This is a genomic window from Dysgonomonas sp. PF1-14, assembly GCF_029892965.1.
Classification (GTDB): domain Bacteria; phylum Bacteroidota; class Bacteroidia; order Bacteroidales; family Dysgonomonadaceae; genus Dysgonomonas.
In genome coordinates this window covers 173,015-230,685 of record NZ_JARXWN010000002.1, presented here as the reverse complement: position 1 = coordinate 230,685, position 57,671 = coordinate 173,015, and the positions used below count along the sequence as shown (strand labels likewise).

The following is a 57,671-nucleotide window of genomic DNA, read 5'->3' as shown; positions in this document are numbered from 1 at the left end:
ATATCCTGTGGTCGTTCTCTTATAATGCAAAATGTAAATTGGATGGAAAAAAATAGGCATCTAATTATTACCGTCAACGTCGATTGGTTTTTCCTTTCCCATAGACTCCCTATAGCTCTTGCTGCAAAGAAGAATGGCTATGATGTTACCATTGCGGCCAGAGATACCGGAAGGAAAAATGAGATTGAACAGCATGGCTTGAAGTTTATAGATATACCATTCGACCGTTCCGGAGCGAATCCATTACACGAGTTGAAATGTGTTCATATACTCAGAAAATTATATAAACAGGAAAGCCCTGATGTTATTCATCATGTAACTCTGAAGGCCAGCTTGTTGGGAAGCCTTGCAGCGAAGCTTACGAAGAAAAAGAATGTAGTGAATGCGATAAGCGGGTTTGGATATAATTTTACCGATGAGCGGAAAGGATTGAAACAGACGGTTATCAAATCCATGATGAAGCTTGCCTTTAAAAGCAATAGTTTCCATTATATATTTCAGAATCCGAATGATGTAGATGACTTTTCCGGATTGGATTTTGCTCCTGATAATCATATTCATTTGATTAAAGGCTCGGGAGTTGATCTGAATCAGTTCTCTTATCAAAAAGAAGAAGAGAAGGATAAAGTAAGGGTAATTCTCCCTGCCCGGATTTTGTATGATAAAGGAGTGGTTGAATTTATTGAGGCAGCTAAGATTTTGAAAGAAAAGCTGGAAAATAAAGCCGAGTTTATTTTAATGGGTGATTGTGATACGCATAATCTGGCCGGAATAAAAGAAGAAGATTTAGTAAAGATGATGGCCCCCCCATATCTCATGTGGACAGGCTTTGAAAAAGATATATTCTCAGCTTTGAAGAATGCAGATATAGTTGTTCTGCCTTCATACAGAGAAGGACTACCAAAGTCCCTGATCGAAGCTTGTGCAGTAGGACGCCCTATTGTTACAACAGATACACAGGGATGCCGGGAATGCGTTCAGGATGGGTATAATGGCTTCTTAGTGCCGGTGAAGGACTATAAAGAATTGGCTGATAAAATGGATATACTGATCAATGATCGTAGTGAAAGAGAGAGAATGGGGCTGAATTCGCGTATATTGGCCGAAACTGAATTTTCCATCGAAACTGTTGTGGAAAGACATTTAGAAATTTACAATGAAATGCTTGAAAGATGAAGACAATACTAATTACCGGAGCTTACGGGTTTGTAGGTACTAATCTTGTTAACTATTTGAAAAATAGTTATACACTGTGGGCTCTCGATGTCAGACAACAGAAAGAAGGGTTATATTCCCGGTATTTCTCATGGGACGATCTGGGTTCGATCCCTTTCGATGAAGTGGATACAATCATACACCTGGCAGGGAAAGCCCATGATGTAAAAGGGACAAGTGAGGCTCAGATCTACTTCGATATAAATACAGGCTTGACCCAGAAAGTATTTGACCGGTTCCTTTCGTCCGATTCCAAAAAGTTTATCTTTTTTAGTTCTGTAAAAGCAGCCGCAGATTATGTCCCCGGTGATATATTGACTGAAGATATTATACCACATCCGGTAGGTCCTTATGGCGAAAGTAAAATAAAAGCGGAGGAATATATTCAATCGAAAGACTGGAATGATAAAAAAGTATATATATTCAGGCCATGTATGATACATGGTCCCGGTAACAAAGGAAATCTGAATCTGTTGTACAGCTTTATAAATAAAGGAATCCCCTATCCACTTGGTAGTTTCAAAAATAAAAGATCGTTTACCTCAGTCGAAAATCTGTGTTATATAATTGATGCAGTTGCAAAGGCGAATGTTGAATCAGGTATTTATAATATAGCTGATGATATTCCTTTGTCTACTAACGAATTGATAGGGCTTATTTGTCTGGGGCTAGAACGGAAACCAAGAATATGGAACATGCCGAAAAAAACAATTAATATGGTGGCAAAAATTGGGAATGTACTGCATTTACCATTAAATACAGCCCGATTGGATAAACTAACCGAAAACTATATTGTTGATAATACTAAGATAAAGTCGGCATTAGGCATCAAAGATCTTCCGGTAACATCATCTGATGGCATTATAAAAACAATAAAATCATTTAAGAATAACTAAATATTTCATGCTTTATATAGTTGTTTTCTTGTTGTTGTCAACTCTTATCCTGCTATATTTTAAGATAGCGGACAAATATAATATAGTAGATAAGCCAAATGAACGGAGTTCGCATACAGAAATAACTCTTCGGGGAGGAGGGGTGATTATCTGGTTTGCAGCTTTGATTTATTTTCTAATTCATATAAAAGCTAATTTCTTGTTTTTTACAGGAATAACCCTTATTAGTTTTATTAGTTTTTATGATGATATAAAAAGCTTACCCAGTCGTGTGAGAGCATTGGTACAACTTTTCTCTGTTGCTATAATTTTCTATGATTTGGCGATATATTCTATCTTCCCTTGGTGGGGAGTAGTTCTGGCCTTTATTATTTCTGTGGGCATTATCAATGCCTATAATTTTATGGATGGGATAAATGGAATTACGGGGTTATATTCTATTGTTGTTTTTGGTTCGTTCCTATATGTAAATAATAATGTTGTTGCATTTACCGATAGCGACTTCCTTATATTTCCTATAATTGCATGTGCAATCTTTTTATTCTTCAATTATAGAAAGAAAGCCAAGTGTTTTGCCGGAGATATAGGCAGCATATCCATTGCCTTTTGGATTATATATATATTAGTAAAACTAGTCATAACAACAAATAGTATCGCCTGGCTACTCTTCCTTGCCGTTTACGGGGTCGATTCTATATGTACTATCCTGCATAGATTGTATTTAAAACAAAATATATTTAAACCACACAGGTTACATTTTTATCAGATATTAAGTAACGAATATAAAATAGATCACCGCATTGTGGCCTTATTGTATGCTGTAGTACAAGGAATTGTTTCATTGGTTACAATAATGTTATATAGTAAAGACAATTCTGTTAATATCGTTGTTGCTTTAATTATTTTATTACCTTTGCTGTTTATATATACAGCTAAATTTATTTTGATTAGAAATGGATCCGTATATAATAAACGGTGACACGTATGGAGACAAAAGGGGGACGGTCGCGTTTGTAAACGATTTTTCATTTGAAGGTGTAGAACGATTTTACATTATTGAAAATTCGCCAGAAAATCCTATAAGAGGTTGGCAGGGGCATAAATACGATACAAAGTATTTCTATTGCATTATTGGTTCTTTTGAAGTATCTTATGTGAAAATAGATAATTGGGAAAATCCATCATCACTACTAAAAGTACAAAAAGAAATTCTGACAAAAGGTAATAGTCGGATTCTTTGTATACCGGCAGGTCATGCTAATGCCATAAAGTCACTCGAGCCCGGATCGAGGTTGATGTCTTTTTCTACCCTCCCCTTGGATGAAGTAGAGGGCGATGATGTGAGGTATGATGTAAATACCTGGCCAATTTAAGGGAATCTCTTAATAAAAGAAAGTAGAATGGTTAATAGAATTACAAGAAAAGTTTATAAAAGATTTCTTGAAAATAGATTGCTAAGTAGATGGTTTGTGTTACTAATAGATACAGGCATAATCATTGTTGCAACAGTTATTTCTTATTTTCTGACACTCCAGATATATAAAAATCTGAATATTGTTCATCACCCGGTATTTATTGAATATATGGTGTTGACGGTTTCTTTCAATGTGCTGTTTTTCATATTACTGAGAACTTATAAAGGAATAGTCCGATACTCGACTGTACATGAGTTTCAGCGGATCTTATTTTCTTTACTGTTTTCCGACTTTTTTGTGTTTATGATGCTTTACAAAGTCATAGGCCCATCTGGAAGTGTATCAGTTGCATACTGTAGTACGCTTTTTCTTGTTTCACTGTTAGGGTTATTTGGTTTTCGTATCGTTGTCGTATATGTGTACCAGAAATTATCAAGGAAGTTTGGAGATACTCCTTCTATTCCGGTATATATCTGGGGGCTTACCGAAGAAAATGTCGTGTTTGCCCAATTGTTGAGCACAGGACGAAACAAGTTCAGAATAATTGGATTCCTGACTACCAATGCAAATTCGAAGCTGAAAAAACTAACGAGCCTTCCTGTTTTTGTCTTAGAGAAGCCGGAAGATATTACCCGTTATAAATTCAGGGATATACTATTCACTGCCGAGAGCGATTTAGAAACAGAAGCCAAGTATGTAGAAAAGATGTTATCAGTGAATACACACATTTATATAACTCAGCAGGTGAATATAAACAGTGTTTCACAATTGTCTGATATAGGACGCAATATTCGTCCGGTACAAATAGAAGATTTGCTGGGTAGGCCAGAGATTAATATCAGCTTTGATATCATAGCCGAAAAAGTAAAAAATAAGACAATACTTGTAACCGGTGCAGCTGGCTCTATTGGAAGTGAGATCGTAAAACAGTTAGCTGAATTTTCGCCTCAATCCATTATTTGTCTTGATCAGGCGGAAACTCCTCTGAATGATTTGGATCTCGAATTAAAAAAGAAATATCCGAAGCTTGAATATGCTACTATTGTTGGGGATATCCGCAATCAGTCCAAAATGACTCAGGTTATAAAGAAATATCGCCCCAATGTCATATATCATGCCGCAGCTTATAAGCATGTGCCACTCATGGAAAGAGACCCGAGTGAGGCTATTATTACCAATGTTTTTGGTACCAAAATGTTGGTAGATCTGGCAATAGCCAATTCGGTGGAAATGTTTGTCATGGTGTCTACAGATAAAGCTGTAAACCCAACGAACATAATGGGTGCAACAAAACGTATTGCTGAAATCTATGTACAAAGCTGTGCGATGGATGTGCGAAAAAATACATCCAATACTAAGTTTATTACCACCCGCTTTGGTAATGTGCTGGGTAGTAACGGCTCTGTGATACCATTGTTCAGAAAGCAGATAGAAAAAGGAGGTCCGGTAACTGTGACCGATCCTGAAATTACTCGTTTTTTTATGACCATTCCCGAAGCCTGTCGTTTGGTCTTGGAGGCATCTGTGATAGGTAAGTCCGGCTATATATACGTATTCGATATGGGAGCTCCCGTAAAAATATATGATATGGCTAAGCGAATGATCGAGTTGGCTGGTCTGGTTCCGGATAAAGATATTAAGATTGAATTTTCAGGATTGCGTCCGGGCGAAAAACTGTATGAGGAACTACTGAACAACTCTGAAATAACAGAACCTACTTCACATAAGAAAATAATGATGGCTAAGGTACGCGAATATCATTTCTTTGAAATATTGCCGCAAATAGAACAGATCATTACATATGCGAGAACTGATAATAAGTATAAGCTGGTCTCAAGTATGAAGTCACTTGTTCCTGAATTTATCAGTAAAAATTCAGAGTTTGAGTCTCTGGATAAAAACAAAGTCGATTCTTCTATAGAACCTCAGATCTGGGTGTAACCCCTTAACTATTAGACTCAGTCGTGACGATTTAATATCCGCTTTATTTTACCATAGAGCGGATAAATATTTTTATATATGCAACAAAAAGAGATTATAAAAATAGCCGATGCAGTCCCTCGTTTGGAACATCTGCGTTTCGTAAGTCCTGTCAACTGGCAGATAAAAGAAGGTGAGCATTGGGCGATAATAGGCTCTAACGGGTCGGGTAAAACTTTATTGACTGATCTCTTGCTTGGCAAATATGCGCTTAAAGAAGGGGAGATAAGTTATAAGAAGGACGGGGGAGAGCAATCAGTGTCATCTGTCGTAAAAAGTGTTGCATTCAAAGATATCTACAGTATAATAGATACCCAAAATAGCTATTATCAGCAACGTTGGAATAAGGGTGATGAGCAGGAAGTTCCCTTAGTAAAAGATCTTGTCACAAAAGTTGATGCAGAATGGCTGGCGACTTTAGTAGAATGGTTTGGCATAGCTGAACTTATGGAAAAGCAGGTTAATTTATTATCCAGCGGTGAACTTCGTAAATTCCTGATAGTACGAAGCCTATTGTCTAAACCTCGCATACTGATTCTCGATAATCCGTTTATAGGATTAGATGCTGCTTCCCGTATTGTATTGAATGACTTATTTGTCCGCTTGTCCGAATTAGACAACCTGCAAATAGTACTAGTGTTATCCAACCCCCAGGATATTCCTGATATGATAACAAATGTATTACCTGTTTATCAAAAACAGTTATTAGCCCCTTTGTCAGGAAAAGAGTTTCTTGCTAATAAGGAGTTGCAGCAATTATTATTTGGATATGCAGAGACAGAAATTAGTAATATTAGTACTACCTATATTGTAGATAACGCCCAATATGAATATGCTGCCGTATTAAAAAACATACATATAAAATATGATAATCGTACAATTCTGGACAATCTGAACTGGCAGGTGAGGAGAGGGGAGAAGTGGGCATTGCTTGGAGTAAACGGCTCGGGTAAGTCCACATTGCTAAGCCTGATATGTGGGGACAATCCACAAGCTTATGCAAACGATATAACGCTCTTCGATCGCAAGCGCGGAACAGGAGAAAGTATCTGGGATATAAAAAAACGTATTGGGTATATTTCGCCCGAGATGCATCTTTATTATTTGAAAAATGTATGCTGTCTCGATGTTGTTGGTTCTGGTTTCTATGATACAATCGGATTGTATAAAAAGTATGACGAGAGACAGAGAAAAATAGCTTTGGAGTGGATGGCGCTTCTTGGCGTGGAGCAACTGAAAGATGTATCATTTCTGAACATATCGTCCGGTGAACAACGGCTGGTATTGCTTGCACGCGTATTTGTAAAGAATCCTGATCTGCTGATCCTTGACGAACCGTTACATGGATTGGATATAGCAAATAAAAGGCGGATAAAAGCATTGATAGAACATTTTTGCGGAAAAGATAAATCACTAATATACGTTACACATTATCAGGATGAGATACCTGATGTGGTCGATAAGCAACTGGTGCTGACGAAAAAGAGTCTTTGCTGATGCTGAGCAGGAGAACTATTGTTTTCCTGAAAAATATAGGCTGTATATTTTCCTTGTTTTTTCCAAATAGCAGCCTTCATACTCTCTTTTTAGCCCGATCGGTATCAATAGCTATAAATAAGCAGATACATTATTTCACGTTATATAAAAAATTACTATTTTTGAACTACAAATATAAAGAACCAACTAGTAATGATATTTCGATTTTTACTCTTATCGGATGAGGTAGAAGACTTCAAACGTGAAATTCAGATAGATGCAGATGCAACTTTTTTCGATCTGCACAAAGCGATAATCAAATCCGTCGGTTATGAAGAGGGGGAGATAACTTCGTTCTTCATTTGCAGCGACGATTGGGAGAAAGAACAGGAAATAACTTTAGTGGAAATGGATACTAGCTCTGACGAAGACTCTTACACTATGGAGGCTTCCGTATTAGGTGATTTCCTGGAAGATGAGCGTCAGAAGCTGATGTATGTATTCGATTACATGACTGAGCGTGCTTTCTTTATGGAACTGCGTGAGATCATTACCGGAAAGGACTTGTCAGAAGCCGTATGTACTAAGTCGGTAGGTAATCCGCCTGCGCAATCTGTTGATTTTGATACTATTGTTGCTACTACTGATACAATAGATACCGGAGAAAGCTTTTACGGTGACGAGGGTTATGATATGGACGAACTCGATGCCGAAGGTTTCGATGGATTGGATAACGGTTCGCTACCTAGCGACGAAGAGTATTGATGAAACAACTGATAGTACTGCTCGGCCCTACAGGAGTGGGCAAGACAGCACTAAGTATTGATCTTGCTGAATATTACAAGTCACCTATCATATCGGCCGATTCGCGTCAGTTCTTTAAAGGCCTCGAAATAGGTACGGCCGCACCTACTCCCGTACAACGATCACGCGTACCTCATTATCTGGTCGGAATGCTCAATGTTACTGACTACTATAGTGCCAGTGAATTCGAGCAGGACGCATTAAATCTTATTATACAGGAACATAAGACTCACGATACAGTAATTGCGTCGGGAGGTTCTATGCTCTATATCGATGCTTTATGCAACGGGATAGACGATGTGCCTACTATAGACGAAAACCTTCGCAAAGATGTGTATAAGCTCTATGAAGAAGAGGGACTGGAGCCTATACGGGCACAACTGAAAGCTCTCGACCCTGAATTCTATAATGAGGTAGACCTGAAGAATTATAAACGTGTAATCCATGCACTCGAAGTCTGCCTGATGACAGGAAAGCCGTATTCATCTTTTCGTACCAAAACGAAGAAACCACGCCCTTTCAAAATTATAAAGATCGGGCTGATGCGCGAACGGGAAGAGCTTTATGCCCGTATCAACCAACGAGTAGACGAAATGATAGAAGCCGGACTGTTGCAGGAGGCGGAACAGTTTTATCCCCAGCGTCACCTTAATTCACTCAATACAGTAGGTTACAAAGAGCTGTTCAAATATATAGATGGGGAATGGACGCTCGATTTTGCCATAGATAAGATAAAGCAAAATTCACGTATATATTCTCGTAAACAAATGACATGGTTTAAGCGTGATGAAGAAATACACTGGATAAACCTGTCGGAGACGAATGACAGGGACGCATTAAACCAAATAATAGAAATTAAGTCAAATTTGTATTAAATAATAAATTCATTGTTAAATCGAGAGATATTAGCTATTTTTGATTACATTTTAAAACCAAAAATTATGAAAACAAAGCTATGCAAGTTATTGATGGTGTCGGTTGTAGCTATTTTTGCTGTCGGATTCACCGGATGTACTAAAGAGTATTATACAGAGGAGTATATAACAGAAGAGTATTATGAAGGAGCTTTTGTCCTTCGCGAGTATTATCAACCTACATCTTCAGATTGGACTTGGGATCCAGATCTTCGTTGCTTTGTCTATTATGAAGCAATTCCGGAACTTACACAAAAGATATATGATGATGGTGCGATGACGGCAACCGTTTTTGTAGATCCGGGAACATCTGATGAAGTTCAGCATATTTTGCCTTTTGTTCATACATATGAAGTCCCTGTAACAGGTGGTGGCACTGCCATATATACAGAAACCATAAGCTGTACATTCAAGCCCGGTGGTGTTTGGTTTACTATTCAGGCTTCAGACTTGGTAGAAGACCCTGCCGTATTGTTCGATTACGATTTTAAAATCGCTATTTTCTGGGATGAATAACTTGAGAGATTTTTGATATAAGAAAAACAGACATAAGCCCTATGTCTGTTTTTTTATTACCTTAGCTATATGAAACGCGGACACGCCGATTTACCACTTCATTACGGAACAGTACCCCCTTGGTTGGCTCAACGTATGAGCTTGCTTGGCGGAGCGATTGTGGAAGCTATCGTAGCAGAATACGGGCGTTCGGCACTGTTGCAGCGGCTGAGCGATCCGTTCTGGTTCCAGTCGTTAGGCTGTGTGCTAGGCATGGACTGGCATTCGTCGGGTATCACTACTTCTGTGATGAATGCTTTGAAGAAAGCTATAAATAAACGATCGGGCGAACTGGGAGTATATGTTTGTGGCGGACGGGGAAAATCGTCACGCCAGACTCCGGCCGAATTGTTGGAAATAGCTAATAAGACGGGACTCGATGGCGAAGATCTGGTAAGAAGCAGTAAATTATCCGCTAAAGTAGACAATACCGCTGTTCAGGATGGATTTCAGCTTTATCTGCATTCGTTCGTAGTAACTCTAGAAGGCGAATGGACAGTGATTCAACAAGGTATGAACGGTGATAGCCGCATGGCAAGGCGTTATCACTGGTTGTCGTCTTCGCTGCGTTCTTTTATGGAAGAACCGCATACATCTGTTTGTGGTAAAAATCAAGGTCTGATACTTAATCTGACAGATATAGAAGCTGACCGTACAAAAAACGGAATACTGGAATTGACAAAGGAAATTCCCGATACGCTGATGAAAGAGGTGTCTCTTATCTTACCAAACCACCATGATGTGAGAAAAGAAGATGTAAATCTCAAACGGTTGGGGGCTGCTCTGATACTGGCGCATGAAACGAATGTAGCCGATATAGAATCATTACTTTTATTGGAAGGTGTAGGACCACGCACATTGCAGTCTCTGACACTGGTGAGTGAGGTTATACATGGCACTCCATCGCGGTTTTCCGATCCGGCACGCTTCTCGTTTGCGCATGGAGGAAAAGACGGACATCCGTTCCCTGTGCCTACACGGGTATATGACGAGACTATCGAGATATTCGACAAGGCTATTCATCAGGCGAAACTGGGCGATAAAGATAAATCGGATGCTTTGAAGAACCTCTCAAAAATATCGCAGGATATAGAGAAAGGATATACACCAAATAATTACTTCGACGACCTTGTACAGCATGAGCGCAATACCTCGTATAAATATGATGGCAAGACCGTATTCGGAGATGCAAAGAAACCCAAAGATACAGGTACACAACTAAAGCTCTGGGACTGATACCTAAATTATTTATAAGCCTATTTAAGTTTTACCAAAGCCAAATAGTTCTGCTCTAACATAATCAGGCAAATATTTACCATTGCCACTATTATTCCGTACTTTTGCACCAGTAATAAAATACATAATCAAATGCTCATAGCCAAAAAGCTAAAAGAAGAGAATATTAGCGAATATCTGCTCTATATGTGGCAGGTAGAAGACCTGATACGCACCAACGGATTGGATATAGATAAGATAGATGCATTAATTGTTTCGCGCTTCGACCAGCCTGAAAATGTAAAAGCTGAGATAAAAGAATGGTACGGGAGTCTGATAGAAATGATGCGGTGCGAAGGAGTAACCGAAAAAGGGCATCTCATAATAAATAAGAATGTAATTGCCGATCTTACCGATCTGCATACCCGCCTGCTGAAATCTGCGAATCAGTCCGATTACTCAGATGCTTACTACAAAACATTACCTTTTATTGTCGAACTTAGGGCTAAATCGCCGGACAAGGATATTCCCGAACTGGAGACTTGTTTTGCAGCATTGTATGGTTATCTGTTGATGCGGCTACAAAAGAAGGAAGTATCGGGTGAAACACAGGCAGCCATATCACAGATATCATCATTGCTTCGCCTGCTTTCGCAAAAGTATAAGAGCGAAAAGGGGGGTAAGCTGGATATCTGATCCTAGTGTTTATGCTTTTTGTCCCAGATGCGTCTGCGTATCAGCAAATCACCAATCAGCAGAAATAATGCGACACACGCAATAGATAATATCATAGGATCGATTTTCATATCGGGCATGCTTGTATTAACAGATGGCAGATCTGCTTTGAAGCTAATTCCGAAAAGCCAGAATATAAATGCAGGTATCCCCAACATAGCCAATACACCACCTGTCATGGCAGATATGGATAGCCATTTTTTCTTTCGAGACTGTTTTGCAGCTATATGATGAACCTGCTGCATCAGTCTGCTTCCAAAGCCGGCAGAAGGTTGTTCGATGTTTATTTCCTGAAATAAACTCCTTAGTTTGTCATTATCGTCTGTTATCATTGCTGTATGAGTTTATTTATTTCAAAGTTCATAAATTTTCTTATCCTGTGCAACTTTACTTTCACATTAGCTATAGAATTACCCGTAATTTGGCTGATATCCTGCACGCTGTGATTATTCATATAGAACATGGTGATAAGAAGAGCATCATCGGGGGACATCTTTTTCAGTACCGTATCCAGATGCTTTAACTTATCTTCTGTGCTTACCTCATCTATTGTATCGGATATATCGTCGGCAATATTAGAGAAATGATCTTCTATGGCAGTAAATTCATGTTTTCGTTTGCGCAGTTCCGATATTGTAGTATTGTATGTTATGCGATATAGCCAGGTTGCAAACCCCGACTCTTCGCGAAATTTATCTAAAGCCTGAAAAGCTTTTATAAATACCTCCTGTGCAATATCTTCAGCATCGGCCTGAGAGAAAACGATCTTGCGGACAATGGTAAATACCATTCTCTCATATCGGCGGACAATGTGCACAAAGGCATCGGTATGACCGTTTTTGATTTGCTTTATATAATAGATATCGTCAAAATCTGCCATACTCGTATGACGCAACAGGGTTGGATAGGTTACAAAAATAGATGTAAATTATTTCAGTAAAAATTTTTCTGCACAATTTGTAACCTTTGTAGAGGTGCTGCGTCAAAATGAGCAAAGAGACAAAAAACGAAATGTATAACTTAAAAAATTAAAGATATGGATAATTTAGCACCAGTTCTGGCAACCGGAATCGTATTTCTTGCCATCTATAAAATCTTCGAATTGTTTGTAAGACGTGGCGAAAGAATGGCTATGATAGAAAAGCTATCAAGCGGAATAGACCCACAAATACTCAGTCAACAGTTTAAAGCGCCTTTATACAATAATAGCAATTTCAACTTCTGGTCAATACGTATAGGACTTCTACTTTTAGGGATCGGTCTTGGACTTGCCATTGCCACAATCATAGACCTTTTCGCAGTTTCTCAGGCAGGCAACGGATTCAGTATCGACCGCGAATTCCGCAATACTACTGCAATTCTCTACCCTGCTCTATCAGCTGTATTCGGAGGTATAGGACTAGTAATAGCCTATTTTGTGGAAAGAAAGGATGAGAGAAAAAATAAGTCTTTGGACAACAAGGTGTAACCCAATGCGGATGTATTAACAGAATGCCGTATTCTGTATAGCGTACGGCATTCTTATGATTCTACTTGTTACTTCCGGAATTCTTATATCTCACCAATGCCTCGAGAAAATAATAGTCCGCATATACCAGTGGCTTATCTATTTCCGACTTGTGCGGAATACTACCAACACAATGCTTTATAATAAAATCGGCATTAGTGCCTAACTCTGCCCTGTATGCAGGAGAAGCAAGGCTATGCAGCATTTTCTCAGCCTTATCGGCATAACTTTTGTCACCCGACAATTCCGCCAGTTCGAATAACGCCGAACAAACGATAGCTCCCGCAGAAGCATCTCGCAATGGTTCTTTATATTCGGTTGCATACGATCTGTTACCCGGTACATATCCATCCTGTCCTACATTGAAATCCCACAGAGGTATCAAGTCTTCGGGCAGATCTTTCAAATAGAGGTCTGTAGCCTTTACTGCTGCTTCCAGATACTTTTTATCCTTAGTTTCCCTGTATGTCATCGTGAAGCCGTAGATAGCCCACGCCTGTCCGCGCGACCATGTAGAGTTGTCGCTATAACCCTGTGCCGTAGCTCTGTCAATGACTGCTCCTGTTATAGGATCGTAGGCAACTACATGATAAGTGCTGAAATCGTCTCTGAACTGATTCTTCAATGTAGCGTCGGCATGAGATACAGCTATGTCATAAAATTTCTTGTTACCCGTAACCCTTGAAGCATAGAATAGCATCTCCAGATTCATCATATTATCTATGATAACCGGATAAGAAGATTCGACACGATCGTCCCACGACTTAAACCGGTTCCACGATTTGATCACACGAGTGGTATCGCTGAAACGGGTTGACAACGAACCGGCACTTTCTTCCAGTATTGTCTTATACTCGGGCTTAGGAGCAAGACGTTCGGCATTGCCATAGCTGCAATACATCATAAAGCCCAGATCGTGATGTCCTGTAAATGTTTTCAATGGCTCTAACGATGTTGTCCACTTCTCTGCTGCTTCTTTCCATTTGCTTTCGCCTGTAAGCTCATACAGATACCATAGCGATCCGGGAAAGAAACCGGGTGTCCAATCGTACATATTCGTTACCGCCAATGATCCGTCATCTTTCATTGTTCGGGGATAGTTCTCACCTGTTGGTTCACCTACTGCCTGCAACATAAGGTCGGTCTGTGCTGTAGCAAATGAGACATTCTCTTTTATAAAATTTTCTTTCTCCGCTGCCTTATCGGGCGATACCTTACAAGAGGTAATCACTGATACCATCAGTAGCATACATGCAAATGTCTTTAGGGCTGATTTCATCTTTATTTGGTTTAATAATTACTATTTCTTTATTGACTCATGATAATCTTTCGGGAAAGGCTGCCCCGACCATGCTTTGCGTGATGTCCAGTCTTCTGCCGGTGATGTCCAGAAATCATGGTCTGCCGATAAACCCAATGGGAGGAATACAAGCGATGTGATATACAAACTTCCGGTATTTGTATAATAATCTGCCAGATCGGGCTGATGTCCTACAAATCCCAATTGTAAAAATCCTTCTTTATTGAAGTTGCCTTCCATTGCAAACATCCTCTTCATTACAGAGGTCAGCGCATTTCTTACTTGCCCGTTCGTCATTTTATCAGGCACTCCGTATTTCCATGCCGACAAAGCCATTGTCTGAAAAGCACCCATACGGTATGTCATAGATCGCCCTACAGCCGGAAATGTAGCTTCGGGTGAAATAAGCCGTTCGAGCAACTGATTGTATCGCTGCATACGCCTGAGCGCAAGGTCGAAGCTGATCGGACTGTGTTTTTTCTTTTGACTCATTGCTTCTGTTATCTCTACAAGCATAGGATGCATTACATATCCGTTATAGTAGTCCAATGAATACTCAGTTCCGTCGGCATACCATCCGTCACTCAAATACCATTCGTCCAGCTTACGTATAGCTACATCAAGAGCAAAACCGTCATATTCCTCCCCTATCGAGAGAAAAAAGCCTTCGATCATTGCACGAAACAGTATCCAGTTGTTGTATGGAGGGCGTATTTTTCTTAGCTCCCTAAACTCTTTTATATACCGTTGCTTTGTGGTTTCGTCCAGAGGCTCCCACAATGCTTCGGGTGCACGCATAAAACTATTGGCTATGTATGCCGCATCTACCAATGTCTGATTTACTCCTTTCCATTGCAAATAATCGGGACTGGCAGGATCAACTGCATTCGCATAGCTTTTCAGTGCCCATTCTTTCAATTGTTTGCGCTGCTTACCCTCCGTTGTATTATCATCCGGAAGTGCCAGCCAAGGGGAAACTCCGGCCATCAAGCGACCGAAAGCTTCTGTATAAGTTACATTCTCGTTTCGTCCGTCCCATGTAGGGCTTAGTTCTACCGTCATGTTTTTTTTCAACTCGCCTTTACTCATATTACTCAGTACGGGTGCGGATATCTTATATGCAAGATCTGCCCAATATTGCCTGTCGGATATTTCTTTAGCAATGTTGTTCTTTTGTCCGTAAAGACCAGTATAGATAAAGATTGCCAGAAAAAATAACAGGGGCTTGGATAAAGATGTTCTCATAATATAAATTGGTTTTGGATTTAAGTCCGGCATTTATTAGAATCTGTAATAAAATATTTTGGTAAAATTTAAACAGACTCTTAGTTAACCATAATGGTCAATATCCTGTAAAGATAGTCTTTTCCTTATATAAAACAGAAAGGGTGAATACATTTTCACCCTTTCGCGAGGTCTGTTAAGACCAATTTCTAAACTCAAATTACATTATCATTTTCAGTTTTATATGCCGGAGGGGCATCATCTGTCTTTATCTCTGCCATGCCAGACTCCTTAGCAGCGTCTCCCTTTTCGTCTTCCTTATACCAGTCTACCTTACGCAGGGCATACATCACCGCAGCCAGAGCAATAAACAGTCCGATAGCTCCGAATAGCAATGCCATATTTTCTTGTTGAAGTACTACATACAGATATACATACAGCACAGTCAGGAATATTCCCATGAATATAGTCTGTTTCTTCTGCTTGAATATGGAGTGGGAATAGGCTGTTATAAGCAAAACGATAGCCAGTGCCGATATGAGGTAAGACCAGTCGAAGCCGATATGCTCCGAAAATGCCAGCAGCAGTGTATAGAACAAGATGAGAGCAAGGCTCACCAACAGATACTGTACCGCATGTATCCGCTTCTTGCCCAGCAGTTCTACCAGGAAGAATACAAGGAAAGTAAGTACGATGAACATGATAGCATACTTCACCGCCCGCAAAGTCTTCTCATAATGGTTCACAGGTAGTTCCAAGTCTATACCCAGTTTCGACTGCTCGAGACCTTCATTCTTGCCTTTCCACATCTGGGTAAAATTGCGGTTGTAGTCGTATATATCCCAACGGGCATCTATCCCTGCGCTCACGTCAGCCTTCTCGGCAGGAACGAAGTTCCCTATATATTCGACCGACTTCCAGGTAGATGTCAGGTGTATATTGGTTTGCTTACCGATAGGCAGGAAGTAGAGCCCTTCAGTACCATTCAGCACCAGATCGAAGTTGTATTTGGCAACCTCTTTCTGTTCGGGATTCAATGCCATGCGTATAGTCAGCCCCGACGATATAATATCGTTATGCGGTACGCTCGGTTCTATCTCCAACGATTGCCCGTTGACTTTGAAGTCGATCTTGTTCTTTATACCTTGCAGATTGGGTATTCCCAGCATCAGGTAGCTTTCGTTCCACAATACCTGCGAAGGATTGATACCCAGTGCCTCTACATCGGGAAACCCGAACTGCCCGCTGATGTTCATTTCCGCCTGATAATTGAGTATCTTCTGAATACCTCTTGTCCGCTCTTCGGGTTTCACATTGCCTCCTACCGCATACTCATCGGGCAGGAAATATGCCGTACGCACCTCTTTGGGCGCATCGGCAGGTATATAGCGAACAGCCATGACAGGTCCCGTAACCGTCTGGCGGCCGCCCCACAGCCAGCCCATTTCGGTCTGTTCGGCATCTTTATTGCCCTGACGCTCGGTGATCAGGGTTTTCACCATGCTTATAGGTATAAGCATCAACAGGGTCAATACACCGATAACGATAGTCTTGCCGGTGATTGTGTTTTGTTTCAGAAATGATTTTTTAGTATCCATAATTATAAAATAATAAAAGTTCTTTGAAATACAAAGTGTATAAATAAAAAAAATTACGATAAAGGATTTATCAACTTTTCGAGTGCATCGATATGTTCTTTAAAGAGTTTCCCTCCCAAAGGGGTAACCTTGTACGAGGTATTAGGTTTTCGTCCCAGAAATTGTTTTTTAACCTCTATCACTTCTTCTTTTTCCAGTGCCTTGAGGTGACTGGCCAGATTGCCGTCGGTAACGTCGAGCAATTCTTTCATTGTATTGAAATCGACACTGTCGTTTACCATCAGTACCGACATAATACCCAGACGTACACGGCTATCGAAGACCTTGTTCAATCCTGATATAATATCTTTCATGCTCAACCGTTTTTGTCTGACTTCATGTCATATTTGTAATGTATTATTATACCGTATAATATATGCAGCACACCGAATCCCAGCGCCCATATCAACAGATTGTATCCGTCTATCGCTGCGGCGATAAGTCCCAGTATGATTTCGCAAACACCCAGCATCTTCACATCGCGGTAGGTGCGGTCACCTGCATATATAAGCGACAACCCGTAAAATATAAGCATCGACGGGGCTATCAGGCACCAGATACTTTTCGATAGCAGGATAAGGCAAAACAGCCCGCCTACTACCATCGGCACCGAGAAGTCTTTCAATGCCTGCCATGTAACCGGCATCCATAGCTTCGATCCGTTCTTTTTTGCCTTACGGTCGCAAAAGTAGAATCCGACAACAGCAGCACCGATAATCACCAGTATGGCTAACAAAACAAGATCGTACACTACTGAGCCTGTAATTGTAAAACTGCCCTTGAGTATATAATGTGTGCCCAATGCTCCCAACAAGGCGACAGTACCTGCCGATACACCCGACATTCCACTCAGTGACAGGAACTTGCTCGAACGCTCCATCATGGAACGTATGTGTTTTATATCATCCAGATTTGTTTCCATATCAATTCTACTTTGAAAGACAAAGTAAGTCTTATTATTTGGATTATGCAACAGTTATATGGAATTATATTTTATAATTTTTTTTGTTTCTAGTCTGTAAGGGCAAATTGCATTCGCCCGCCCTACATCAATATTTATCATTATCCATTATTAAAAAAAGGTAACAAAGGTAACACATCTGCCGCATTTTTTCAGGCTGTTACTTTTCTACAATACTCTCCATGTTGCCTCCCCAAGGGGAGGCTGGAGGGGCTACCTTTCAGAACGCGTACATTGTTCTTTATCTGCTGAGATGTTACCTTCTTTGCTTTATCGGAATCTTTTATTTCTGCCACGACCGGTTCTTCTGCCATAATAACAGCATCGGTTATATTATTTTCATTTGCTTCCGATTTCGATTCCTCCTGTTCAATATCTGCCTTCATTGACTTCTGTTTTTGCTCTAAAAGCTTTTCTGCTGCCGCTTTTTTCCGATCGGCTCTGTCGAGTACCATCTTTATGGTGCGTAGATCGGGTAAATATTCTTTTTTGCGTATGATTCTCGATTTTAGCACAAGCTTTGCCGGATTGTCCTCACTGGGTGCATAAATATCTTTTTCTTCGGTCAGGCTATAGTTACCCAATCTTTTCCGCAACGAAGACATTGCCATCGCCATTGCCGCATCGTCGCGCTGCTCTAGCGCGCTGTCTATCTCCTCTCTGAAACCGGACTGAGTTTTCATCCAACCGTAGAAAGTTTTCCGGCTGATATTTATTGTAGCACACACTTCTGATATCGAATAGAATTTTTCTGCTATCAGTTCCACTATCTTTTCTGTTAGTTCTTCACTATATTTTGCCATAATTGTTAAATGTTTGATTTATAATCTTTTTTAGATAGAGATAAAAGCGTCCATAAACCATTTCGCTATTTAACTTAAAAAATAATAAAATAAACAATTAGAAAATGAGTACAAACAGATCTGATAGATCGTATTCAAAATGTACACGTGCTATTAAGAGCCTGTTTAAATTTTACCAAAACATTTTGTTATCGTTCTTTTTTCGTTCATTTTCAGTCTCTTTTTGTCCGCTTTTAGTTAAAATATTGCTGTGTATCAATAGAGTTATTTAACTGCCGACAAGACAAAGTAACTTGTAACTAATAAAATGGCAATAAACTGAAAAAAATATTACCTTTGCCTCGCCTTCGCTTTTGGCGATCGCTGATTATTACTTTTTACATATAATTCAACGTTTGAAGTATATAGCACAATTTACAAAGCATTTGATCGTTAATTATAAATAAATTGTACTTAATTTGCACATCGTTTCCGCTATATTTTAGTGAATGAGGTTTAAAAATAGAATATTACTTACCCTGTTTTTGGTTTTCAACATCTGTTCTGTATATGGGCAATGGGACGCCCAGATAAGCCAGTACTGGAGGTTGAAGAACTTTTACAATCCTGCATTCATAGCCGAAACAAATAATATGGAAAGTGCCCTGCTGCATCGTAGGCAGTGGGTCGGTTTTACCAATGCTCCGGTAACGTCAGTAGTGTCAGTGAATATGCCTGTTAAGTTTCTGGGCAAAGATCATGGGGTAGGCGTTATAATGACAAACGAGAAAGTCGGACTTTTCTCGAATACCTATATGACAGGACAATACGCTTACAAGTTTAAGTTTAAGAATAATAAATTCCTTCATGTAGCTCTTCAGGCAAGCTTTATGAATATAGATTTCGATGCTTCGAAGATACATATACCCGATAGTGAATATCATGATAAGTCCGATCCGGCAATACCAAATGGAAGTGGGGGGAAAACCCTTGATGCCGGTCTCGGTGTTGCATGGATCACACCGAAATATTATGTAGGTGTTTCGGCAAGCCATCTCTGGGAGCCCGGATTCGATATCGGAGATGACCGCTCCGCCTATGTTGCGCGCACCTATTATTTGATGGGTGGATACAATATAAAACTGAATAATCCGTTAATAGAATTGCAGCCTTCTGCCTTCTTTAAATCTGATGCTGTCACTTATCAATTGGACGTTACGGCAAAAGTTGAATATAATAAGATGTTCAATGGTGGAATATCTTGGAGAAAAGGCGAAGGTTTTGTATTTTTGCTGGGCGTTAAAATAAAAAATATTGACGCAGGCTATTCGTACGATCTTGTAACATCATCGGCATTGTCTGGTGCAACCAGTGGTAGCCACGAATTATTTATACGATATAGCATTCCTCTGACTAAGAAAAGAGAGCCGGGTGCTAGTAAGAGTGTCAGAATATTGTAACATAAATACGGATAAATACAAAATTACATCAATCCGAAAACGTTAATAGCTAAAAGCTAATGAACATAAATATGAAACAGCTGTTTTTTGCGACTATAGCTTTACTTGCAATACTTACTTCCTGCGGAAAATCGTCCGGAAGCTCCAGTGTCGGCGGTGAAGTAATCGGAGAAAAAGGTTCGTCATGGGCTGAACCTTCACCCTATGGAATGGTATTGGTCTCGCGTGGATCTATAGAAATGGGGCCTGCCGAGAGCGATTCTCTGTGGGACATAAAGGCTAATCCGAAAGGTGTATCCGTAGATAATTTCTGGATGGACGAAACCGAAGTTACAAACTCTAAGTATCGTCAGTTTGTTTACTGGGTACGCGACTCTATTATCCGCGAACGTCTGGCAGATCCTGCTTATGGTGGAGACGAAACATTTAAAATAACCGAAGACCGTTATGGCGATCCGGTGAAGCCACATCTGGACTGGACAAAACAGATACCGAAAAAGCCACTAGAGGAAGAGGAGCTGGCTATCAACAGTGTTACATTTATACATCCGATAACAGGACGCCGCAATCTGGATGCCCGACAGATGAACTACAAATATGAGTGGTTCGATTATACAGAGGCTGCTAAACGCAGAAACAGGCTGATTCCACAAGAAAGAATACTCAATACAGATATAACAGTAAATCCTGAAGAGGTGGTAATGATATCGAAAGATACGGCTTATATCAACGAAGAAGGACTTCCGATAAATGAAACTATCGTGCGTCCGTTGTCTTCACTATTCGATTTTGTACATACCAAAATTGTAAATATATATCCCGATACTACCGTTTGGGTGAACGACTTTAACAATGCTTATAATGAGCCGTATATGCGTATGTATTTTTCACATGCCGGCTATAACGATTATCCTGTGGTAGGAGTTAGCTGGGAACAGGCGACTGCTTTCTGCGAATGGCGTACGATGTTCTATCGCATGGGGCAACCACGTAATGGCCGTCCGATCGAAGAATTCCGCTTACCGACCGAAGGAGAATGGGAGTTTGCCGCTCGTAATGGCCGTACCGAAAATAAATATCCTTGGGACAGAGAAGGTACAATGGATGAGAAAGCTTGCTTCATGGCAAACTTTAAACCGGGAGAAGGAAACTATACAAAGGACGGAAACCTTATTCCGGCGCGTGTAGCCTCTTATGTGCCGAATCGCTTTGGAATTTACGATTTGGCCGGTAACGTTTCGGAGTGGACTTCTACAGCTTATACCGAATCGGGTACAGCTATGATGAACGATATGAATCCTCAATACAGATACGATGTTGCCAAAGAAGACCCGTATTCGATAAAGAAAAAGGTCGTGAAAGGCGGATCGTGGAAAGATATAGGACGTAATATCAGAGGAGATATGCGGGAAGGAGAATTTCAGAATCAGCCCCGTTCATATATTGGATTCAGATGTGTAAGGACACAAATAGGCTTTGCAAAATCGAAGAAATAAGAAACAGGATGAATAAGATATTTCAAATAGCAGCTATATTAATCTGCCTGTGTATGGCTACAAGCTTGTATGCACAGGAACAGACCGGATCGCTTCGCGACAGGCTGGCTAAAAAGCAACAACAGGAACAAGGCACTTCAACCGACAATGGCCCGAAGGTAAGCAGAATGTCTGTGCGTGCCGAGATGATGAATGCAAATCAGGGACAAGACCTGACCAACGCTACATGGATACGCGAAGTTTACCGCATACTTGACCTTACTAAAGGAAATAATGCAGCATTGTATTATCCGGTACAACCTATTGGCAATCAGATGAATTTCTTTACTATGATATTCAAACTGATGGGAGACGGCAATCTGGTTGCATACGACTGGAATAACGGTCAGGATCAGTTTACAGATAATCTGAAAATCAATTTCGGGGATGTACTCGAAAAGCTGGAAATCCCTTATCAAAAGAACGGGAACGCATATATATATGATGAATTTAGTATTCCGAGTAATGAAGCACTGCGCTATTATATAAAAGAGGCTTGGTATTTTGACCAATCTAACTCGGTAATGGGAATAAAAGTGTTGGCTATATGTCCGGTACTGATGCGTCAGGAATATCTGGAAGGTATCGATTTCGAGTACTCATCTGATCTAGGTATGCCGCAACCGCAGTTTTGGATTCCTTACGATAATATCCGTCCTTATGCCGCGCGTATGCCGATCATGGCTTCGAATCTGAATAATGTGATGACTAAAACAATAGATGATTATTTCAGACTGAGACTATATGAAGGCGAAATATACAAGACTACCAATATGGAAAATAAACTGTTGCAGCAACAGTTTAAAACACCGGAGACTTTGAAGCTTGCACAGGATAGTATAGAGAAGCAGTTGAGGCAATTCGATAAGAACCTTTGGGTAATAAATGACTCTATTAAAGCTGCGGACGGAGATGTTACAAAGTCTAAGAAGTCGAACTCTAAATCATCCGGCTCGAAAGCGAAAGCACCTAAAGCTAAAAAGTCTAAATCATCAGGTGGTAGTACAAACTCGGCAAGAGACAGAAGATAATATATTGCTTATAATGATATAGTTGTAATGGTAGCCTGAGGGTTGCCATTATTTTTTTGCCACTCTTATAATGATTAATAACTATTAGTTATAGTTTATAAACTATATATTATAGTTGTGTAACTAAAATATATAGTTATATTTGCTATGTAATACCAAGCAAAAGAACTATCATGAAAAAACTGACACAGAAAGAAGAGGAGATTCTTAGTTGTTTTTGGGCGAAGGGGCCGATGTTCGTTAAAGAACTATTAGAGATACAGGATGATCCTAAACCTCATTATAATACGCTATCTACTATTGTCCGTATATTAGAGGAGAAGAATTATATCGGTTATAAGGCTTATGGGAATACCTATCAGTATTACGCTCTGATTTCGGAAGATGAATACCGCAAATCGACATTGGATAATGTTGTGGATAAGTATTTCGGGAACTCATATACGCGTGTTGTATCTTCACTGATAGAAGAAGAAAAGCTATCGGTGGAAGAATTGCAGGATCTAATACGGCAGATAAAGAATAAATCTAAATAGTGTTGTTATGGACGTTTTTCTGATCTATATCTTTAAGTCAGCTATATACCTCATTTTGTTGTATATCTGCATAAGGGCATTCTTTTCGAAGGAGACATTCTTCGGTTTCAACCGTTGGGTGTTGCTATCGGGAACATTGATCTGTATGCTTTTGCCCCTTGTAAGGATTACGATAGAGCAGCCTTCGGTTATTCAGCAGCCCTTTGCTATGATTGAAGAGGCCATTGTTAGCCCAAATGTTTCTATACCAGATCAATATACAAGTGGCGCTCTGAATACGGAATTGACGGATATAGAAGAGCCTGCAATATTTCAGAACAGTTCTGTCTATACAGGGAAAGTATTAGCTGTCATCTATCTGATCGGAGGATTTTTAAATATACTGATTCTTCTCCGATCTGTGTTAGCAATGTGGAATCTGATACGAAAAGGTAGAAAAGTAGATTATTCGGGTTATACACTTGTTTTGGTTTCCAATAATATTTCCCCTTTTAGTTGGGGGCAGTATATTGTATTGTCAGAAGATGATTATAAACATAATCCGGAAGAAATTCTCGTTCATGAGCTGGCGCATATCCGGCATCGTCACTCAGCCGACCTGATATTTCTGGAACTGATATTGCTCATCCAGTGGTTCAATCCGGCTATGTGGCTTCTCAAACGTGAGATGAAAGACATACACGAATATCAGGCCGATATGTGTGTATTGCAATCAGGCATCGATGCTAAAAAATATCAACTGTTATTAGTGAAAAAAGCCGTTGGCTCCAGCTCCTACACTCTTGCCAACAGCTTCAATCACAGTAAGATTAAAAAACGAATTACTATGATGTTAAAAGAAAAATCAAACAAATGGGCACAGCTAAAGTTATTGCTTCTGCTGCCGATAGTATCGCTTACAGCGTATGCCTTTGCCCGTCCCGAAGTAAGAGAATCGTTAGATTCAATCACTCATCACGAAAGTACGAATAAATTTTCTTATTCAGCGGCAGAGACACCTCTTTTTAGTTTTCCATTGCCTGCCAGTACTGAGGTTTTGGCGAAATATGAGAATAAAGGAACAGAACGCTTTCCTTCAGGGTACGACCTGAAAGGACAAGAGAATGATAGCATTTTAGCTGCTTTCGGAGGTACGGTGATAGCTTCGGATATGGACAAGGTATTGGGAAACTATATTGTAATAGATCATGGCTTGGGAATAACGACATTGTATGCCCATAATTCAAAGAATCTGGTGACATTAAATAAAGCTATTACTGCCGGAACTGTTATTGGCATAACAGGAAGTACCGGAGTTGCAACAGAAGACTACCTGCATTTTGAGATCAGAAAAGACGGTGTGCCTATTGATGCAACATTGATTATTGATTTTGAAAAGAAGACATTGAAACCCGATGTGGATTATGGTAAGGTTTTCTCAATAAATAAATCATCTGAGAAAGATTATAATTCTACATATAGTTATACATCTGTAGACAGCAGCGGTAGAAAGAATCGGAAAAACGAAGGTTTCGAGAAAAGCGTAAAAGAATATTTAGCAAAAGTGAATTATTCGACAGAAAAAGACAGGATAGGTGAACCTTCAGCCGGTAAGTATCAATTGGTGTATTTTGGTAAGTTGTCTAATTCGAAGGCTGATCATACTAAACTTTATCCAAGCCTTTCTGAACTGTCTGTTTTTCCTGAGTTTTATAGTAAGAAGATTGATCCGAAGGATTCCGATTATTTACGCCTGTATTGGTATGTAGCGGATGGTAAGAAGCTTTCCCGAACTAAATTTTTAGACCGCTTTTACAATGGAAAAATTTTCTTTGAGAAGGATAAGATAAAACCGGAAGACGGGGTCGTAACAGAATTGTATGGAATAACAACGGATGGAGCTAAGACTCCGGTATTTTATATGGTAATGCCTAAGAAGTAGATAAAGATAAAAGGCTGCTTTATTGCTTGAAGCAGCCTTTACCTTATTTATATTTTCTCTACAAACTTCTTTTTCTGCTCTACCTTTACCAGCTTGAAGAGTTTGTCTGACGGACGTATTTTCTCACTCACCTTGATGGAGAACTTTTCGCCTTTTACGGTTTCTTTTACCGGTTTCAGATCTACACGAATTTCATCTATTGTCTGGAAGATTGCACCTGTAGTCGGGCCTGTGATCAGTATTTCGTCACCCACTTTCAGTGTTTGTGTTTCCATCAGGAACTCGGCAACACCCAGATTGGAAAAGTATTTGATGCCTTTAGCCACGTACAATTTCTTTTTGGTAGAGCCTGATCCGTAGTTGCTCGACCATTCGCCCAAGCGCTGACCGAGATAATATCCGTCCCAGAATCCACGATTGAATACAGTGGCTAGGCGTTCGTCCCATGCGGCTATCTTGTCTTCGGAGAATGTACCGTCACAATACGATTGTACAGCTTCCTTATAGCATTCTACTACTGTGCGTACATACTCGGGACCGCGTGCGCGCCCTTCTATTTTAAATACCCGTACACCTGCATCCATCATCTTGTTCATGAAGTGGATTGTTTTCAGATCTTTAGGCGACATGATGTATTCGTTGTCTATCTCCAGTTCTATCTCGGTGTCCTTATCTTTCACGATATAGCCCCTGCGGCAAATCTGGTTGCATGCGCCGCGATTGGCAGACAGGTCTTTCTCATGCAGGCTGAGGTAGCATTTGCCCGATACAGCCATACAGAGCGCACCATGAGAGAACATTTCTATACGGATGAGTTCTCCGTTAGGGCCTTTGATCTGTTGTTCTACGATGTCTTTATATATAGCGGCTACCTGATCGAGATTGAGTTCGCGAGCCAGTACGACCACATCGGCAAACTGCCCGTAGAATTTCAGCGCTTCGGTGTTGGTAATGTTCAACTGTGTCGACAGATGTACTTCTACGCCTATGCTGCGTGCATACATCATTACAGATACATCGGATGCGATGATGGCCGAAAGTTCAGCTTCTTTAGCTGCATTCACTATCTGGTGCATCAGCGAAATGTCATTGTCGTAAATAATGGTATTTACGGTCAGATAGCTTTTCATCCCTTTCTCTTTACAGATAGATGCTATCTTTTTCAGGTCGTCTATCGTAAAGTTGTTTGATGATTTGGCGCGCATATTCAAGCCCTCTATACCGAAGTATATAGAGTCTGCGCCACCTTGTATGGCTGCGGCAAGTGAGTCGTATGAACCCACAGGAGCCATTATCTCAAAGTCTGATATGTTTTTACTCATTGTGTCCGATTGTTTAGATGCCTAGTATAAAGCGGAGTGCAAAAGTATCGCTTTTATACGAAACAGGCAAATAGATATAATCAATGGCAGATCTAGAGCCTGTTTAGATTTTACCAAAATATTTTATTATAGATTCTTTTTCGTTCATTTTCAGTCTCTTTTTGGCTATTTTTTTCATTCCCTCAGTTCAAATAGCCCGCTATTATCACTTCGCGGAAGAAAAAACTATCTCAAAAATAGTTCTCAAAAATTGAACGAATAAAATTTAAACAGACTCTTATACCTGAGAGTTTCCTATTCTCGTTTGCACAGCATTAATGCTTATTTCCACTTCCTTTTTCAGATCGGCGTGGGCGTCGCCTTCGATGCTGTTGAGCGCCGATTGATAATCACTTAGGGCAGCCGGATAGTCAGCCTGTTCATAGTGAGTATTTCCTCTGTTGTAGTAGGCAATAGGTGAGCCTTCCAGCTCGATAGCTCTGGTAAAGTCTTCCAACGCTTCATCATAATGCTCCATTTTTTCGTGTACCAGTCCGCGATTATTATATGCACTGGCATAGTCAGGCATTAACTCTGTTGTACGGTTCAGGTCTTGCAGGGCTTTTTCGTACATTCCCATATTACTATATATAGATCCTCTGTTGTAGAACGACATGCCATCATTCGGGTCGAGTTCTATAATTCTGGAGCATGTATTCAGCGTCTGCATTTCGTCTCCCATCTGGTAGTAAACAGTTGCCAGATGTCCATATGTTTTGAGCAGCACTTTATCGCGCCATTCGGTATCTTTCTTGTACTTCTCATCGTTATTTATGCGCTCTATCAGGTTGTTGAGCATATTTGCTTTCTGCTGTGGCGTGCTTAGTTTGTTCAGAGCTATATATACATCGTTGTTGAACTTGACGAGGCTTTTTTCTCCCTGCTTTTTCCGTCTTGCTATCAGAAAAAACATGATGGCAAACAGGATGAACATAAGTGCGAACAGGGCGATAATGCCGACAATACCTATGGAGCTATAACGTGCAACACTTGTGCTGCTGCATGAGGTGAAAAGGATAAGTGGAGAAAGGATATAAATATATTTCATACGGATATGTTATTTGATTGCAATGTATGTTGTGATAAAAGACCTTATCTGATCTATATACTGAGGCTGTACTTTACCCTTGTTGTATGCCAGATAAAGGGTATTGGTTGCCGGAGTATGTCCCTGCCATAGGATGCGCACCAATTTCGATTTGAGTGCCTTGCCCGCAATGAGGTCGGACGAAACGGCAAGCCCGTCACAGTTGCTTACGGCGTTCAGTATGGCATCGTTATCGGGTATCGTGGCGTGCAGCTTAAGTATGGGGCGTTTCTTGAAGTTTTCGCGCCAGAATCTTCTGACCAGTGGCAGGTCGTTGCCGTATGCGTACCATTTCTGCTCTTTCAGCCATTTTTCGGCAGCAGTATAATCGTTTTCAGCTATCAGCTTGTCGAATACTGTTGTGTCCATAGCCGGATTGCATACGATCATAAACGATTCGGTGAAGAGAGGTTCATATGTGAGTGTATCATCCGATTTGCTCTGGCGGGTTATGATGGCTATATCGAGATCGTTGCTTATCAGTTTTTCGGTAAGTCCATCGGCAAGTCCGTATTCGACTGTAAGGTTGAGATCGGGTTGCTGTCCGATATATTGTGACAAATAGTTGGTAAATATTTCGGAAGGCGTGCCGAACCGGATGGTTGGAGCTTTGTTGAGTACCGTACGCTTAAATTCTGCTTCTACACGTTCCAGATTGTCGATAGACTCCACTATCTGCGTGTAGAGCTGCTTTCCGTACTCGGTAGGCATCATTTTTCGCGGCATTCTTACAAAGAGCGGTTTGCCGATATAGCTTTCGAGCGAAGCAAGCTGGATGCTCATATTCGGCTGCGAAATCATTAGTTCCTGAGCTGCCCGCGTGAGTGTTCCATACTGATAGATTGCCTTAAAAGTTCTGTACCATTCCAGGTTGACCATATGTTATGTTTTAAGATAGGACAAAGCTATAAATTTTTTTATACATAAACAGTAAAATATTAATTCATGTATATTAAACAATTTTAAAGCGGTAGCGTTATATAGACAATAAATGATAAATTAACATTTTAGTAACATAGTAAATTAACATTAGAAATTATGAAAAAGTATTTAATTGCGTTATCAGTATTAGTATTCGCAGTATCGTGCAACAATGCAGCAAAAAATAAAGTCGAAGGAACAGATGCCCAGGCGGCGGCTTCCGGAGCAGGTGAAGAACTGGTGGTAGACACTCAGGCTTCTTCTATACAGTGGAAAGGATCGAAAGTAGGTGGTTCGCATAATGGAACAATCGCTCTTAAAGCAGGAACTCTTGCTATAAACGGCGAAACAGTGGCTTCCGGATCATTCGAAATAGATATGAATGCTATTGTAGACGAAGACCTTACTCAGAAAGATATGAACGATATGTTGGTTAACCACCTTAAGAGTGCAGACTTCTTCGATGTGGCTACATATCCTTCAAGCACATTCACCGTAACCAAAGTGGAAGCTGCTGCAACTCCGACCGATAGTGTAAACTATATGGTAAGCGGTAACCTGAAACTGAAAGATGTAGAAAAGAACATTACTTTCGGTGCTAAGATTACAAAAGAAGGCGATACATATAAAGCTGTGACTGTACCGTTTACTATCGACCGTACACAATGGAATGTGAAATATGGTTCTAAAACGCTTTTCGCTGATCTGAAAGAGAATATTGTAAACGACAATATCGAGCTGCAAATAACAATAGTAGCTAAAGCTGCTGCAAAACCGGAGTAATTGCTCATAATAGATTGTAAATAAGTTTTTTCGGCTCTGGTTTACGATCAGAGCCGATTTTTATACTAAACACTCAAATACAATGACACTACAAGACTTACATAAACAGGCAATGACATTCAGAGATACACCTCTTATGCCCGTTGTCTTTGTTGGGCATGGCACACCGATGAATGCCATAGAAGATAATGAATTTGTACACGAATGGTCGAAACTGGGCATGCAGATGCCGCGTCCACAGGCTATTCTTTGTATTTCGGCACACTGGGAAACCAGAGGCACGTTTGTAACGGCGATGGAACAGCCCAAAACAATCCATGATTTTTACGGATTTCCAAGAGAACTTTTTGCACAACAATATCCGGCAAAGGGATCGGCTGAACTGGCTGAACTTGTACGCCGGCAGATAAAGGATGTAACGGTGGGTGAAGACTACGAGTGGGGGATAGATCATGGTAGCTGGAGCGTATTGAAACATATTTATCCGCATGCCGATGTGCCTGTTGTACAAATGAGTATCGACCACTTTAAAGGGGCGCAATACCACTACGATCTGGGTAAGCAACTTGCCTTCCTGCGCCACAAAGGGGTGCTGATTGTGGGAAGCGGAAACATGATCCACAATCTGAGGATAATGAAAATAGAGGGGGATGATTTCAATGCAGAGTATGGTTATGACTGGGCTTTCGATCTTAATAACTTGTTCAAGAATAAGATAATGGACGGAGATCATGCTTCACTGATTGATTACAACCACATACACACTTCGGCAGGGCTGGCAATACCAACACCCGAACATTACATCCCGCTGCTGTACACATTGGCATTGCAGCAAAAGGATGAAAAAATCAGCATTTTCAATGATAAGGTTATTGCAGGTTCGCTGAGTATGACTTCGCTGGTGATAGGTTAGTCTTAAATATCAATAACCAACTTCGGATTATATCCATTATATTTATCTGCTAAAGTTGATACTCGATCATACAATTTCTACTGTCAGATGAAATTCAACCTCAAAATACATTTTTTTCTTTCAAATCCCCTCCCCAAAAGCCCTTAGAGGGCGTTTGAAAGAGAAAAATGTTGTCAGATTAGCTGAAACTTATTTTGAGTGTCTGTAAGATCGAGTCCCATTTTTTACAATTTATCACTAATATATCCGTGAGGGTTGCATATAATCTTAGTATCGCCTATCATGTATTCGGCAGGCTGATGTATATGCCCATGTATCCAGTAATTCGGTTTATGTTCCAATATGAAGGATTCCAGATCAGATGCGTATGCAGATGAAATAGCATCTTGTCTAAATTTTTCGGGAATGGACTTTATACTGGGTGCATGGTGTGTGATAACGATGTTTTTATCAGTAGCCGATTCTTTCAGGCTATTCTCTAACCACTTCATCGCATTGTAGTGCATATTGTATGTATCTATGGAGCGTAATTTTGAGTAAGACGGGTCTAGGCGTATCAACCGATAATCGTTCATTCGCGATTGACACATACTTCCGTAGACTCTGGGATTTCCGTATAATTCGAAATTAGTCCAGAGAGTTGTGCCATGAAAGGTTATATCGTTTATAATAACGGACTTGTTTTCCAATACATGAATGTTGGTATTTTCAGCCAATGTTTCTATCTTATACAGCGTTTTGGGGTAACTGCCTCTGTAGTATTCGTGATTACCCAATATATAGATAACAGGTATGTCTTTTACATTCGCTTTTAACCATTCTATACCCTTAATACCCAAGTTTAAATCTCCTGCAACAATAAGCAAATCAATGTCATTAAAGTCTAATAAAGACATTCCAAATTCTTGATGTAAGTCGCTTATTATTTGTGTTCTCATTGAATGATTTTATGTTGAAAAATTAGCCCTAATATAAATCTTATTCTAATTACTGATCAGAAGACCGAAACATATTGTCTTTTATATTGGGTATATTATCCACAATCAGGTTGCCATCGAAATCGTAAACATCATCAAAGTCATAATAACTTGAGTTGTCCGTAATATTTTTCACAAATATATAATTCTTGACTCTAAACCAACTCGTTATAATCTTGTCATATATGATTGGAACAATAACTTTTGAATTACAATCTATTACACCCCATTTGCCTCCTGATATATCCCATCTGTCTTCTTGGTGATCTGAATTGTAATACAGTAGACCTCCCTTATTAACAGCCCATAGTTTGCCGTCACTGATCTCCTCAATCCAATCATATTCGACAGGTATAACGATATTGTTCTGACTGTCGATAACACCCCACTTTGTATTTTTAATTGCCAGATAAGGATAATCTCTGTTTTGAATACTGATGTAAGAATCTTCATCATCCTGATCCAGAAACATTTTACCCAATCCAACTTTATAATAATTGTCAGATCTGAAAAAATCTATGTAATCATATTGATTGGGAATAATCTCGTTCCCGTCGTTATTGATTATGCCCCATTTTCCATCGAAGTCGGTCATCTCAAGATAGTCATCAAGCCTTTTACCTATGATGGTCTTAAACTTATCCAGATTCTCTTCACGAGGTGCAGCGTATGTATTACTTGAGGCTCTTAATATATAATTATAAGGTAAATCTTTTTCTACATTTCCATGTATATCATATATGTGGTAGTTATTGGGAACTGATTCAACAATAATCCTATTATTAGAGACTCTTGAATGGATTTTTATGTTTACCGGTTGTATTATGATCTCTCCCAAGCTATTTAATATTCCATATCTATCTCCTTCTTCAAAAGCAAAAAGATTACATCCGATGGATGATAAGCCATCTTTTTCAACAATTAATGTATTAAACTTATTATCAAGGAGTTCATATTTTCCACAGTTTGTTTCTTTTATTATATAATTATCTTTAATTATTAAATATTTAGCTTGGAGTGAGCCTGCTAATACCCCATCCTTATCAAAAAGCTTATATAGCTGATAATCTTCATCGCTATACTCTACAGCAACAATTAAGTTTATCTCTTTTTCATAATGGATTGAATAGAATACGGGTTCGACAATGCAATTATAGTTTGTCGAGAATATATTTTTTTGTTTTCGTAAAGCACCCCAATTTCCCTCTTGATTCCTAAAGGTTATTATATTATTACTCAACTCTTCACTATATATAATATCCCATTTTTTCTGAATCTTTAAGGGTAGATTATTATATTGTTTCATAGCTTCATAAAATTATTGTGTTCTGTCCCTATCCAAAATCTTTATAATAGAATCGAGTTGTAAAGATACTTTTTTTGCACCATAGCGGCTCAGGTGATTACCGTCAAAAAAGTCTTCGGTGGTATAGTCTGAGCTGTATTCGTTCATGTCGTAATAATACACCCCTTCGTTCTTGCTCAGGTCGTTCATCAGTCCCCTGAGTATATTCATCTGCTTGTCGTAGGTGTATTTCCTGTAGTCCTCATGGAACGGTAATGTAACCAGCATAACGCGGGCATTTTTTTGTCGTGCCATTTCCACTATTTTTATGATGTAGCCTGCATTTTCCCTGACCAAAGGCATGTTGAGGCTTCGTACCGTATGGCGTATCGCAACTTCTTTGGCTTTCACTTGCAGGGCTGTAAGGTTAGTGGCTGGTTCGAGTTCTATCATGCCCTGACGTGTCATTTTGTATGCAGGATCGTCTTTGTTGATGTAATATTGCTTTATCCGGCGCACGTTATTTCCCATTGCATCCTGAAATATAAGCGGCTTGCGGCTTTCACTGTATCCTGTATCGATACCGTAATATCGGTAATAAGGCAAACGCCATTTTTCGACACTAGTTTCCAGTTTGAAGAACAGGGAAGGGTAGGAGACAGCGAGTAGTATATATTCGAGCGAATCGAGCCTGTCTATTTCCTGCTCTACTATGGCGCAATCCATGTCGAGCGACTGAGATACCTGTGCCGCATTGAATGTATATTCAGAAAAGTATTGCGGATCGAATCCATAAGCCCCGCTGGAATTTCCCAGACAAAGTATTTTTACCCTTCGCTCGTCTTCGTGCAGGTATTCGGCTTTCAGACGGTATGTGCTCGGTATCTCTCTCAGCATATATTCCATCACCGACAGTACAAGTGCCACCGGAGCAAGAAACAGGAGCGTATATGTGATAAACCTTTTCATAACGTCAGAATTGAAAATAGATGAATAAACGTTGCTCTCCCCAATAAATGATGATAAGGGCTATAATGAAATAGTAGAACAGCCATCTGAGAACTCTGCTGTTGACTTTTTGCCCGATACCTTCCAGTGCATAATTGTCTTCCCTGCCCAGCCACTCTATCAGTACGAGTAGGATCATAAGCAGGAAGACCTGACCCGAATATACTTTTGGCAGACTGAAAAGGTCGGCAGTAAACATATTTTTGATATACCCGAATGCCTGTGTCATACTTTCGGAGCGGAAGAATATACGCGCGAAAGCAATCAACAGGAATGTACCGCTCATCTGGAAAAACTCCTTTACCGATGGCAGGAATTTCCCATGTGCTACGCTATTGAGATACTTACGATTGGTCTTGAATACGATTGATGGCAGAATGAACAGGGCATTGAGCAGTCCCCAGACGATGAAAGTCCAGTCGGCTCCGTGCCAGAATCCGCTGAGGATGAAAATGATGAAAACGTTCCGTATCGTCTTGGCCTGTCCTTCGCGGCTACCGCCCATAGGGATGTACAGATAGTCTCTGAACCACGAGGTAAGCGATATATGCCATCTGCGCCAGAACTCGGCTACATTGCGCGAGAAATAAGGATAATTGAAGTTTTTAAATACCTCGAATCCGAACAATCTTGCCGTACCGATGGCAATGTCCGAATAGCCGGAGAAGTCGCCGTAAGTCTGAAATGAGAACAGTATGATGCCTAGTACGAGTGTGCTGCCATGCAGTTCCCCGTAGTTGTTGAATATATTATCGGCAAGCGAACCGCAGTTGTCAGCGATTACTATTTTCTTGAAGAATCCCCATAGTATTTGCCGCAATCCGTCTACAGCTTTGCTTCCGTCAAATGTGCGTGCTTTTTCGGTCTGTGGTAGCAGGTGTGTTGCCCGTTCGATAGGGCCGGCTACCAGCAGCGGAAAGAAGGAAACGAACAGCGAGTAGTTGACAAGGCTTTTGGTCGGTTGTATCTTATTATTGTATATATCGAACAGGTATGACAGCCCATGAAAGGTATAAAACGAAATACCGATAGGCAGGATAATGTGCAGGGTAAGCGGATGCGCTTCCAGTCCGAACAGGTTCAGCAGATCGGCGAACGACTGTATGAAAAAGTTGAAATACTTGAAATAGCACAGAAATCCCAGACTGACTACTACCCCAAGCCACAGCCAGCGTTTGCGCCCTTTGGCAGATTCAGCCGAAGCTATCCGTTGCCCCGTATAGTAGCAAATGAGTGTGGATATCGCCAGTAATCCCATAAAGCGCCAGTCCCAGAAGCCGTAAAAGAAATAGCTGGCTGCAAGTAGCAATATATTCTGCTGTTTGAGCTTGTCATTGTAGACAAACCAGTATAGCAGGAATACTACCGGCAGGAATATGAGAAAGGCATAGGAATTAAACAGCATATATCAGGGTAATAAAAGCCTATTTGGAACTGACGATCCTGTCTCCGTTAAAAGTAAGACTTCCGGCAGGATATGTCCATGTCTCGGTGTTCCCGCTTTTCTTAATGTCCTGAGGTTCGCCCCATGCAAGTCGTGCCATGTCTTTTGTCATGCCTGTTCTGATCTTGTTTTGCAGGATGCGGCGGAAATTGTTGGCGTTGTATTTGCGGGTTAGTTCTTTCGCTTCTTCGGCTGTATATATTTTCTTTATACCGTCTACATTGTCAAAGATAGAGTAGGGGACAGTGGTTTTCACACCTTTGCTTTCCAGTACAAGGGATAGTTCGTTTGTCGAATTATCGATGTTTACATCCGTACATTTCCATGTTTGTCCGGTAGTGAACGGCACTGCTGCTCCGGTGATGAGGTTGCGCGACATTCTCAGTACATCGTCCGACAGTACATATTCCTTTCCTGTGCGCAGTTGTCGTTGCTTTTCGAAATAACCCCTTACGATGAATGGAAATGTGTATTCGGAGTTGGTATTGTACTTGTAATAGACTATGTCTCCGCTCGACAATTCCTGCAATTTCAGATAGAAGTCGTCTTCGTATGCCGCCTTTTCTGTTTTTGTACTTGGATGCTTGATAACTTCCAGTACATGAAAGTACTTGTGCACTATGTCTTCGTAGCGCGAACTGTAGTTTTCGTTTGGCTTGTATATGTTTTTTTCATCATTGAGCAGATCATCGTCTTTCTTGTAGTTGATAATAAATCCATTGTAACCATAAGCCTGTGATGATTTGCTCAGCCCTTTCAGAAACAGTTCCTGTCCGGTGTATGCCATTGCATTTTTGCCTAAGAAGTTGGCAGTGCTGTCGTATGGTACGGTAATTGCTTGTTTATCATTGCCTGTTTGGGCGTATAGGCTGATTGTCAATAATGCAGTAAAGATGGTGATCGTTATTTTTTTCATTTGTTTATAGTTTTCTCCGGCCTCAAAAGTACGAATATTGATTTATATATAGACATTGTTTTGGGTTAGATGGTTTAATAGAAATATTTGTCTGTCATGTAAGATTTTGTTAAATAGTAGTTTATGTCTTTTATTTGAGAAAATGTAGAAAATTTAAAATATCTTTTCCGCTCATTCGTCATAAATAGTAAGGATATATCTAAAGAAAATAAACAAGTATAAACGTCATGGAAGAAAATAATATAGAAAAAGTCACGAAAGAATTAGACATAATTCCTGTGGCAACGATCATTGTTAGTTTATTGCTGATAGCAGCAAGTATTATATACCTTTTCTATTGGGTAGGAGATAATATATCGTTATATTAACAGAATAAAAACAAAATAAATATGAAAGATTTCAAGAGAAAAAAGATTGTAGGCATTTTCATTTTTATAGCAGTCTTTGCTGCTGCCATAGCTATTGTAATGCTTTTGTGGAATGCACTTATACCATCTATTATAGGATGGACAACCATAAATTACTGGCAGGCTGCCGGGCTGATGATACTGAGCCGTCTGCTGCTCGGAGGCTTCGGGCGATTCGGCAGGTTTGGAGGTAAAAGACACCATTTTAAGCAAAAGCGCGAAGAATTTCGCCAATGGCACATACTGAGAGATCAGATGAAAGACATGACGAAGGAAGAACGCAGGGAATATATGCGTAAGCATATGAGATATCACGGTTTTGGTGACGGACCATGCGGAAGAGAAGAGACTCCGCAAGATAACAGAAGTGATGACAGAAGAAGTGCTGAATATGACGGCTGATCTGCCAAAAGAACAGCAGAGCGTTTCGGACATATTCAAAAAATACCGGTCGCAACTGAAGAACTACATAGCCAAGCGGGTTATGTCGAAGGAAGACGGGGAAGACATCTTACAGAATGTTTTCTACCAGCTATCCAAGATCGACCTGATAGAAAAACCTATCGAACAGGTTTCCGCATGGCTGTATTCGGTTGCCAATAACCAGATTATAGACCGCAGCCGTAAGCACCGTGAGGTAGAGATGCCTTATGTGAAGACACAGGATGATGACGAACTGTTTCTGTCGGAGGTGACAAGCCTGCTGATGGATGAGGACGCCTCTCCCGAAACGGAGTATCTGCGTACGCTGGTGTGGGACGAACTGGAAGCGGCCTTGTCGGAACTACCGCCCGAACAGCGCGAGGTGTTCGATCTGACCGAAATGGAAGGTTTTTCGTTCAAGGAGATTGCCGAAACGATGGACATTCCTGTCAATACGCTGATATCGAGAAAGCGGTATGCTGTATTGCATCTTCGCGAACGATTACGTACTTTGTATGAGGAGTTGCTGGAAGGATAGGTTTAGTGAATAACTGATTTTCCTGCAAAGGCACATTTAATAATAGTTTTCATAAGAGCGAGCTCCGAACAATTATTGTCCGGAGCTTGTTTGTTTTGCAAATCTCAAATACTGCTTGACATTATTTATTATCCGGATACAAAGCCTTCCACCAACTACCATCATCTTTCAGCCATTTAGAAAACCATGCCATAATGGAATTATTCCATTCTACACGCCGCTTGTAGTTCATCACACCATGATTTTCGTCTTTCACCTGTATAAACTCGGCAGGCTTGCCCAATATCTTTAGGGCGGTGTACATTTGTATGCTCTCTCCTATTGGCACATTGGTATCGACTGTACCATGTGTAAACAGTATCGGCGTATTAATCTTATCTGCACTGAAAAGCGGGCTTTGCTTCACATACAGATCGGGATTATTCCAAGGATAGCTGTGTGCACTTGCACCCGAACTGTAAGTATAACCCCAGTAACCTTCACCCCAGTAGCTGCTGATAGAACTGATACCTGCATGCGACACTGCTGCTGCAAACATATCGGTACGGGTTTGCAAGTACATAGTCATAAATCCACCATAAGAAGCCCCAATACAGCCTATCTTCTTGCTGTCTACATACGGATGGGCTTTCAGAAACTGCTGTGTACCCTCTATAATATCTTCGGCTGTACGCTTGCCCCACGCATTTACGTGCAGGGCGGCAAACTTCTGCCCGTAGCCTGTTGCTCCGCTCGGTTGTACTACATATACCACATAGCCCTGCGATGCAAACACATGCGGGGGATAAGGACCTTCCAATGTACGCGCTGTAGGGCTGGTACCACCATAATAATATACAATAAGCGGATATTTCTTTGACGCATCAAAATTAGGCGGTAGATAGCTACGTCCGCAAATCTCTACCCCGTCTGTATTGGTAAAGTTCCAGTCTTCCATCTTGCCCAGAGTCATTTGCGACAACCTTTCATTGTAGGGATCGGCTATCATTGTCGATTTTTTGCTACTGATATCATAGATATATGCTCTCGTAGAATTGGATGTACTTACCCCATGATATACGGCTGTAGTTGCATTATCGGCTGTAGAGAACGAACGTACCACTTCTTCACTGAGTGGCAGTTTGATAAACGATTTATTTGACGGGTTATAACTGTATATATTCACATAATCCTTATCGGTAGTTGTAAAATAGATCAGCCCGTCTTTTTTGTTCCAGAATCCGTTATCTATACTCGGATCGAAATTCTTCGTTATAGCTTCTACCTTTTTGCTAGACAAATCCATTATAAATGCCAGCCCGTTATAACTATTGGCTATCTGTCTGTCTGCCACATTCAGCCCTATACCACCGAAAGCCTCTCCCGATCCTTGTATCAGTACCTTACGCGCATCCGGCGAAAAGGTTGCCCTGTGTGCAAAGCCTTCGCCTTTCCACAATGTATCAGTTTTCATTGTTGACAGGTCGAGCCTGAACATCGAGTATTTTCGGAAAGGACGCTCAGTCACCGTTTCGTCCGATATAGAGAAGAGTATCTGTTTGCCATCAGCACTGATGTCGTTGAGCCATGTAGAGTGTGCACCATAGGTTATTTGCTGGCTCAGCCCCGATCTGATGTCGTACCGGTAAATAAATGAACGGTTGGTATATCCTGCCTGACGGTCTTCGGGCGATTTCAACAGGCGCAGGTCACTTTTATTCTCATCTCCTTTTTCCTGTTTGCTGTAAAACAACGTCTTTTCATCAGGAGAAAAATAAAACGATTCGTTCGGGATATTTTTCACCAATACATTTTCCTGCAAAGTGGCAGGATCTATCGTTATCAGATTAGTACCTCCTTCAGTTTTGAACAAATAATACAATTTCTCACTGACAGGCATCCAGTTCAGTTGCCCTTTGCCGTTGTCCGTATCGATCAGTACCGATTTGCCTGTACGCACATCATAAAGTTCGCGGGTAGAAGAGCTTTTCTCCCCGAAAGTATTCCGGTACGATACCAGTGCATACTGCCCGTTAGGCGACATATTTGTACCCGTTACGCGTTTGCCCAGTAACATGTCGGTAAAGTTTATAGATCTTTTGTCTGTATTTACAGTCGTAAAAGAGGTGGTAGAATCCGATTTTTCATTCTCGATGAAAACTTTCAGCGCAACCGAAGCTTTGTCTTCCGCAGCTGCCAGCAGTTTGATTACAACGCGGCTGCTCAGCGGATATGACGGACCGAATGCCGCCGAAGCTTCTTTTTCGGCACGCAGGTTATCTTCTTTGGTAGTCTTAGATGCTATAAGTTTATTGTCAACATATATTTCGAGCATATAGGGCGACACTACTTTAATCGTGCCCTTAGCGTATTTATCAGCATTCACATAAAAGGAGAATAACTGAAAAGTCATGCCTTCTTCCGGTTTTTCTGCATAGAAATAACCTGCCGTATCAGCCTTCAAGGGCCTGACGAAAGCTGATTGCTCGGGAATTGTCAGGTTCATCTTCAATATATTTGCATCAGAAAATTTCTCTCCCTTAAGATTGGCTGAGTCTACCAACACAGGGGAAAATACTTTAACAGGGGCAACAGTATATATCTGGGATAACTTTTGTTTCTTCTGGGCGGATAATCCCATCACAACGCTTAAACACAAAAAAAGGAAAAGGCTTCGCAATTTCATACGCTATAGTTTTTATTTAGATTAGATTCAATTTTGATGCTGCAACAACAAAGATAGGGATTATATAGCAGAGCATGAACACTCTAAAAGCAAAAACAAATGGCAGCAATAATGTTTTATAGCATTTTTACTTTATTTTTTACTATAATATATTATCTTTGACACCAACAAGAACACCTTTTATATATTTCAACCTATCATAACAAACAAAATGAAATTTCTGACTCATTTTTACCTTAGCGCAATATTGTTGACAATGATGGTCTCCTGTTCGGAAGAACTCAAGCTTTATCACGAACCGGAGGCGGAACCACCTAAAACATGGATAGTAGAGAAAGTCAATTATCCGGAAAAGCGTTTTGGGTTGATAGACCGTAACAGTCTCGTATTTTCATATGATGACGAGTATCAAATGACTTTGCTGGCAATTCCCCAAAGTGAAGAGTATAAAATAGACAAGCTGGATAAGGACAAATGCGTATCTTACTCTAAAAGCCGAGAAAGCGGTTCGACAATAATATACGACAGCATTCTTGTGAAACTTGATGCCGGTGGTCGTGCTATGTACTCGCGCCATGTGACATACAAAGAAACGAATAACGAAGGTGAAATTTCAAAAGAACGGTCACAGAACGATTCGGTACATTTTACATACGATGCTGCCGGATACCTCATTCTGATGCAAAGTTATTCACATGCAGGTGATACTCAGTCTCGATATGAGGAGGAATACGTTATTGAGAATGGAAATATAAAGGAAATATCTACATCTAAAGGTGTTAACTATACCTATACCTACGATGATACAGAATACGAGCCTGTAACCAAGTATGCCTACGAAATGCCTCTGAATACTCAGAGCCTGAAAGGCGCAAGTTGTATTTTGGTGACAAACCTGGTATATATATCCGACTATATAGGCAAAAGCAATAAAAACAATGTACTGAGCGTTGTCGCCTCCAAAGGCGGGGAACAATACGCCGAGTTAGCTTATGCTTATACATTCGATGAATACAAATTGGTTTCGGAAGTAAAAATATCGGGAACAATCAACAACCAGACTATTCCGGATGATTATATTACCACTTTCACATACGCCGAAAAGACACAAAAATAATATAGTAGAGCCGGAAATATCCGGCTTTTTTTTGTTGAAATAATTATAACTTGTTATAATAAAAAACAACCGAACCCGATCGCAGGTAATAAGTAAGATTTGAGAGATTCTTATTATCTTTAATCAGGCTCGGGAGGCTAAGGGGAATAGCCTATTTTACAGAAGCTGCTTGTCCCCGTTTTCGCGGGTACACTATATAGAGTCTTCTTCCTCCCGGATTCCATAAACAACTATATTTTTTCAGAAAAAAATAAAAGGCTTTGAGCTCATTACTGTCCCAAAGCCTTTAATATATCTGTTTTTCTCCCTGCCTGTATTACCGCGAACCGAGTATATTCAGCAACAGTTCGGGTTCATCTGTAGTTATATAATCTATGCCCTGACCAAGCATACTACGCAAATCATCCTCTTTATTTACCGTCCACGCATTTGTCAGCAAACCTTTATCTCTTGCTTTTTGTGCCAGACCTGCATCTTTAATAAAGTTGCTGTAATGATAGTCTATTCCCGACATCCCAGCCGTCTTCACTTCATCCAGCGTTTTATTGGCTTCCAGATACAATATCTTTGCAGACGGGTCTAATTCTCGTATGCGCTCGGCAGCCTCGAAGCTGAATGTTATATAATCTACCCACGCCTGAGCCTTCATATCGTGTACCATCCGTACCGAAGCCTCTGCCACTGCTTTGCTCCGCTCCACTCCCAGTTGTGATGCTTTCACTTCCAAGACCAGACGGGTTTTGTTCTGTTTTTTTATGCGCTCTATGTATTGAACCAGACTTGGCAGATAATCACCGTCTTTCAATGGTATTGTGTACAACTCCTTTGCTGTGGTTTCTTCCACTTTTTTGCCACCTATTACAGGATCGTGAGAAAGCACCACCTCATTATCTGCCGAAAGCCATACATCGAACTCCGAAGCTTCACAGCCTATTTCGATAGCTTTGTCCAGCGCTTTCAGCGAATTTTGGCTTGCATCCTGATTTTTCCATGCACCGCGATGGGCAATCACTTTATTGCGGATAAAGTTATCTTTGACCAGTTCGAAAGCTTTCTTTAGAGTTCCGCTCTTCAATACTATTTCGTAGCTCTGAGGTGAAGCATCGGTCAGCATGGCATTTTTTTTCAGACTTATATAGCCATCTCTATCCAGAACAAATAAACCGGAACTATCAGATTCCATCGACAGTTTTTCACCTGTAGGGTTTATCACTTTACCTATACGGATTCCTTTTTTTTCGATAGGAACAGCATAATTATCGAGGACAAGTGATGCTGCTTTATCGGACTGAGTATGTGTTGTAGTCATATTTAGCAAAAAAAATGACAGAATAAACAAAAATAATACGTGTTTCATGATTACATTTACATTTTTCGATCGTATATTATATTGGACTGCTAAAGATAGATATTTTTATTATTTTATGTGGTCACTCATTATATTGTTATATGATTTATTCACATTCTTTGTTAACGGGAAAATATTTCATAATTTCACTCAATATATGTATTGACTTTTTGCTACCTTTACATCAAAATTTTGACTATGAATACATATTCCAGCTTTCAAAAACATCTGCAAAACGAGCTTGCTGATATAAAATCGGCAGGATTGTACAAAAATGAACGTATTATAACTTCTCCTCAGGGGGCAGAAATACGTGTGAGTACCGGACAAGAAGTATTGAACTTCTGCGCCAACAACTATCTGGGATTATCGGACAGTAAGGAACTGATAGAAGCTGCGAAACAGGCGATGGATTCGCGCGGATTCGGTATGTCGTCGGTACGTTTCATCTGTGGGACACAAGACCTGCACAAGCAACTGGAGGCTGCTATCGCAAAGTTCTTCGGCACAGAAGATACTATACTGTATGCTGCCTGCTTCGATGCTAACGGTGGTGTGTTCGAGCCCCTGCTGACCGATCAGGATGCTATTATCTCCGATTCGCTTAACCATGCCTCTATTATAGACGGCGTACGTCTCTGCAAAGCAGTGCGTTACCGTTATGCAAATGCAGATATGGCCGATTTGGAAAAGCAACTGCAAGCAGCTCAGGAACAACGCTTCCGCATAATCGTTACCGACGGAGTATTCTCTATGGATGGCAATGTAGCGCCGCTGGATAAGATATACGAACTGGCTCAGAAATACGATGCCATGATAATGGTAGACGAATCGCACTCTGCCGGAGTAGTTGGCAAAACAGGACGCGGAACTACCGAACTATTCAACTTGAAAGGACAAGTTGAGATCATTACCGGCACACTGGGCAAATCGTTCGGTGGAGCTATCGGAGGATTCACTACCGGAAAGAAAGAAATAATAGATATGTTGCGCCAGCGCTCGCGCCCTTACCTGTTTTCGAACTCTATACCACCGTCTATAGCCGGCGCAGGCATAAAGATGTTTGAAATGATGGAACGCAGCAACGAGTTGCAAGACAAGCTGCATAGCAATACCGACTACTTCGTGGAAAAAATGAAAGCTGCCGGATTCGACATCAAGCCTACGCAGTCGTCTATATGTGCCGTTATGCTCTACGATGCGAAGCTGTCGCAGGATATGGCTTCTAAGCTATTAGATGAAGGTATTTACGTTACAGGATTCTATTATCCGGTAGTACCTAAAGAACTTGCCCGCATACGTGTTCAGATATCGGCAGGACATGAAAAAGCACATCTGGATAAATGTATCGCTGCCTTTATAAAAATAGGAAAAGAATTAGGCGTAATAAAATAACAATATAGTCATCGTATGAAAAACATTCTTATTGTAGGTAGTACCGGCCAGATAGGCTCGGAATTAAGTATCAGGCTGCGCTCAATATACGGCGACAGCAATGTAATCTGCGGATATTACAAACCTCCCTATCCTGAAGGATTTTTCGATTGGGGGCCTACTGTAGAAATAGATGCTACCGATGCACAGCAGATAGCAGATGCGGTAAAGAAATACAATATAGATACGATTTACAATCTGGCTGCTATATTATCGGCAACGGCAGAGAAAAACCCAAAATTGGGTTGGGAAGTAGGTGTAGGCAGCCTGATGAACTGCCTGGATGTAGCCCGCGATTTCAATTGTGCTGTATTCACACCAAGTTCGATAGGTGCCTTCGGGCCTGATACGCCAAAAGACAAGACCCCTCAGGATACCGTACAACGACCGAATACAGTCTATGGTATTACGAAAGTAATGGGCGAACTTCTCAGTGACTACTATTACACCCGCTGGAAGGTTGATACACGCTCGGTACGTTTTCCGGGAATTATATCCAATCTGACACATCCCGGTGGCGGTACGACCGACTATGCTGTGGAAATATATTACAATGCTGTGAAGGAAGAAAAATTCGTCTGCCCGCTAAAGGCCGGCACTTTCATGGACATGATGTATATGCCCGATGCACTGAATGCGGCCATCAACATTATGGAAGCTAATCCAGACAAACTTATACACCGCAATTCGTTCAACATAGCAGCTATGAGCTTCGATCCCGAAATGCTGTATAGTGCTATCAAAAAGCACTATCCTGACTTTGTTATGGAATATGATGTAGACCCGCTGAAACAGGCGATAGCCGATTCGTGGCCTAATTCATTGGACGATACCTGTGCCCGTCAGGAATGGGGCTGGAGCCCGGAGTACGATCTGGAAAAGATGACTGCCGACATGATAAAGGTTCTGAAAGAAAGAAATATACATCTTCAATAATATTTTATACCACTATTTTCACAGAAACAGGGAACATGCGATATGCTCCCTGTTTTTATTTTTAAGGTAAAATCTGTCGTACACACCAAAATTCAAAGAATGATTCAGATTATTCGTAGGGGCGAATATCTTTGACTCCGTCGATTTTCAATTCGCTCCTACAAGTATTAAAAAAAAGCTATAAATTTCGAAGTCTTTATCTTATGTAGATTTAAAATACACGAAACCCTAACCCTACAAATAAATTCATATTATAAGACGATCCATCTCCTTCTTTTATCTGATTTATAAAGCCATATTCATAGCCTACATTCAGCAGAAAACGATGATACTCTATTCCCACATTACCCCGCAGTCCCATATCAAAGCGTTTCAGTATATCGAACGATTTTACATCATATCCCCGACCTACTGCTATGGTAAAGTCATTCGATTCATTCATCCCGTTCCCGGGTATTGTAAATGAAGATCTTGCTGCTATCACTTGTGATGTTTTTGATTTTCCCCCGATACCATAACCAAAATATGGGCCTAAGGATAGATTCATCCTTATTTTCTCAGATACTGAAAGCCTGTAACCGCCCATAAGCGGAATTGTAATATATTGGGTATTATACTTTCCATCTGCGGCACTGGCATAATAATATGTATCATTAAGATCTATTCTTTCATCCTGAATAATAGTTGCAAGCTCACTCCCCCTCATCATCCCCGATTCATGGTCTTTCACTTTAGCTCCTTTATTAGAGAATCCGATCCCCGTCTGTAAAAAGAAATTCTTAGGCAGATTATACTCGAAAGTTGCATTGAAATTATATCCGGCCTTCAGCTTTGTTTTCAGATTACTTATATCCATATCCGAAAGGTTAAGCGCTCCATTCACCGTCATCGAATAAAGTGATTTCTGAGCAAACACAGTGCTTCCCGCTATCACGATAGCAGCTAACAGAATTAAAGTCTTTTTAATAAGCATAGATATTGATGTTTAGTTAATTTAGTGGTGATCCGAAAACGGGCAAACTAACATGGGTCATGCCTGATAATCTACTGTTTCAAAATATAATTAAAGCCTATTCCCAGTTGTATCGGAGTGGTGTTCTTAAACTTTATAGATTCCGGTTTTACTTTTGAGAAATCGAATGTATTATATCCCAGCCAGCAGTTTATAGCCCATCGGTCATTCACCGGAAACTGGTATCCTGCTCTGATCTCGTACTGGAAATGCCACTTATGGGCAGAACCCTGCATATCGGTTATTTTATCCAGATCGAGATTCATACGGGTATATGAAAACCTGTTCTCAAGATAGATAAAGCGCGGTCTGTCCTTCTTTTCATCATAGCCGATGGGTAAGTATATTTTAGGCGCTATATAGGGTGCCAGATATGTTCCCCTGTATATATCCTCTCCTCCCAAACTATTATTTCCAAGCGGATCAAGTCCCCAATTAAGATCGGTAAAATTGATCTTCTGATTGAATCCTCCGAACCTGAATCCGGCCTCGACTCCGAAAAAGAAAATAAAATCGTATTCATAGCCTACACTTACTCCGGCAGCCAGCGGATTACCTCTATTACTATCGAAATAATGCGCTCCGAAAGACAGATCTATTCCGGTATTCAACTTATGCCCTTCCTGAGCAACAACAGGCATAGAAATTATCACAGTCAGTAGAAATAATATCCGTGTTTTCATAATCTTATTGTTTTTTGATCTTTCTTCTTCAAACCGGGCAAATCAAGCAATGGCTATAGGACAAACAAACTCATGGAATACAAATCTAAAGAAAAAAATGATATAAGGTGTCTGATAATTTTATATATTGCACCTTATTTGATAAAATAACGATGAAAAAGCTTATCTTTTGTTGTTTATGTATATTCATACTGATGGCATGCGGCGAACGCCATGCTATTGCAGGTCGTTGGGCGATGGAACTCGACGATTCGGGCGATACGTCTTTCCTTATAGCAAACGATTCTATATGCTCGCCCGAACTAAGGTTTGAAAGAGATACTATCTACATGGATATAAAAAACGACGGAAAGACATCGAGCAGCACTTTTATGGGCATATACAGTATCAAAGACGACCAGATAAGGGTGGTAGACCAACTGGGAAAAGAACGGATATGCAGATTCAGAATAGAAGACAGCATAATGACTGTTACAGACATAAGCCAACCTGATAAGATAGTTATGCGCCTGAGAAGAATCAATGAGAACGGATAACAGTTTTACTCCTTATTTTATTTCACAAATAAAGCTTCCCGTTAAGGAGGCTTTGTTTGTATAAGAGTTTATTTAAATTAACATCAAAATATTTGTACCCTGATGCAACTTATTTCAGTCATTTTGCATCAAGTAAAGTAGAGAGTATCAGCTGATGGAGGAAGAGTTACTAATCGCGGGATGTAAACGTGGCGAATCATGGGCTCGTAAACAAATTTACGAGCAATACGCACCTGTCATGATGGGTGTATGTATGCGCTATGTGAACAACCGGGAAACAGCTCGCGACTTGCTTCAGGACGGATTTATCAGAGTATTTACTAAAATAGATATGTATTCCGGAACAGGCTCGCTGGGTGGATGGATACGGCGTGTTTTTGTAACTACGGCTCTCGAACACCTCCGCAAGAATGATACGCTCAAGCAAAGTGTAAGCATCGACGAATACTACGATGCGGCGGATAATAAAGATTATTCCGTTTTAGAACAGCTTTCTGCCGAAGAACTGATGGCTTGTATAGCCAGGCTTCCCAGCGGGTTTCGTACTGTGTTCAACCTTTTTGCCATAGAAGGTTATTCACATGCCGAAATAGCTGAAATGCTGAATATAAAAGAAAGCACCTCTCGTTCACAATTTATCAGGGCACGAAAAGCCCTGCAAAAAAATGTGCAATCATTAATAACGCATGAAGATGCCAGACTTGAAAAATTATAATGAACCTTCGGACGATTTCAGTAAGCTGATACAGCAGAAACTGGAAGACTATCGTATGCCTGTCGATGAAGCGTGTTGGGACGAAATAGAACAACGCCTCCAGCCGAAAGGCAACAGGCGGTTCATGTGGTGGATCGGGGGTGCAGCAGCTTCCATAGTCGTTATAATATCAGCGTTACTATTCAACTCGCAGGGCAATGATGTATCCCCACTGAAAATGATTACAGCAGGAGAAATAGTGATGCCGCCGAAACATGAAAGGAAAACAGAAGAAAGTACTCAAAATATAGAAACCATCACTCCGGCTGCCCCTGTCTACCAGAGTATGGTGCCATTAATAAGCAGGCAGACAGCCCGTAATAACATAGCACTCAATAGCGGCGATCAGCAGGATACCAATACAATCATAGATCAGATTATAACAGCTATAGACACTGTAAATCTGGCTGACAATATAACGGGGAATGCTACCGACAATACTCCGGTTGGTAATACTCTGCCGGACAAACAGTTGCCGGATAACGAGCAAACATCTGACAAGCAAGCGTCTACCCCATCCGAAAGCAAAAAAAGCAATGCTGCACAGAGCCGCAAAACGGAAAGACTGCTGCTACCCGAAAAAGAAAGATCAGATAATAACTGGCTTCTTGCCGCTTCGGTATCTTCGAGTAATGGGATATCTACAGAGGGATCAAATAACCTTATGTTCAGTAATATGAGTGCCGATGCATCTTCTCCCGATGGCGCATCTCTGTTATTTGCTAACAATATGCTGGAATCAGAAGAATTCTCTGAAATTGACCATGCAGTACCACTCTCTTTCGGCATCACCGTGAGAAAGGATATAAACGAACGTATAGGTGTAGAGACAGGGTTAGTTTACACATACCTGTCTACCACCATGAAGAAAACCGGTACGCCATACTATCAGGCAAAACAGGAAATTCATTATCTGGGAGTTCCGCTCAATCTGGTAGTCTATCTGTGGAACAATCCGAAGTGGAACGTATATATATCGGGCGGTGGAATGGCCGAAAAAGGACTTAAAGGAATCTACTCGCAGGATATGTTCGTCAACAAAGAAAAAACGTCAAACATACGAGACAAAGGCAGTGTAAATGGCATGCAATGGTCACTTAACGCCTCAGTGGGAGCATCATACAACTTCTACAACGGTTGGGGACTGTACGTTGAGCCTCGTCTTTCGTACTACTTCGACAACAATCAGCCAATGAGTATCCGCACCGATAAAAACACCGTATTCGGACTCGGAGCAGGACTCAGATTCCAGTTCTGATGCAGCTATAATTTCATTTCCGATTTTATTATACAATATTATATAAAATGGTAAGCCCAATTATTCTAACACTTAAAAAAAATTACAACTATGAAGAAAATTCTATTTGCAATTTTTATCCCTCTACTATATCTTTCGTACGGTTGTAGCGACGATAATTACGAAACATATACCTATCAGATAAACGAACCGGTATTTATGGATGCTAAAGAGTTCCGCAACTCTGTAAAAGTATCGACTACACCACAGGAAATAACCAATCAGGGCAAGATATGTTTCTACAATGGATATCTGTACATCTCCGAACCTGAAAAAGGAATACACATTATAGATAACCGTATGCCCGAAAATCCGAAAAACATCGGTTTTATCGAGATTCTAGGAAACGCCGACCTATCGGTGCGCGAGAATATACTTTATGCAGATGCCTATGTAGACCTCGTTTGGTTCGACATGACCAATCCGGCTAAACCTGAACTGAAAGGAAGGCTTAATGATGTATTTATCCTTGCTCTGCCTACTATAGAGAATGGCGCAGGCTATGACTACGAGATGTATCATAGCCAAAGGGCTGAGAAAGGAGTGGTTGTAGGATGGAATCTTGTAGAACGTAGTGTGCAGATAGCTAAAAATAAGCCCGGCAAATATGATGATTATGCATCGTCCGAAAGTGGAGGTGGTAAAAGCAATGGAGTTAACGGTTCTATGTCGCGTTTCAGCCTGTATAAAGATTACCTGTACACAGTAATAAATAATCAGATGAACATCTTCAAACTGACAAACGACAAGCCCGAAATGGTAAATGAGAATATACATATAGGCTGGGATGTGGAAACAATCTTCAACTATGGTGACAATATGTTTATGGGAACTCCGCGTGGACTGATCATATACTCCGTAGCCGATCCGGTAAAACCCGAATACCAGTCTGCCATATCTCATATTTTCGGATGCGACCCGGTGGTAGTCGACAACAACATTGCATATGTAACCATACGCACAGGTAATTTCTGCGGACAGAATGCGAATGAATTACTCGCTATAGATGTGACCGATGTGAAGAAACCAAAAAATATTGCATCCTATGCTATGAAAAACCCTAAAGGTCTCGGCATAGACAACAATACTCTATTCTTGTGTGATGAAGGGTTGAAGATATACAATTCGGAAGACCCGCAAACACTGATGGCCAATAAGCTGGCACACTATGAAGGCATGGACGGCTACGACGTTATTCCGTACAACAATATACTGATGATGATAGCTGATGACGGATTGTATCAGTACGACTATTCCGATCTGCAAAACATCAAACAAATAAGCAAGTTCCCTATTGTTAAGCAATAGTTTCTGATAAGTGACGTGTGTATGCAGCCATATCTTCGGGTATGGCTGTTTTTTGTAGCGATTGCAATTTATAAAACGTATCTTTGTTTCTTTACTGAAAAGAGAACTAGAATGAACTTTCTTGCACATGCATACTTATCTTTTGGCGACCCCGATGTATTGATGGGAAACATGATTGCCGACCTTGTCAAAGGCAAGCAAATCGAACTATACCCCGAAGCCGTACAGCGGGGAATACACATACACCGGCAAATAGACGCTTTCACCGACAATCATCCTGTTACACATGAGACGGCCGAAGTATTCCGTACTTCGGCAGGAAAGTATGCAGGAGCGTTCCTCGATGTGGCTTACGATCATTTTCTGGCTCTCGATGAGTTGAATATCCCCAAAGGCGGATGGCATGCTTTCTCAGAAAGGTCATACAATCAGATCGAACAATACGGAGACATCTTTCCCGAAAAATTTCTCTCGATGTTTATGTATATGAGAAGCGAAGACTGGTTCTACAATTACCGTTACGGCTGGATGATAGAACGCAGTTTCGAAAGGCTAAAGAATCGTGCCAGTTATCTGGACGACGACGCTCCCGTTTTTGAAGAATTCGAACAGCATTATAAAACGATAGAATCGGGCTATAACGTCTTTTTCCCCGAACTAAAAGCCCATATCAGGGAAATATCGCAAACTAGATAAATTCCACGTTCTCAGAATGTGCTGGATACGCGCTGCACAATATTCATCAACTGGCAGATGCTATCCATTTTCAGTTCAAAATCGGCATATTCCGGCGATGGATTCAGCGAATGGCACGTTATGGTCCCCTTCTCTATATTCTGATCTATAATTTGCTTGCAAAGTATTGTATTGTCCAATACAATTATCCAGTTCGGAAAATCTTCCGTATGCAGTTTGTTGCGCCAATGTTCCTTTCCTAATTCGCGTGCCAGTACTATATCACCATTACTCAGACTGCGCTTTGTATCATTGTCCATACTATCACCCTTTATTTCGAAGGCAAAATAACGACCGTGTCCTATCTTATCTACGATGAAATCGAACTCTTCGAAGTCCTCATCCAGCATTTCGGCATCCCTGTACTCATCTATATACTTCGCATAGGCTTTCACCGGAATGAAGGGTACACGCATACGGTACTTACCGTTTGCCATCTCGTAATATTTTGTACCCGATTTGGTTATCAGATAAGGATCTTCACCTTTCACCTTATTCGAACGGCTCATTTTGCCTTCACCCTTCAGCAACCAGTCTTCGTTTACTCCGAAATATGTTGCCAGTATGGAGATATTCGATTTGTTAGGGTTGGTCTTACCTTCGATGTAGTTTGCTATAGTACCTTTTGTTATAGCCGTATCTTTCCATATACGATAAGCGGTTACTCCATCCTTCTCCAATAAATACTTCAACCTGTCTTTAAATTCCATAGTCCGCTTTTTTAGTTCATAAATAGTTTAAAATCAGTCAAAAGATGATCTTATAGGCAAATATAGTAAAATATTGTATCAATGAAGCAATATTAAGCCAAAAATCATCATTTCATCGAAAAAAATAACATTTCAACCCATTTTTACATATCATATTTTTAACACTTTAGTTATTTAAGGATAAACAATAATCTTCTTTTGATTGTTATTCTAATAAATATCTTATATTTGTTAAACGAGAAACGAAAAATATCTCTAATAAAAACATAACACATATGAAAGGATTTATTTTAGGACTCGCTGTTGGCGCACTAGGTGCGTATGCAGCAATAAAATTATCGGACGAGGAAACAAGAGAAGAAATACGCTCAAGAGTAAATAATGCTACCGATAAAGCAAAGTCTGATCTTGATCACGGGCTTCTCGTTGGTAAAAACAGGGCATTGCGTGCCGGTGTTATAGCAAGGCAGGAAGTAAGAAAAGGCAAAAAAAAGATCAATGAAGTAACAGCCAATGCTGCCGGAAAACTAGCAGAAGAATTATCTGAAATAGAAGCTAAGGCTAAAGCAAAAGCCTGATAATAAGACAAGATAAAACAAGGTCGGACTTTAAGTTTAAAAGTCCGACCTTGTTTTTTTCCTTTTTGGAATTTAGCGAGAACAATCCGATGGACTTTCTTGTTAGAAAAGTATCACACTTGTATTAACACTTAACTATAACTAAAAAATCTTAGACTTATGGAACAAAAAAACAAAAGGATGACGACAAACCAGGGCATCCCCGTTGACAACGATCAGGCCTCTATCACTACTCAAAATCAACACATGACATTACTTTCCGATACGCATCTTGTCGAAAAGCTGGCTCATTTCGATAGGGAACGGATCCCGGAGCGTGTAGTGCATGCCAAAGGTGCAGGTGCTTATGGTTATTTTGAAGTAACTAACGACCTTAACAAATACACTTGTGCCTCATTCTTATCGACTGTGGGCAAAAAGACCGATGTATTCGTGCGTTTCTCTACTGTCGGTGGTGGGCGCGGATCGGCCGACAGTGCCAGAGACCCTCGCGGATTTGCTGTTAAATTCTATACCGAAGACGGCAATTATGACATGGTGGGCAACAATACGCCTGTATTTTTTATACGGGATGCTATCAAATTCCCAGACTTCATACATACGCAGAAGAAGAATCCGACATCTAATCTGGATGATGCCAATGCCTTTTGGGACTTTATGTCATTGACACCCGAAAGTGTACATCAGGCAACTATTCTCTTCTCCGACAGGGGAACTCCTGCCTCGTACCGTCAGATGCACGGATTTACAAGCCATGCCTATATGTGGTATAACGAAAAAGGTGAGTATTTCTGGATAAAACTACATTTCAAAACCGATCAGGGTATCAAAAACCTGACAAAGGAAGAGGCTACAATGCTGGCAGGCACCGATCCCGATCATGCAACCCGCGACCTGTTCGAGAATATTGATAAGAAGAATTATCCTTCGTGGAGCGTATGTGTACAGATTATGCGCCCCGAAGAAGCGGAAAGGTACGACTTCGATGCCTTTGATGTGACTAAAGTATGGCCTCAGAAGGACTACCCGCTGATTCCTGTAGGTAAGATGGTGTTGAATAAAAATCCTGAAAATTACTTCTCGGAAGTAGAACAAGCTGCCTTTTCACCGGGAAATCTGGTTCCGGGTATTGCCATATCGCCGGATAAAATGCTTCAGGGACGTGTATTCAGTTATCCTGATACACACCGTCATCGTTTGGGTACGAATTTCGAAATGATACCGGTCAATCGTCCGAAAGCTCAGATTAATACATATCAGCGCGATGGTGCGATGAATATGCATAGCTATACAGGGCCGAACTATTACCCTAACAGCTTTGATGGTGCAACACCCGATAAGAAATATGCCACCCCTCCTGTCGATGTAAAAGGACTGGCTGCACGCCACGAATATGAGTTGTCAGACATAGATTATGTTCAGGCAGGCGATTTGTATGGCAGGGTATTGTCTGACTACGACAAAAAGAATCTGGTGGGCAATATAGTTGCGCATATAAAGAATGCCGACAAACGAATACAACTGCGCCAGACAGCAATATTCTATAAGTCTCATACCGATTACGGCACAAAGGTAGCCGAAGGGCTGGGACTAGATATAAACGAAGTGAAAAGACTGGCAGCAATGACACACGAAGACCGTGTGAAAGCAACAGCCGGATAATATCTTTCTGCATAACACTCAAAAAAGCCTATACTCTCTGAAGTAAAGGCTTTTTTAATGTAAGTCTGTGCTAAGTTCTTTTCAAAAGTGCAAAAAGCCCGCAAACTCCCTTCGCAGACTTTCCAACCTTAACACAAACTTTACAAAACTACACAATAATAGAGTTAAACTACAACCTAGTCAGGTCTTCATTTAGCATAAATACATTCCTCATATATTTACATCACAAAGATACGGGAATTAATAGTGGTTGGAATTACAGATATATGCCCGCTTTTTACAAATTTATACCCTTTTTACAGATTCTGATTTTTTAGAGCTTTCTTGCGGCGGATACGCCCGGGAGTAGAGCCAAAATTGGTCTTACAAAAGTCGTTGAAATGTGAGGGTGAAGAAAAACCATATTCATCGCTAATCTCCTTAAATGACTTTTCTGTACTATTTATCTGATGATATATCGATTTAGAACGCTCATCGCGCATCCAGTGGTAAGCCGACATTCCAAATACTTTTTTAAACCGTTTCTGAAAACCGGAAAGACTATAATGGGTAAGTTCGGCTAACTCCTGCACTGTACGTGCTTTGTAATGATTTTTCAGTACAAGATCGGAGAAGGATATATCATTGCTGAGGAGAGGGTAGAAGAAGCCCAGCAAGTCTCTTTTTGTATAATATGCCCTGAGTAGGAAATAGTATTCTTTGGCTTTCAGTTCAAAGTAATATGTACACTTGAGCCCGTCCGTCATACACGAATCGAGGAACGACAAATATTGTTCGACTTTCTCGTTTATATCCAGATAATACAATCCGGGCTTAAAGTCATCCTTTTCTTCGCGGAGCAGCACATCCAGCGAGAAGCAGTCGCAAAGCTGCTTCGTATTATGTAATCTGATTATAATGAAGTCGCAATCTTCTTCCGCTTTCCCGCAACAACGGCTTCCGGCAGGGAGCATCATCATCTTTCCGGATGGTATGACTTCATCGATAATATCACCGAAAGAGAACCGCAAAGAACCTTTAAGCATAAAGATGGCTTTGTTGTCTATCGGGAAGATTTCCCATTCCTGATCTTTCCGAAAAACAAACTTCTCGATTGTAGGCCTTTTCCCTTTTTCGTAGTTGTAACAGGAAAGATGCTCTTGTGGATATAATAATTCCATTTGGATATTACTATTTATATTAGTCTATATTCGGTCACTGTATTACCAGCTTTGTACTCATGTACCGCAACAATACAAATGTAGCCAAAAAATTAGGAATGCAAGTGTATTTAACTTTTATAATATTGAAGTAAAATGAAAAAAGCACAGGCCTGACTGACCCATGCTCCTTATAATTAATTCTTATTGCTAATAATTAATGCTCTCCGGCTTTAGGATCCGGACCAAATTCGTTTGGTCCCTTATCACCTTCAATAATCATCAGGTATAAGAAATAGAAGTTTACAATAGGAAGAAAATTCAGAACGATCATCCAAGTAGGTTTACCCGTATCATGCAATCTTCTGACCCCAACAGCTAAAAACGGCACAATTAAAGCCAACATAGCCAATCCGGCAATTCCCATAAAAATAAAGCCAAGAAAGTCAGCTATAAATCCTAAAATAATACCTACAACATAAATTGCAATGATGGCAGCATACATACATAATATAAACATCCAAAACTCTTTGCGTCTTGCTCTTCCGTTAAAATCTGCGTAGTGTTCTTTCACTACTTTTATAAACCACTCCATAAGTTTAATTTAGTTTTATGTTAGTCCCCTACTCGTATGGCTTTTCGGTTCCGCCTCGTTTGTGTATGGTGTCTGATCTCCATCTTTTGTGTTATATTGCGAATATAAAAAAAATAGTTAACATACAAAACTCACAAATATTTTTAACTAAATATTCATGGATAAAATACTGTTATTCAGACCTAACCCTGACAAAAGAAGAAACAAAGAACACCACTTCCCTGTCTTGAAAAAACATAGCAATAAAAAAACGATATTTTTTTCACTTTTTTGTTGGATATTAAAATAAATACCTATATTTGCAGTGTACTATTAAACTAATACACTAAAGATATTGATTATGATAAAAATAAATGATCTCGGTTTTTACTATTACAAAAAGAGGCCTGTTTTCGAAAAAGTTTCTTTCGAGATGCAGAATGGCATATATGGCCTGCTGGGCGAAAATGGCGTAGGGAAAACTACTTTATTACATATTATAAGCGGATTGACCTTTCCGAAGACTGGTAGCTGCAATGTACTTGGATACGAATCGTCATTAAGAAATCCGGATATGCTCAAACAGCTTTTCTTCCTACCCGAAGAATTTGCGGCTCCGGCTCTGTATATAAAGGATTTTGTAAAGTACAATACGGCTTTCTACTCCAACTTCAGCGAAGAGCAATTCAATTCTTACATGAGCGATTTTCAGGTAGATAAGGATCGTAAGATGAACGAACTGTCGTATGGACAAAAGAAGAAAGTGATGATAGCTTATGCTCTGGCTCTGAATACGCCTATCACATTGCTTGACGAACCTACTAATGGATTGGATATCCCTTCTAAATCACAGTTCAGAAAGATAATAGCTTCGGTTTTCGACGATGAAAGGTGTATAATCATATCGACGCATCAGGTGCGCGATCTGGAAAATCTTATCGACCCTATTATTATTCTCGACCGCAATCAGGTATTGTTGAACAACTCGGTAGAAGAAATTACGAAAAAGCTACTGTTCTCTTACACTTCGCATCAACCGGAGGATACGCTGTATTGTGAACAGACAATGCAGGGATATTTTTCCGTTTCTCCGAACGAGTATGGAGAAGAAAGTATCCTGAATATAGAAGCTCTGTTCAATACAGTAGTTAACAACAGGCAAAAGATAAAAGAATTATTCAACTCTAACTTGTAATAACAATGAATGCAATATTCAATATAGACCGTTTTCAGAAGCTCGAAATGCGCAATATTTTCCTTTCGCGCATGCAATACATATACATTACAGGATCACTGGCCGGATTATATCTCATCTCCATGCTGATGTATATATTGGTCGACAGTAGTTTCCATGACTTCATATACGTGGTGGCCAGCATAATCATCATAGGAGGCCCATGCTTCTTTGAAAAAACAATAGCCAAAAATACGAGTATTTTCGACTTCACCATACCGGTATCTACATTCGAGAACTTCTTTAGCTTCTGGTTGAAGTATGTCATAATTATTCCGGGACTAATAGTCCTGACAATACTTATACTGAACCTGATAACCGGTATAATCCCTGTAGAGGCTCTCAACAAGCATGCCGAATTTATGTCACTATCTGACAATATCTTAAGACCGACTTCATGGCTCAAGCTTTTCGCATTGCAATCCATGTTTATGATAGGCTATTTCTACTTCAATAAATATGCCTTTGTTAAAACATCTCTTGTACTTATACTGATAAGTATTGTAATGATGATTATAGCTGTAATTATCGGGACTTTTTTCTTCTCAGGCGAAGAAGCCTCCTTCAATGCAAACATGGGAAACAATCAGGCTTTTCATATAGGATATAGTTTCGGCTCGTCAAAACCAAGTGCAATAACAGAGAGTCCTTTTATTTCCGCATGCAATACTATTATAGACATCATTTTCCCATTCGGGATGTGGATTGTATGCTATTTTAAACTAAAAGAAACTGAAATATAATATGGATTTTAAATCGAATAAACCAATATACCTGCAAATCGTAG

The 57,671-nt window shown here is 40.3% G+C and carries 58 protein-coding genes (2 of these 58 running past the window's edge); 35 read left to right on the top strand and 23 right to left on the bottom strand.

Annotated elements, in window-relative coordinates; all coding sequences use genetic code 11:
* The 12 genes from M2448_RS03350 to M2448_RS03295 all read left to right on the top strand — a co-directional run.
* Window positions 1-56 carry the 3' end of a hypothetical protein gene (locus tag M2448_RS03350; RefSeq protein WP_280644868.1) on the top strand. 1,087 nt of this gene lie to the left of the window's left edge, so 56 of the gene's 1,143 nt are visible here — the last part of the coding sequence; its start codon lies off the left edge, out of view; its stop codon occupies window positions 54-56.
* Window positions 43-1,176, top strand: coding sequence for a glycosyltransferase family 4 protein (locus M2448_RS03345; RefSeq protein WP_280644867.1), 1,134 nt, complete (start codon window positions 43-45; stop codon window positions 1,174-1,176). The genes M2448_RS03350 and M2448_RS03345 overlap by 14 nt, the downstream gene beginning before the upstream one ends.
* Entirely contained in the window at window positions 1,173-2,111 is a 939-nt protein-coding gene (locus M2448_RS03340) for an NAD-dependent epimerase/dehydratase family protein (protein WP_280644866.1), read from the top strand. Before M2448_RS03345 ends, M2448_RS03340 begins: the two co-directional genes overlap by 4 nt.
* A gap of 7 nt (window positions 2,112-2,118) precedes the next feature.
* Entirely contained in the window at window positions 2,119-3,090 is a 972-nt protein-coding gene (locus tag M2448_RS03335; protein WP_280644865.1) for a glycosyltransferase family 4 protein, read from the top strand.
* The gene (locus tag M2448_RS03330) at window positions 3,065-3,484 is read left to right on the top strand and encodes a WxcM-like domain-containing protein (protein ID WP_280644864.1); all 420 of its coding nucleotides are present in this window, start codon (window positions 3,065-3,067) and stop codon (window positions 3,482-3,484) included. The genes M2448_RS03335 and M2448_RS03330 overlap by 26 nt, the downstream gene beginning before the upstream one ends.
* Window positions 3,485-3,580: 96 nt before the next feature.
* Window positions 3,581-5,467 carry a nucleoside-diphosphate sugar epimerase/dehydratase gene (locus M2448_RS03325; protein ID WP_280644863.1) on the top strand — a complete coding sequence of 629 codons (1,887 nt, stop codon included), beginning with the start codon at window positions 3,581-3,583 and terminating at the stop codon, window positions 5,465-5,467.
* A gap of 78 nt (window positions 5,468-5,545) precedes the next feature.
* Window positions 5,546-7,003 carry an ATP-binding cassette domain-containing protein gene (locus M2448_RS03320; protein WP_280644862.1) on the top strand — a complete coding sequence of 486 codons (1,458 nt, stop codon included), beginning with the start codon at window positions 5,546-5,548 and terminating at the stop codon, window positions 7,001-7,003.
* A gap of 192 nt (window positions 7,004-7,195) precedes the next feature.
* Window positions 7,196-7,747 (top strand): hypothetical protein, encoded by a 552-nt coding sequence (locus M2448_RS03315; protein ID WP_280644861.1) that lies wholly within the window; start codon window positions 7,196-7,198, stop codon window positions 7,745-7,747.
* Window positions 7,747-8,661: a tRNA (adenosine(37)-N6)-dimethylallyltransferase MiaA gene (gene miaA, locus M2448_RS03310; protein ID WP_280644860.1), complete on the top strand. Its 915-nt coding sequence runs from the start codon at window positions 7,747-7,749 to the stop codon at window positions 8,659-8,661. The genes M2448_RS03315 and miaA overlap by 1 nt, the downstream gene beginning before the upstream one ends.
* Before the next feature lie 66 nt (window positions 8,662-8,727).
* Window positions 8,728-9,216 carry a hypothetical protein gene (locus M2448_RS03305; RefSeq protein ID WP_280644859.1) on the top strand — a complete coding sequence of 163 codons (489 nt, stop codon included), beginning with the start codon at window positions 8,728-8,730 and terminating at the stop codon, window positions 9,214-9,216.
* A gap of 69 nt (window positions 9,217-9,285) precedes the next feature.
* Window positions 9,286-10,491 carry a DUF763 domain-containing protein gene (locus M2448_RS03300; protein WP_280644858.1) on the top strand — a complete coding sequence of 402 codons (1,206 nt, stop codon included), beginning with the start codon at window positions 9,286-9,288 and terminating at the stop codon, window positions 10,489-10,491.
* Window positions 10,492-10,623: 132 nt separating this feature from the next.
* The gene (locus tag M2448_RS03295) at window positions 10,624-11,166 is read left to right on the top strand and encodes a DUF4924 family protein (protein WP_280644857.1); all 543 of its coding nucleotides are present in this window, start codon (window positions 10,624-10,626) and stop codon (window positions 11,164-11,166) included.
* A gap of 2 nt (window positions 11,167-11,168) precedes the next feature.
* Here the strand turns inward: M2448_RS03295 and M2448_RS03290 are convergent, their stop codons facing one another.
* Together M2448_RS03290 and M2448_RS03285 are read right to left on the bottom strand one after the other, a co-directional pair.
* The gene (locus M2448_RS03290) at window positions 11,169-11,537 is read right to left on the bottom strand and encodes a hypothetical protein (protein ID WP_280644856.1); all 369 of its coding nucleotides are present in this window, start codon (window positions 11,535-11,537) and stop codon (window positions 11,169-11,171) included.
* Window positions 11,534-12,085, bottom strand: coding sequence for a sigma-70 family RNA polymerase sigma factor (locus M2448_RS03285; RefSeq protein ID WP_280644855.1), 552 nt, complete (start codon window positions 12,083-12,085; stop codon window positions 11,534-11,536). The genes M2448_RS03290 and M2448_RS03285 overlap by 4 nt, the downstream gene beginning before the upstream one ends.
* 156 nt (window positions 12,086-12,241) lie before the next feature.
* Between M2448_RS03285 and M2448_RS03280 the strand changes: the two genes are divergently transcribed.
* Complete coding sequence (locus M2448_RS03280) at window positions 12,242-12,673, top strand: DUF6249 domain-containing protein (protein WP_280644854.1); 432 nt, start codon at window positions 12,242-12,244, stop codon at window positions 12,671-12,673.
* 61 nt (window positions 12,674-12,734) lie between these two features.
* Here the strand turns inward: M2448_RS03280 and M2448_RS03275 are convergent, their stop codons facing one another.
* The 6 genes from M2448_RS03275 to M2448_RS03250 form a co-directional block, all read right to left on the bottom strand.
* The gene (locus M2448_RS03275; protein WP_280644853.1) at window positions 12,735-13,991 is read right to left on the bottom strand and encodes a glycoside hydrolase family 88 protein; all 1,257 of its coding nucleotides are present in this window, start codon (window positions 13,989-13,991) and stop codon (window positions 12,735-12,737) included.
* Window positions 13,992-14,012: 21 nt separating this feature from the next.
* Window positions 14,013-15,257, bottom strand: coding sequence for a DUF2264 domain-containing protein (locus tag M2448_RS03270; RefSeq protein ID WP_280644852.1), 1,245 nt, complete (start codon window positions 15,255-15,257; stop codon window positions 14,013-14,015).
* A 194-nt stretch (window positions 15,258-15,451) separates the two neighbouring features.
* Window positions 15,452-16,834, bottom strand: a complete 1,383-nt coding sequence (creD, locus tag M2448_RS03265; RefSeq protein ID WP_280644851.1) for a cell envelope integrity protein CreD — start codon at window positions 16,832-16,834, stop codon at window positions 15,452-15,454.
* Window positions 16,835-16,887: 53 nt separating this feature from the next.
* Entirely contained in the window at window positions 16,888-17,187 is a 300-nt protein-coding gene (locus M2448_RS03260) for a transcriptional regulator (RefSeq protein ID WP_280644850.1), read from the bottom strand.
* A 2-nt stretch (window positions 17,188-17,189) separates the two neighbouring features.
* The gene (locus M2448_RS03255; protein WP_280644849.1) at window positions 17,190-17,795 is read right to left on the bottom strand and encodes a hypothetical protein; all 606 of its coding nucleotides are present in this window, start codon (window positions 17,793-17,795) and stop codon (window positions 17,190-17,192) included.
* A 191-nt stretch (window positions 17,796-17,986) separates the two neighbouring features.
* Window positions 17,987-18,637, bottom strand: a complete 651-nt coding sequence (locus tag M2448_RS03250) for a transposase (protein WP_280644848.1) — start codon at window positions 18,635-18,637, stop codon at window positions 17,987-17,989.
* A gap of 488 nt (window positions 18,638-19,125) precedes the next feature.
* Between M2448_RS03250 and M2448_RS03245 the strand changes: the two genes are divergently transcribed.
* The 5 genes from M2448_RS03245 (at window position 19,126) to M2448_RS03225 (ending at window position 25,099) form a co-directional block, all read left to right on the top strand.
* Window positions 19,126-20,076, top strand: a complete 951-nt coding sequence (locus M2448_RS03245) for a type IX secretion system membrane protein PorP/SprF (RefSeq protein ID WP_280644847.1) — start codon at window positions 19,126-19,128, stop codon at window positions 20,074-20,076.
* A 71-nt stretch (window positions 20,077-20,147) separates the two neighbouring features.
* Window positions 20,148-21,572: an SUMF1/EgtB/PvdO family nonheme iron enzyme gene (locus M2448_RS03240; RefSeq protein ID WP_280644846.1), complete on the top strand. Its 1,425-nt coding sequence runs from the start codon at window positions 20,148-20,150 to the stop codon at window positions 21,570-21,572.
* An 8-nt stretch (window positions 21,573-21,580) separates the two neighbouring features.
* On the top strand, window positions 21,581-22,642 hold the full coding sequence (gldN, locus tag M2448_RS03235) for a gliding motility protein GldN (protein WP_280644845.1): 1,062 nt from the start codon (window positions 21,581-21,583) through the stop codon (window positions 22,640-22,642).
* A 173-nt stretch (window positions 22,643-22,815) separates the two neighbouring features.
* Window positions 22,816-23,178 carry a BlaI/MecI/CopY family transcriptional regulator gene (locus tag M2448_RS03230; protein WP_280644844.1) on the top strand — a complete coding sequence of 121 codons (363 nt, stop codon included), beginning with the start codon at window positions 22,816-22,818 and terminating at the stop codon, window positions 23,176-23,178.
* A gap of 7 nt (window positions 23,179-23,185) precedes the next feature.
* The gene (locus M2448_RS03225) at window positions 23,186-25,099 is read left to right on the top strand and encodes a M23/M56 family metallopeptidase (RefSeq protein WP_280644843.1); all 1,914 of its coding nucleotides are present in this window, start codon (window positions 23,186-23,188) and stop codon (window positions 25,097-25,099) included.
* A gap of 47 nt (window positions 25,100-25,146) precedes the next feature.
* Here M2448_RS03225 and M2448_RS03220 read toward each other — a convergent pair whose 3' ends face one another.
* The 3 genes from M2448_RS03220 to M2448_RS03210 form a co-directional block, all read right to left on the bottom strand.
* Entirely contained in the window at window positions 25,147-26,421 is a 1,275-nt protein-coding gene (locus tag M2448_RS03220) for a peptidase U32 family protein (protein ID WP_280644842.1), read from the bottom strand.
* Between the two features lie 277 nt (window positions 26,422-26,698).
* Window positions 26,699-27,508: a tetratricopeptide repeat protein gene (locus M2448_RS03215; RefSeq protein ID WP_280644841.1), complete on the bottom strand. Its 810-nt coding sequence runs from the start codon at window positions 27,506-27,508 to the stop codon at window positions 26,699-26,701.
* Between the two features lie 9 nt (window positions 27,509-27,517).
* On the bottom strand, window positions 27,518-28,426 hold the full coding sequence (locus M2448_RS03210; RefSeq protein WP_280644840.1) for a LysR family transcriptional regulator: 909 nt from the start codon (window positions 28,424-28,426) through the stop codon (window positions 27,518-27,520).
* Window positions 28,427-28,585: 159 nt separating this feature from the next.
* On the opposite strand from M2448_RS03210, the gene M2448_RS03205 reads away from it, so the two are divergent.
* Complete coding sequence (locus M2448_RS03205; protein WP_280644839.1) at window positions 28,586-29,251, top strand: YceI family protein; 666 nt, start codon at window positions 28,586-28,588, stop codon at window positions 29,249-29,251.
* Window positions 29,252-29,333: 82 nt separating this feature from the next.
* Window positions 29,334-30,164 carry a 4,5-DOPA dioxygenase extradiol gene (gene ygiD, locus M2448_RS03200; RefSeq protein WP_280644838.1) on the top strand — a complete coding sequence of 277 codons (831 nt, stop codon included), beginning with the start codon at window positions 29,334-29,336 and terminating at the stop codon, window positions 30,162-30,164.
* A gap of 224 nt (window positions 30,165-30,388) precedes the next feature.
* Here ygiD and M2448_RS03195 read toward each other — a convergent pair whose 3' ends face one another.
* The 5 genes from M2448_RS03195 to M2448_RS03175 are packed head-to-tail and all read right to left on the bottom strand — an operon-like array spanning window position 30,389 to window position 35,794.
* Window positions 30,389-31,102 (bottom strand): metallophosphoesterase, encoded by a 714-nt coding sequence (locus M2448_RS03195; RefSeq protein WP_280644837.1) that lies wholly within the window; start codon window positions 31,100-31,102, stop codon window positions 30,389-30,391.
* A 49-nt stretch (window positions 31,103-31,151) separates the two neighbouring features.
* On the bottom strand, window positions 31,152-32,447 hold the full coding sequence (locus M2448_RS03190) for a WG repeat-containing protein (protein WP_280644836.1): 1,296 nt from the start codon (window positions 32,445-32,447) through the stop codon (window positions 31,152-31,154).
* A 12-nt stretch (window positions 32,448-32,459) separates the two neighbouring features.
* Window positions 32,460-33,395: a DUF1574 family protein gene (locus tag M2448_RS03185; RefSeq protein ID WP_280644835.1), complete on the bottom strand. Its 936-nt coding sequence runs from the start codon at window positions 33,393-33,395 to the stop codon at window positions 32,460-32,462.
* Window positions 33,396-33,399: 4 nt separating this feature from the next.
* Window positions 33,400-34,839, bottom strand: coding sequence for an MBOAT family O-acyltransferase (locus M2448_RS03180; RefSeq protein WP_280644834.1), 1,440 nt, complete (start codon window positions 34,837-34,839; stop codon window positions 33,400-33,402).
* Between the two features lie 19 nt (window positions 34,840-34,858).
* Window positions 34,859-35,794 (bottom strand): hypothetical protein, encoded by a 936-nt coding sequence (locus M2448_RS03175; protein ID WP_280644833.1) that lies wholly within the window; start codon window positions 35,792-35,794, stop codon window positions 34,859-34,861.
* Window positions 35,795-36,183: 389 nt separating this feature from the next.
* On the opposite strand from M2448_RS03175, the gene M2448_RS03170 reads away from it, so the two are divergent.
* Entirely contained in the window at window positions 36,184-36,603 is a 420-nt protein-coding gene (locus M2448_RS03170; protein ID WP_280644832.1) for a hypothetical protein, read from the top strand.
* Window positions 36,572-37,162 (top strand): RNA polymerase sigma factor, encoded by a 591-nt coding sequence (locus M2448_RS03165; RefSeq protein WP_280644831.1) that lies wholly within the window; start codon window positions 36,572-36,574, stop codon window positions 37,160-37,162. The genes M2448_RS03170 and M2448_RS03165 overlap by 32 nt, the downstream gene beginning before the upstream one ends.
* A 121-nt stretch (window positions 37,163-37,283) precedes the next feature.
* Here M2448_RS03165 and M2448_RS03160 read toward each other — a convergent pair whose 3' ends face one another.
* Entirely contained in the window at window positions 37,284-39,827 is a 2,544-nt protein-coding gene (locus M2448_RS03160; RefSeq protein WP_280644830.1) for a prolyl oligopeptidase family serine peptidase, read from the bottom strand.
* Between the two features lie 211 nt (window positions 39,828-40,038).
* Between M2448_RS03160 and M2448_RS03155 the strand changes: the two genes are divergently transcribed.
* Window positions 40,039-40,944 carry a hypothetical protein gene (locus tag M2448_RS03155; RefSeq protein ID WP_280644829.1) on the top strand — a complete coding sequence of 302 codons (906 nt, stop codon included), beginning with the start codon at window positions 40,039-40,041 and terminating at the stop codon, window positions 40,942-40,944.
* Between the two features lie 316 nt (window positions 40,945-41,260).
* Here the strand turns inward: M2448_RS03155 and M2448_RS03150 are convergent, their stop codons facing one another.
* The gene (locus M2448_RS03150) at window positions 41,261-42,253 is read right to left on the bottom strand and encodes a glycerophosphodiester phosphodiesterase family protein (RefSeq protein ID WP_280644828.1); all 993 of its coding nucleotides are present in this window, start codon (window positions 42,251-42,253) and stop codon (window positions 41,261-41,263) included.
* Window positions 42,254-42,490: 237 nt separating this feature from the next.
* Between M2448_RS03150 and kbl the strand changes: the two genes are divergently transcribed.
* Window positions 42,491-43,687, top strand: a complete 1,197-nt coding sequence (gene kbl, locus M2448_RS03145) for a glycine C-acetyltransferase (RefSeq protein WP_280644827.1) — start codon at window positions 42,491-42,493, stop codon at window positions 43,685-43,687.
* 15 nt (window positions 43,688-43,702) lie between these two features.
* Window positions 43,703-44,662, top strand: a complete 960-nt coding sequence (locus M2448_RS03140) for an NAD-dependent epimerase/dehydratase family protein (RefSeq protein WP_280644826.1) — start codon at window positions 43,703-43,705, stop codon at window positions 44,660-44,662.
* Window positions 44,663-44,873: 211 nt separating this feature from the next.
* Here the strand turns inward: M2448_RS03140 and M2448_RS03135 are convergent, their stop codons facing one another.
* Entirely contained in the window at window positions 44,874-45,635 is a 762-nt protein-coding gene (locus M2448_RS03135; RefSeq protein WP_280644825.1) for a porin family protein, read from the bottom strand.
* A 71-nt stretch (window positions 45,636-45,706) separates the two neighbouring features.
* Window positions 45,707-46,357 carry an outer membrane beta-barrel protein gene (locus M2448_RS03130; protein WP_280644824.1) on the bottom strand — a complete coding sequence of 217 codons (651 nt, stop codon included), beginning with the start codon at window positions 46,355-46,357 and terminating at the stop codon, window positions 45,707-45,709.
* 152 nt (window positions 46,358-46,509) lie between these two features.
* On the opposite strand from M2448_RS03130, the gene M2448_RS03125 reads away from it, so the two are divergent.
* From M2448_RS03125 to M2448_RS03105, 5 genes are all read left to right on the top strand, one after another.
* Window positions 46,510-46,893: a hypothetical protein gene (locus M2448_RS03125; RefSeq protein WP_280644823.1), complete on the top strand. Its 384-nt coding sequence runs from the start codon at window positions 46,510-46,512 to the stop codon at window positions 46,891-46,893.
* A gap of 154 nt (window positions 46,894-47,047) precedes the next feature.
* The gene (locus M2448_RS03120; protein WP_280644822.1) at window positions 47,048-47,608 is read left to right on the top strand and encodes a sigma-70 family RNA polymerase sigma factor; all 561 of its coding nucleotides are present in this window, start codon (window positions 47,048-47,050) and stop codon (window positions 47,606-47,608) included.
* Window positions 47,586-48,905 (top strand): porin family protein, encoded by a 1,320-nt coding sequence (locus M2448_RS03115; RefSeq protein WP_280644821.1) that lies wholly within the window; start codon window positions 47,586-47,588, stop codon window positions 48,903-48,905. Before M2448_RS03120 ends, M2448_RS03115 begins: the two co-directional genes overlap by 23 nt.
* Window positions 48,906-48,995: 90 nt before the next feature.
* Window positions 48,996-50,252 (top strand): hypothetical protein, encoded by a 1,257-nt coding sequence (locus M2448_RS03110; RefSeq protein ID WP_280644820.1) that lies wholly within the window; start codon window positions 48,996-48,998, stop codon window positions 50,250-50,252.
* 111 nt (window positions 50,253-50,363) lie between these two features.
* Entirely contained in the window at window positions 50,364-50,948 is a 585-nt protein-coding gene (locus M2448_RS03105; protein ID WP_280644819.1) for an ACP phosphodiesterase, read from the top strand.
* Window positions 50,949-50,959: 11 nt separating this feature from the next.
* On the opposite strand, the gene M2448_RS03100 is transcribed toward M2448_RS03105, so the two are convergent.
* On the bottom strand, window positions 50,960-51,697 hold the full coding sequence (locus tag M2448_RS03100; RefSeq protein WP_280644818.1) for a helix-turn-helix domain-containing protein: 738 nt from the start codon (window positions 51,695-51,697) through the stop codon (window positions 50,960-50,962).
* Between the two features lie 275 nt (window positions 51,698-51,972).
* Between M2448_RS03100 and M2448_RS03095 the strand changes: the two genes are divergently transcribed.
* A complete protein-coding gene (locus tag M2448_RS03095; RefSeq protein ID WP_280644817.1) occupies window positions 51,973-52,275 on the top strand; it encodes a hypothetical protein in 303 nt (100 codons plus the stop codon).
* A 159-nt stretch (window positions 52,276-52,434) separates the two neighbouring features.
* Window positions 52,435-53,937 carry a catalase gene (locus M2448_RS03090; RefSeq protein WP_280644816.1) on the top strand — a complete coding sequence of 501 codons (1,503 nt, stop codon included), beginning with the start codon at window positions 52,435-52,437 and terminating at the stop codon, window positions 53,935-53,937.
* 296 nt (window positions 53,938-54,233) lie between these two features.
* Here the strand turns inward: M2448_RS03090 and M2448_RS03085 are convergent, their stop codons facing one another.
* Both M2448_RS03085 and M2448_RS03080 read right to left on the bottom strand, forming a co-directional pair.
* Entirely contained in the window at window positions 54,234-55,097 is an 864-nt protein-coding gene (locus tag M2448_RS03085; RefSeq protein WP_280644815.1) for a helix-turn-helix transcriptional regulator, read from the bottom strand.
* Window positions 55,098-55,293: 196 nt separating this feature from the next.
* Complete coding sequence (locus tag M2448_RS03080; protein ID WP_280644814.1) at window positions 55,294-55,671, bottom strand: DUF805 domain-containing protein; 378 nt, start codon at window positions 55,669-55,671, stop codon at window positions 55,294-55,296.
* A gap of 340 nt (window positions 55,672-56,011) precedes the next feature.
* On the opposite strand from M2448_RS03080, the gene M2448_RS03075 reads away from it, so the two are divergent.
* The 3 genes in view from M2448_RS03075 to M2448_RS03065 are tightly spaced (at most 5 nt apart) and all read left to right on the top strand, a layout consistent with a single transcriptional unit that may run on beyond the window.
* The gene (locus tag M2448_RS03075) at window positions 56,012-56,845 is read left to right on the top strand and encodes an ABC transporter ATP-binding protein (RefSeq protein WP_280644813.1); all 834 of its coding nucleotides are present in this window, start codon (window positions 56,012-56,014) and stop codon (window positions 56,843-56,845) included.
* Window positions 56,846-56,850: 5 nt separating this feature from the next.
* Complete coding sequence (locus tag M2448_RS03070; protein ID WP_280644812.1) at window positions 56,851-57,627, top strand: hypothetical protein; 777 nt, start codon at window positions 56,851-56,853, stop codon at window positions 57,625-57,627.
* A 1-nt stretch (window position 57,628) separates the two neighbouring features.
* A protein-coding gene (locus M2448_RS03065) for a GntR family transcriptional regulator (RefSeq protein WP_280644811.1) crosses the window boundary here: on the top strand, window positions 57,629-57,671 show its 5' end (the start). Its footprint extends 317 nt past the window's final position; 43 of the gene's 360 nt are visible here — the first part of the coding sequence; the start codon lies at window positions 57,629-57,631; its stop codon lies off the right edge, out of view.

What these genes read in the sequence shown, in the direction of transcription:
- M2448_RS03345 (WP_280644867.1), top strand. Translation starts at nt 43, where the DNA reads ATGGAAAAAAATAGGCATCTAATTATTACCGTCAACGTCGATTGGTTT.
- M2448_RS03340 (WP_280644866.1), top strand. Translation starts at nt 1,173, where the DNA reads ATGAAGACAATACTAATTACCGGAGCTTACGGGTTTGTAGGTACTAAT.
- M2448_RS03335 (WP_280644865.1), top strand. Translation starts at nt 2,119, where the DNA reads ATGCTTTATATAGTTGTTTTCTTGTTGTTGTCAACTCTTATCCTGCTA.
- M2448_RS03330 (WP_280644864.1), top strand. Translation starts at nt 3,065, where the DNA reads ATGGATCCGTATATAATAAACGGTGACACGTATGGAGACAAAAGGGGG.
- M2448_RS03320 (WP_280644862.1), top strand. Translation starts at nt 5,546, where the DNA reads ATGCAACAAAAAGAGATTATAAAAATAGCCGATGCAGTCCCTCGTTTG.
- M2448_RS03315 (WP_280644861.1), top strand. Translation starts at nt 7,196, where the DNA reads ATGATATTTCGATTTTTACTCTTATCGGATGAGGTAGAAGACTTCAAA.
- miaA (WP_280644860.1), top strand. Translation starts at nt 7,747, where the DNA reads ATGAAACAACTGATAGTACTGCTCGGCCCTACAGGAGTGGGCAAGACA.
- M2448_RS03305 (WP_280644859.1), top strand. Translation starts at nt 8,728, where the DNA reads ATGAAAACAAAGCTATGCAAGTTATTGATGGTGTCGGTTGTAGCTATT.
- M2448_RS03300 (WP_280644858.1), top strand. Translation starts at nt 9,286, where the DNA reads ATGAAACGCGGACACGCCGATTTACCACTTCATTACGGAACAGTACCC.
- M2448_RS03295 (WP_280644857.1), top strand. Translation starts at nt 10,624, where the DNA reads ATGCTCATAGCCAAAAAGCTAAAAGAAGAGAATATTAGCGAATATCTG.
- M2448_RS03290 (WP_280644856.1), bottom strand. Translation starts at nt 11,537, where the DNA reads ATGATAACAGACGATAATGACAAACTAAGGAGTTTATTTCAGGAAATA.
- M2448_RS03285 (WP_280644855.1), bottom strand. Translation starts at nt 12,085, where the DNA reads ATGGCAGATTTTGACGATATCTATTATATAAAGCAAATCAAAAACGGT.
- M2448_RS03280 (WP_280644854.1), top strand. Translation starts at nt 12,242, where the DNA reads ATGGATAATTTAGCACCAGTTCTGGCAACCGGAATCGTATTTCTTGCC.
- M2448_RS03275 (WP_280644853.1), bottom strand. Translation starts at nt 13,991, where the DNA reads ATGAAATCAGCCCTAAAGACATTTGCATGTATGCTACTGATGGTATCA.
- M2448_RS03270 (WP_280644852.1), bottom strand. Translation starts at nt 15,257, where the DNA reads ATGAGAACATCTTTATCCAAGCCCCTGTTATTTTTTCTGGCAATCTTT.
- creD (WP_280644851.1), bottom strand. Translation starts at nt 16,834, where the DNA reads ATGGATACTAAAAAATCATTTCTGAAACAAAACACAATCACCGGCAAG.
- M2448_RS03260 (WP_280644850.1), bottom strand. Translation starts at nt 17,187, where the DNA reads ATGAAAGATATTATATCAGGATTGAACAAGGTCTTCGATAGCCGTGTA.
- M2448_RS03255 (WP_280644849.1), bottom strand. Translation starts at nt 17,795, where the DNA reads ATGGAAACAAATCTGGATGATATAAAACACATACGTTCCATGATGGAG.
- M2448_RS03250 (WP_280644848.1), bottom strand. Translation starts at nt 18,637, where the DNA reads ATGGCAAAATATAGTGAAGAACTAACAGAAAAGATAGTGGAACTGATA.
- M2448_RS03245 (WP_280644847.1), top strand. Translation starts at nt 19,126, where the DNA reads ATGAGGTTTAAAAATAGAATATTACTTACCCTGTTTTTGGTTTTCAAC.
- M2448_RS03240 (WP_280644846.1), top strand. Translation starts at nt 20,148, where the DNA reads ATGAAACAGCTGTTTTTTGCGACTATAGCTTTACTTGCAATACTTACT.
- gldN (WP_280644845.1), top strand. Translation starts at nt 21,581, where the DNA reads ATGAATAAGATATTTCAAATAGCAGCTATATTAATCTGCCTGTGTATG.
- M2448_RS03230 (WP_280644844.1), top strand. Translation starts at nt 22,816, where the DNA reads ATGAAAAAACTGACACAGAAAGAAGAGGAGATTCTTAGTTGTTTTTGG.
- M2448_RS03225 (WP_280644843.1), top strand. Translation starts at nt 23,186, where the DNA reads ATGGACGTTTTTCTGATCTATATCTTTAAGTCAGCTATATACCTCATT.
- M2448_RS03220 (WP_280644842.1), bottom strand. Translation starts at nt 26,421, where the DNA reads ATGAGTAAAAACATATCAGACTTTGAGATAATGGCTCCTGTGGGTTCA.
- M2448_RS03215 (WP_280644841.1), bottom strand. Translation starts at nt 27,508, where the DNA reads ATGAAATATATTTATATCCTTTCTCCACTTATCCTTTTCACCTCATGC.
- M2448_RS03210 (WP_280644840.1), bottom strand. Translation starts at nt 28,426, where the DNA reads ATGGTCAACCTGGAATGGTACAGAACTTTTAAGGCAATCTATCAGTAT.
- M2448_RS03205 (WP_280644839.1), top strand. Translation starts at nt 28,586, where the DNA reads ATGAAAAAGTATTTAATTGCGTTATCAGTATTAGTATTCGCAGTATCG.
- ygiD (WP_280644838.1), top strand. Translation starts at nt 29,334, where the DNA reads ATGACACTACAAGACTTACATAAACAGGCAATGACATTCAGAGATACA.
- M2448_RS03195 (WP_280644837.1), bottom strand. Translation starts at nt 31,102, where the DNA reads ATGAGAACACAAATAATAAGCGACTTACATCAAGAATTTGGAATGTCT.
- M2448_RS03190 (WP_280644836.1), bottom strand. Translation starts at nt 32,447, where the DNA reads ATGAAACAATATAATAATCTACCCTTAAAGATTCAGAAAAAATGGGAT.
- M2448_RS03185 (WP_280644835.1), bottom strand. Translation starts at nt 33,395, where the DNA reads ATGAAAAGGTTTATCACATATACGCTCCTGTTTCTTGCTCCGGTGGCA.
- M2448_RS03180 (WP_280644834.1), bottom strand. Translation starts at nt 34,839, where the DNA reads ATGCTGTTTAATTCCTATGCCTTTCTCATATTCCTGCCGGTAGTATTC.
- M2448_RS03175 (WP_280644833.1), bottom strand. Translation starts at nt 35,794, where the DNA reads ATGAAAAAAATAACGATCACCATCTTTACTGCATTATTGACAATCAGC.
- M2448_RS03170 (WP_280644832.1), top strand. Translation starts at nt 36,184, where the DNA reads ATGAAAGATTTCAAGAGAAAAAAGATTGTAGGCATTTTCATTTTTATA.
- M2448_RS03165 (WP_280644831.1), top strand. Translation starts at nt 36,572, where the DNA reads ATGACAGAAGAAGTGCTGAATATGACGGCTGATCTGCCAAAAGAACAG.
- M2448_RS03160 (WP_280644830.1), bottom strand. Translation starts at nt 39,827, where the DNA reads ATGAAATTGCGAAGCCTTTTCCTTTTTTTGTGTTTAAGCGTTGTGATG.
- M2448_RS03155 (WP_280644829.1), top strand. Translation starts at nt 40,039, where the DNA reads ATGAAATTTCTGACTCATTTTTACCTTAGCGCAATATTGTTGACAATG.
- M2448_RS03150 (WP_280644828.1), bottom strand. Translation starts at nt 42,253, where the DNA reads ATGACTACAACACATACTCAGTCCGATAAAGCAGCATCACTTGTCCTC.
- kbl (WP_280644827.1), top strand. Translation starts at nt 42,491, where the DNA reads ATGAATACATATTCCAGCTTTCAAAAACATCTGCAAAACGAGCTTGCT.
- M2448_RS03140 (WP_280644826.1), top strand. Translation starts at nt 43,703, where the DNA reads ATGAAAAACATTCTTATTGTAGGTAGTACCGGCCAGATAGGCTCGGAA.
- M2448_RS03135 (WP_280644825.1), bottom strand. Translation starts at nt 45,635, where the DNA reads ATGCTTATTAAAAAGACTTTAATTCTGTTAGCTGCTATCGTGATAGCG.
- M2448_RS03130 (WP_280644824.1), bottom strand. Translation starts at nt 46,357, where the DNA reads ATGAAAACACGGATATTATTTCTACTGACTGTGATAATTTCTATGCCT.
- M2448_RS03125 (WP_280644823.1), top strand. Translation starts at nt 46,510, where the DNA reads ATGAAAAAGCTTATCTTTTGTTGTTTATGTATATTCATACTGATGGCA.
- M2448_RS03120 (WP_280644822.1), top strand. Translation starts at nt 47,048, where the DNA reads ATGGAGGAAGAGTTACTAATCGCGGGATGTAAACGTGGCGAATCATGG.
- M2448_RS03115 (WP_280644821.1), top strand. Translation starts at nt 47,586, where the DNA reads ATGCCAGACTTGAAAAATTATAATGAACCTTCGGACGATTTCAGTAAG.
- M2448_RS03110 (WP_280644820.1), top strand. Translation starts at nt 48,996, where the DNA reads ATGAAGAAAATTCTATTTGCAATTTTTATCCCTCTACTATATCTTTCG.
- M2448_RS03105 (WP_280644819.1), top strand. Translation starts at nt 50,364, where the DNA reads ATGAACTTTCTTGCACATGCATACTTATCTTTTGGCGACCCCGATGTA.
- M2448_RS03100 (WP_280644818.1), bottom strand. Translation starts at nt 51,697, where the DNA reads ATGGAATTTAAAGACAGGTTGAAGTATTTATTGGAGAAGGATGGAGTA.
- M2448_RS03095 (WP_280644817.1), top strand. Translation starts at nt 51,973, where the DNA reads ATGAAAGGATTTATTTTAGGACTCGCTGTTGGCGCACTAGGTGCGTAT.
- M2448_RS03090 (WP_280644816.1), top strand. Translation starts at nt 52,435, where the DNA reads ATGGAACAAAAAAACAAAAGGATGACGACAAACCAGGGCATCCCCGTT.
- M2448_RS03085 (WP_280644815.1), bottom strand. Translation starts at nt 55,097, where the DNA reads ATGGAATTATTATATCCACAAGAGCATCTTTCCTGTTACAACTACGAA.
- M2448_RS03080 (WP_280644814.1), bottom strand. Translation starts at nt 55,671, where the DNA reads ATGGAGTGGTTTATAAAAGTAGTGAAAGAACACTACGCAGATTTTAAC.
- M2448_RS03075 (WP_280644813.1), top strand. Translation starts at nt 56,012, where the DNA reads ATGATAAAAATAAATGATCTCGGTTTTTACTATTACAAAAAGAGGCCT.
- M2448_RS03070 (WP_280644812.1), top strand. Translation starts at nt 56,851, where the DNA reads ATGAATGCAATATTCAATATAGACCGTTTTCAGAAGCTCGAAATGCGC.